General features: G+C 51.4%; 45 protein-coding genes (1 of these 45 only partly in view). 21 read left to right on the plus strand and 24 right to left on the minus strand.

The features are described 5' to 3' along the window. The 4 genes from EHSB41UT_RS11875 to gdhA all read left to right on the plus strand — a co-directional run. Positions 1 to 498, plus strand: the 3' portion of a protein-coding gene (locus tag EHSB41UT_RS11875) for a DUF4139 domain-containing protein (RefSeq protein WP_087110068.1). Its footprint begins 903 nt before the window's first position; only the last 498 of its 1401 coding nucleotides appear in the window; its start codon lies beyond the left edge, outside the window; it ends in the stop codon at positions 496 to 498. Positions 499 to 593: 95 nt separating this feature from the next. Beyond that, entirely contained in the window at positions 594 to 5114 is a 4521-nt protein-coding gene (locus EHSB41UT_RS11880; RefSeq protein ID WP_087110070.1) for a hypothetical protein, read from the plus strand. A gap of 221 nt (positions 5115 to 5335) precedes the next feature. Then, the gene (locus EHSB41UT_RS11885) at positions 5336 to 5971 is read left to right on the plus strand and encodes a hypothetical protein (protein WP_087110072.1); all 636 of its coding nucleotides are present in this window, start codon (positions 5336 to 5338) and stop codon (positions 5969 to 5971) included. Between the two features lie 70 nt (positions 5972 to 6041). Continuing rightward, entirely contained in the window at positions 6042 to 7403 is a 1362-nt protein-coding gene (gdhA, locus tag EHSB41UT_RS11890; protein ID WP_341350351.1) for an NADP-specific glutamate dehydrogenase, read from the plus strand. A gap of 16 nt (positions 7404 to 7419) precedes the next feature. Here gdhA and EHSB41UT_RS11895 read toward each other — a convergent pair whose 3' ends face one another. From EHSB41UT_RS11895 to EHSB41UT_RS11910, 4 genes are all read right to left on the minus strand, one after another. Further along, a complete protein-coding gene (locus EHSB41UT_RS11895; RefSeq protein WP_087110074.1) occupies positions 7420 to 8598 on the minus strand; it encodes a vWA domain-containing protein in 1179 nt (392 codons plus the stop codon). Between the two features lie 117 nt (positions 8599 to 8715). Then, a complete protein-coding gene (locus EHSB41UT_RS11900; RefSeq protein WP_087110076.1) occupies positions 8716 to 9468 on the minus strand; it encodes a hypothetical protein in 753 nt (250 codons plus the stop codon). Between the two features lie 176 nt (positions 9469 to 9644). After that, positions 9645 to 10439, minus strand: a complete 795-nt coding sequence (locus tag EHSB41UT_RS11905; RefSeq protein ID WP_087110078.1) for a helix-turn-helix transcriptional regulator — start codon at positions 10437 to 10439, stop codon at positions 9645 to 9647. Between the two features lie 172 nt (positions 10440 to 10611). Next, positions 10612 to 11454 (minus strand): AAA family ATPase, encoded by an 843-nt coding sequence (locus EHSB41UT_RS11910; RefSeq protein ID WP_087110596.1) that lies wholly within the window; start codon positions 11452 to 11454, stop codon positions 10612 to 10614. A 268-nt stretch (positions 11455 to 11722) separates the two neighbouring features. Between EHSB41UT_RS11910 and cysK the strand changes: the two genes are divergently transcribed. After that, positions 11723 to 12694, plus strand: a complete 972-nt coding sequence (gene cysK, locus EHSB41UT_RS11915) for a cysteine synthase A (protein ID WP_087110080.1) — start codon at positions 11723 to 11725, stop codon at positions 12692 to 12694. A gap of 77 nt (positions 12695 to 12771) precedes the next feature. Here the strand turns inward: cysK and EHSB41UT_RS11920 are convergent, their stop codons facing one another. After that, positions 12772 to 13848 carry a lectin-like domain-containing protein gene (locus EHSB41UT_RS11920; protein WP_087110082.1) on the minus strand — a complete coding sequence of 359 codons (1077 nt, stop codon included), beginning with the start codon at positions 13846 to 13848 and terminating at the stop codon, positions 12772 to 12774. 91 nt (positions 13849 to 13939) lie between these two features. Beyond that, positions 13940 to 14665: a pseudouridine synthase gene (locus EHSB41UT_RS11925; protein ID WP_087110085.1), complete on the minus strand. Its 726-nt coding sequence runs from the start codon at positions 14663 to 14665 to the stop codon at positions 13940 to 13942. A 236-nt stretch (positions 14666 to 14901) separates the two neighbouring features. On the opposite strand from EHSB41UT_RS11925, the gene EHSB41UT_RS11930 reads away from it, so the two are divergent. The 3 genes from EHSB41UT_RS11930 (at position 14902) to EHSB41UT_RS11940 (ending at position 18742) form a co-directional block, all read left to right on the plus strand. Beyond that, positions 14902 to 16143, plus strand: a complete 1242-nt coding sequence (locus EHSB41UT_RS11930) for an OmpP1/FadL family transporter (RefSeq protein WP_165767241.1) — start codon at positions 14902 to 14904, stop codon at positions 16141 to 16143. A gap of 220 nt (positions 16144 to 16363) precedes the next feature. After that, entirely contained in the window at positions 16364 to 17638 is a 1275-nt protein-coding gene (locus EHSB41UT_RS11935) for an OmpP1/FadL family transporter (RefSeq protein ID WP_087110089.1), read from the plus strand. Positions 17639 to 17794: 156 nt separating this feature from the next. Beyond that, positions 17795 to 18742: a LysR family transcriptional regulator gene (locus tag EHSB41UT_RS11940; RefSeq protein ID WP_087110091.1), complete on the plus strand. Its 948-nt coding sequence runs from the start codon at positions 17795 to 17797 to the stop codon at positions 18740 to 18742. Between the two features lie 88 nt (positions 18743 to 18830). On the opposite strand, the gene EHSB41UT_RS11945 is transcribed toward EHSB41UT_RS11940, so the two are convergent. Together EHSB41UT_RS11945 and EHSB41UT_RS11950 are read right to left on the minus strand one after the other, a co-directional pair. Further along, positions 18831 to 19601 (minus strand): class II glutamine amidotransferase, encoded by a 771-nt coding sequence (locus EHSB41UT_RS11945; RefSeq protein WP_087110093.1) that lies wholly within the window; start codon positions 19599 to 19601, stop codon positions 18831 to 18833. 19 nt (positions 19602 to 19620) lie between these two features. Next, positions 19621 to 20046, minus strand: a complete 426-nt coding sequence (locus EHSB41UT_RS11950; protein WP_087110095.1) for a hypothetical protein — start codon at positions 20044 to 20046, stop codon at positions 19621 to 19623. Positions 20047 to 20188: 142 nt separating this feature from the next. Here EHSB41UT_RS11950 and EHSB41UT_RS11955 point away from each other — a divergent pair, with 142 nt between their 5' ends. The 10 genes from EHSB41UT_RS11955 (at position 20189) to EHSB41UT_RS12000 (ending at position 38790) form a co-directional block, all read left to right on the plus strand. Beyond that, a complete protein-coding gene (locus EHSB41UT_RS11955; protein ID WP_165767242.1) occupies positions 20189 to 22252 on the plus strand; it encodes a S9 family peptidase in 2064 nt (687 codons plus the stop codon). A gap of 93 nt (positions 22253 to 22345) precedes the next feature. After that, complete coding sequence (locus EHSB41UT_RS11960; RefSeq protein ID WP_087110099.1) at positions 22346 to 22843, plus strand: hypothetical protein; 498 nt, start codon at positions 22346 to 22348, stop codon at positions 22841 to 22843. A 102-nt stretch (positions 22844 to 22945) separates the two neighbouring features. Next, positions 22946 to 23641, plus strand: coding sequence for a DUF599 domain-containing protein (locus tag EHSB41UT_RS11965; RefSeq protein WP_087110101.1), 696 nt, complete (start codon positions 22946 to 22948; stop codon positions 23639 to 23641). A gap of 60 nt (positions 23642 to 23701) precedes the next feature. Then, entirely contained in the window at positions 23702 to 24208 is a 507-nt protein-coding gene (locus EHSB41UT_RS11970) for a PaaI family thioesterase (RefSeq protein ID WP_087110103.1), read from the plus strand. Then, positions 24205 to 24633, plus strand: coding sequence for a PaaI family thioesterase (locus EHSB41UT_RS11975; RefSeq protein WP_087110105.1), 429 nt, complete (start codon positions 24205 to 24207; stop codon positions 24631 to 24633). The genes EHSB41UT_RS11970 and EHSB41UT_RS11975 overlap by 4 nt, the downstream gene beginning before the upstream one ends. Positions 24634 to 24686: 53 nt before the next feature. Continuing rightward, positions 24687 to 25646, plus strand: coding sequence for an AEC family transporter (locus EHSB41UT_RS11980; RefSeq protein WP_165767243.1), 960 nt, complete (start codon positions 24687 to 24689; stop codon positions 25644 to 25646). Between the two features lie 136 nt (positions 25647 to 25782). Next, entirely contained in the window at positions 25783 to 27696 is a 1914-nt protein-coding gene (gene htpG / locus EHSB41UT_RS11985; RefSeq protein WP_087110109.1) for a molecular chaperone HtpG, read from the plus strand. A gap of 236 nt (positions 27697 to 27932) precedes the next feature. Beyond that, on the plus strand, positions 27933 to 29612 hold the full coding sequence (locus EHSB41UT_RS11990) for a M4 family metallopeptidase (protein ID WP_087110111.1): 1680 nt from the start codon (positions 27933 to 27935) through the stop codon (positions 29610 to 29612). Positions 29613 to 29631: 19 nt separating this feature from the next. Further along, a complete protein-coding gene (locus EHSB41UT_RS11995) occupies positions 29632 to 34911 on the plus strand; it encodes a hypothetical protein (RefSeq protein WP_087110113.1) in 5280 nt (1759 codons plus the stop codon). 33 nt (positions 34912 to 34944) lie between these two features. Beyond that, positions 34945 to 38790 carry a ubiquitin carboxyl-terminal hydrolase gene (locus tag EHSB41UT_RS12000; protein WP_087110115.1) on the plus strand — a complete coding sequence of 1282 codons (3846 nt, stop codon included), beginning with the start codon at positions 34945 to 34947 and terminating at the stop codon, positions 38788 to 38790. An 8-nt stretch (positions 38791 to 38798) separates the two neighbouring features. Here the strand turns inward: EHSB41UT_RS12000 and EHSB41UT_RS12005 are convergent, their stop codons facing one another. Genes EHSB41UT_RS12005 through EHSB41UT_RS12015 form a run of 3 tightly spaced genes read right to left on the minus strand, consistent with a single transcriptional unit; the run spans position 38799 to position 43873 of the window. Beyond that, complete coding sequence (locus tag EHSB41UT_RS12005; RefSeq protein WP_087110117.1) at positions 38799 to 40241, minus strand: MFS transporter; 1443 nt, start codon at positions 40239 to 40241, stop codon at positions 38799 to 38801. Positions 40242 to 40273: 32 nt separating this feature from the next. Then, a complete protein-coding gene (locus EHSB41UT_RS12010) occupies positions 40274 to 42508 on the minus strand; it encodes a beta-N-acetylhexosaminidase (protein WP_087110119.1) in 2235 nt (744 codons plus the stop codon). Between the two features lie 3 nt (positions 42509 to 42511). Then, positions 42512 to 43873, minus strand: coding sequence for a GH1 family beta-glucosidase (locus tag EHSB41UT_RS12015; protein ID WP_087110121.1), 1362 nt, complete (start codon positions 43871 to 43873; stop codon positions 42512 to 42514). 332 nt (positions 43874 to 44205) lie between these two features. Here EHSB41UT_RS12015 and EHSB41UT_RS12020 point away from each other — a divergent pair, with 332 nt between their 5' ends. Beyond that, positions 44206 to 46572, plus strand: coding sequence for an alpha-galactosidase (locus EHSB41UT_RS12020; RefSeq protein ID WP_087110122.1), 2367 nt, complete (start codon positions 44206 to 44208; stop codon positions 46570 to 46572). 48 nt (positions 46573 to 46620) lie between these two features. Here the strand turns inward: EHSB41UT_RS12020 and EHSB41UT_RS12025 are convergent, their stop codons facing one another. Next, entirely contained in the window at positions 46621 to 47277 is a 657-nt protein-coding gene (locus EHSB41UT_RS12025) for a TetR/AcrR family transcriptional regulator (RefSeq protein WP_087110124.1), read from the minus strand. 103 nt (positions 47278 to 47380) lie between these two features. Here EHSB41UT_RS12025 and EHSB41UT_RS12030 point away from each other — a divergent pair, with 103 nt between their 5' ends. Continuing rightward, positions 47381 to 48523: a glycoside hydrolase 5 family protein gene (locus EHSB41UT_RS12030; RefSeq protein ID WP_087110126.1), complete on the plus strand. Its 1143-nt coding sequence runs from the start codon at positions 47381 to 47383 to the stop codon at positions 48521 to 48523. Between the two features lie 45 nt (positions 48524 to 48568). On the opposite strand, the gene fabB is transcribed toward EHSB41UT_RS12030, so the two are convergent. Both fabB and fabA read right to left on the minus strand, forming a co-directional pair. Then, positions 48569 to 49783: a beta-ketoacyl-ACP synthase I gene (gene fabB / locus EHSB41UT_RS12035; protein ID WP_087110128.1), complete on the minus strand. Its 1215-nt coding sequence runs from the start codon at positions 49781 to 49783 to the stop codon at positions 48569 to 48571. Between the two features lie 14 nt (positions 49784 to 49797). After that, the gene (gene fabA / locus EHSB41UT_RS12040; protein WP_087110129.1) at positions 49798 to 50310 is read right to left on the minus strand and encodes a 3-hydroxyacyl-[acyl-carrier-protein] dehydratase FabA; all 513 of its coding nucleotides are present in this window, start codon (positions 50308 to 50310) and stop codon (positions 49798 to 49800) included. A 380-nt stretch (positions 50311 to 50690) separates the two neighbouring features. Between fabA and EHSB41UT_RS12045 the strand changes: the two genes are divergently transcribed. Continuing rightward, positions 50691 to 51719, plus strand: coding sequence for a site-specific integrase (locus EHSB41UT_RS12045; protein WP_133060488.1), 1029 nt, complete (start codon positions 50691 to 50693; stop codon positions 51717 to 51719). A gap of 96 nt (positions 51720 to 51815) precedes the next feature. Here EHSB41UT_RS12045 and EHSB41UT_RS24720 read toward each other — a convergent pair whose 3' ends face one another. From EHSB41UT_RS24720 to EHSB41UT_RS12090, 10 genes are all read right to left on the minus strand, one after another. Next, positions 51816 to 52331, minus strand: a complete 516-nt coding sequence (locus tag EHSB41UT_RS24720) for a GIY-YIG nuclease family protein (RefSeq protein ID WP_087110133.1) — start codon at positions 52329 to 52331, stop codon at positions 51816 to 51818. Between the two features lie 98 nt (positions 52332 to 52429). Continuing rightward, the gene (locus EHSB41UT_RS12055) at positions 52430 to 53113 is read right to left on the minus strand and encodes a hypothetical protein (protein WP_133060489.1); all 684 of its coding nucleotides are present in this window, start codon (positions 53111 to 53113) and stop codon (positions 52430 to 52432) included. 244 nt (positions 53114 to 53357) lie between these two features. Beyond that, the gene (locus EHSB41UT_RS12060; protein ID WP_087110136.1) at positions 53358 to 53726 is read right to left on the minus strand and encodes a hypothetical protein; all 369 of its coding nucleotides are present in this window, start codon (positions 53724 to 53726) and stop codon (positions 53358 to 53360) included. Positions 53727 to 53752: 26 nt separating this feature from the next. Continuing rightward, positions 53753 to 53992, minus strand: coding sequence for a hypothetical protein (locus EHSB41UT_RS12065; protein WP_087110138.1), 240 nt, complete (start codon positions 53990 to 53992; stop codon positions 53753 to 53755). An 83-nt stretch (positions 53993 to 54075) separates the two neighbouring features. Then, the gene (locus EHSB41UT_RS24625; protein WP_165767245.1) at positions 54076 to 54246 is read right to left on the minus strand and encodes a hypothetical protein; all 171 of its coding nucleotides are present in this window, start codon (positions 54244 to 54246) and stop codon (positions 54076 to 54078) included. A 1-nt stretch (position 54247) separates the two neighbouring features. Further along, positions 54248 to 54898 (minus strand): hypothetical protein, encoded by a 651-nt coding sequence (locus EHSB41UT_RS12070; RefSeq protein ID WP_087110140.1) that lies wholly within the window; start codon positions 54896 to 54898, stop codon positions 54248 to 54250. 41 nt (positions 54899 to 54939) lie between these two features. Continuing rightward, on the minus strand, positions 54940 to 55248 hold the full coding sequence (locus EHSB41UT_RS12075) for a hypothetical protein (protein ID WP_087110142.1): 309 nt from the start codon (positions 55246 to 55248) through the stop codon (positions 54940 to 54942). Between the two features lie 12 nt (positions 55249 to 55260). Then, positions 55261 to 55440, minus strand: a complete 180-nt coding sequence (locus EHSB41UT_RS12080; RefSeq protein ID WP_087110144.1) for a hypothetical protein — start codon at positions 55438 to 55440, stop codon at positions 55261 to 55263. An 827-nt stretch (positions 55441 to 56267) separates the two neighbouring features. Continuing rightward, positions 56268 to 56504 carry a hypothetical protein gene (locus EHSB41UT_RS12085; protein WP_087110146.1) on the minus strand — a complete coding sequence of 79 codons (237 nt, stop codon included), beginning with the start codon at positions 56502 to 56504 and terminating at the stop codon, positions 56268 to 56270. Positions 56505 to 56572: 68 nt separating this feature from the next. Then, positions 56573 to 57367, minus strand: coding sequence for a hypothetical protein (locus EHSB41UT_RS12090; RefSeq protein ID WP_242667299.1), 795 nt, complete (start codon positions 57365 to 57367; stop codon positions 56573 to 56575). Between the last annotated feature and the right edge of the window lie 304 nt (positions 57368 to 57671).

Consider the following 57671-nt stretch of genomic DNA (forward strand, 5'->3'; position numbering starts at 1 on the left):
GTGGGCAGTGAGAACCAGATTCCATTCAGCAGCCATTACAGTTATGACTTTTATGGCGCTGCACATTCCTCCGGCGTTCACAAGGCTAATCCGGTTGGCCAGATCCGCTTCACTCCCGATAAGGACCTTCCTGCCGGGCCTGTGCAGCTTTATGCAGTCAGTGAGCAGGGAGCACAGATGGTCCACAAAGGCCTGCTGCCACAGACGGCAGGTGGTAATCCGGTGGAGTTGATCCTGGGGCAGGCCTATGCCGTGAGCATTGAGCGAAGCCAGATGAGCGTGCGCCATGATCGTGATAGTTGGGAAGTGGACTGGAAACTGAAGGTCAGCAATCAGTTCAACAAGGCTGTGGCTCTGGATATTCAGGATTCATCGTCCCAGCTGATCAGTGTCGGAAAGCTGTCAGGTGGTGCCAAAGATGGGTTGAAGCTTTCTGCCGAGATTCCGGCAGCCACTACCCGCATCATCAGCTTTACCAGCGTATACCGTAAAAACTGACAGCCCCGAGGGACTGCTGTCCCCGCCTATCTAGACTAAAGCATGAGCCCACAGAGCTGGGCTCTTTTTTTGGTCAGCCGGCAGGGATTGCAGTTATGAACCGTTTGAGCGGGAACTTCCGAAAGCAGAAACATACCCCTATTCCTCCTCAGCAAGGTAAGCCGCCCAAGTCCTCCGGCCAGAAAACCAAAAAAGGCCGGATGCAGCAGCTTCGTGATCTGGCCAAAAAGCTTCCCGGACGAAAGAATAAAGACGAAAAATTTGTTGATCCGGATAAAAGCCAGACCAGTGGTGTCCATGAAGAATCCCGGCCACTGGTGGATCGTGAGACCAGAGAACATGGCCCGGTACAGCCTGAAGTCCGACAGTCTGAGAGCAGCCCAAACGAAACGCCCACGCAACAACTGGTCACCCCTGACCATGACCCGCTACTCAACCCACAGCCGTCACCGAAATACAAAGTTGATGAACAAGCTCTGAAGACCGTCATGGAAGAGACTGCTCTTCAGAAGCAGCTCTCAGAAACCGAAAGCGATGCCGGTTCGGTCAGCTCCGATACGCCCTCTGTATTATCGGAACTAAATGTTCCCGAGCTTGAGGAAATTGAGGATCTGGACAAGTTTCTGGAAGAGCGGGTGGCCCCGAATGCCAAAAAATCCAAGCGTAATGCGCTGGAGAAAATGGTGGGCTTTCTGGCAGAAAAGATCGTTAAAAAATACCTGCCGGTTGATAACGAAGACAGCCGTAAGCACCAGGACAATATCAATACGCTTACAGAACAGTTGAAGCAGATTACCGGCCGTCGGCGCAGATTGTTAAAGGAGCGTGGGGAGCTGACGGATGCCCATGCTCACATCAGTGGCAAAGTGGGGAAAAGTCGCACCAAGGTTGAGAAAAAGCTGCTGGAAATTGCCGATAAGCAAAAGGCTTCTGACAAGCTTGAAACGAAAGTGGAAGAGGAAACCGCTCAAGCTCCAAAGCGCAGAAACGTTTTGGCCCGGATCGCTCATCACTCCGACCCGGTTAAGAAGCAGACCAAGCTTAAGGGAGCCATCAAAGAGCTGGAAAGTGAGCTGGCCAACCTGCATACCAAACTTGATGGTCGTATAAAAGAACGTGAGCGACTTGAAGCCCTGATGAAAGCGGCTGTCAGCGAGGAAGAGCAGCTGAACAGTACCAGTAACTCGCTGATGGATCAGATTCAGGTCGAAAAGGGGGCCGTGCTGGCGACACAGAAACAGCGAAAAGAGTTTAATAAGCAGGTGGTGTCGCTGGCATTAAACCTGCGTCGTATACATCAAAACAAAGCGGCACTGGGCAGTATTCGTGTTCCCCATCTGAAAATCCCAATGGGAGACGATGCTCTGGATTTAAAGGAAGTCAGCTTCCGGCCAGCAGCGATCAAGACCCGTATCGATGCAGATGGTCAGCCGCTGGTGGATGTCACCCTGAAAGATATCAAAGCCGTTCTGGATGCCCCGATTGATAATGGTGTAATGACGGATTTAGATGTGGGTATTGATGGCCTGACTGTGACTTTGGGTGGGCCGGTGGCCAAATCCATGAAAGCCTATCTGGATGGCAAGAGTGCGGCTATAGGCATCAATATGGGTAAGATGATGTCCACTGTCGTCAAGTCGATTCAGGCCGGTAATGCCAATACCGATGCCCCGGTTTATGTGGGGGCGAATATTGGCAAGGTTACAGTTAATACCAAACAGACCAATGCGGAAGTCATTGTGCGGGCCGTTGCCAAGGCACGCAGTACGCCGGGTTCAGCCCTGCATAAAGCGATAGCCAATCTCAGGCTGCCGGTGTCGGTGAATGTAGAGGAAGTGAATGTTCATACCGCGCCTCAGGTGCAGCCGGGTGACAAGCAGCTAAGCACCGGCGAAGCGGTCAAAATTGATGCCCGGGTTAATGGCATTACCATTGATCTGATTCCTGATACCTCTGAGGCGCATAGCGAAAAACAGCGGAATGCTCAGCTCGGAATCAGTGCAAAAAGTGCCAGCGTGACCGTGAATAGTCCGGTCGGCCTGGCAGCGAGCACGGTGCGTAAGTTATTGCCCAAAGATCCCATGCAGGCCTTACCGGAACCTCTGCGAGTATTGACCGACGAGGGGGCGCTCGACAAGGTGCCGGAATCCCTGTGTGAGGAAGTCAATCTGGATATGAGTGATCTGAATGTCCGGCTGGGGCGCAATGTTAACCTGCGTACCACCGAGGCCAGCCCTGACAAGCCTGTGTGGTTTGTGGAAGGGGATTCAGAGAACAGTGTCACGGCTGGTCGTGTTCATGTTCAAACCTGGGGCAATCTCAATGCCTCTGCCGGACTCTCCAATTTACATCTGAAAGCCAGCCAACAGGGTGAAAATGATACGCTGAGATTCTCAGTCGCTCCTAATGAGAATAGTGATGAACCCTCTGCCGTGGTTGATTTTCACTGTGAACCGGGGTTGGTGAAGTCACTGGCGAAACTCACCGGTCAGCAGGCCATGAATAAGATGCTGGTGGAAGGTGGAGGCCGGATCGCTATTGATGGCAAGGTAGCAGTGACGGTTGATAACGGCAGGAATACTGTCACTGCAGATCTTGAAAAGGGGCGGGTTGGCGTTAACAAGGCCTTTGCTCTACGTACTGATGATCTGCATGTCCAGCTTCCGGAAAGCATTGATGCACAAGTGCGTGATGTAAATGTCACTGTTTCCCCGGTCCGTGAGTACCGAGGCAGTAAGATCAAGCATACTGAAATGCGTGTTGGTCAGATTGCCCTTGAAGGCGATGGAGAGATCCGCATTGATACCTTCTTTCCGGCTACTCCTCCTGAGGGAGAACAAGACTCTGAGTCGTTGGTCCGCAATCACTTTACGATACCCTTGCACGGCTATGGTGAGCTGAACAATACCCGGGTCGAAAATATTCAGTCCATGTCCGATGAAAATAAAGTTATGCGCAGTCGTGTTGTTTTGCACCCGGGCCGTGTACTGCTGAAGAATGTAGATGCAAAGTCTCTGAGAGTTGGGGAAGTAAATCTGAATCTGGATGCGGAATTGAATGGTGAGTTGAATGTGAAGGGCGCTCAGCTGCGTTTTAATGATTTACTGTTCCCCCAGGTGCGTTATGAGACGGGTCAGGAACAGGTTGATATTCAACAGCCGCCGCCTCTGCCACGACCATTACGCTGGATGTTGAAAAATAAGGTATTGAAGTTCGAGGGAAATCTTCCCGTTAGTCAGGGGCGGATTGATATGCGCAAGGCTGCGGCGACCAGACTGGTTGTCAAAACCGATAAGCTTAAGCCGAGTCTGGGAGACCGTATTACCAGCGGTTTGATCAATATAGGTTTGCGCGCCGGCTTGACTCTGATGGGTGGCAAGATTCTGCATCTGGATCAGCAGCGCAATCATCCGGTTATCCGGTCCCCTTTGTTGCGAGACCTGACGGTTCCGTTGCCAGACAAGGCTGCTGAGTATCTTGCAGTCACCGATAAGGGCACGGTTGATCTGGCTTCCACCCAGTATCTGGCCTCTGGTTTGTACTGTCTGCCCGAGAGCCGGCAAAAAGAGCTGGATCGGATGCTGGAACGGGTTCTGGCCAGCGAACAGTCTGTCCCCTTACTGGATGAGTTGGTGACCCGCTGCGAAGAGAATATTCATAAAGCTGCAACTATGCAGGAAGCCTTCTATCTGATGAATGGTCTGCCGATTGAAGTTTTGGTCAAGAAGGCGGCCGGCAATCGCGGAATCCAGTCAGCGCTTGAACGTATTGTGGCTCTGGCTATCCAACACCCGCGCAGCCATGCCGTGGCGCTGGATATTTTCAACCAGGGGATTCAGCCAACCAATGAGCAGCTTGCTCATCTGCAGGCGCAGATCAAGGCTGATAATCCGCTGTCTACCCGTCTGGCGCAGTTACTGTTTGATCTGAGTTATGTCAGTCAGGCGGAGCCTTTGCTGGTGGATATTGTTAAGAAGGACCCACGTAATCAGCAAGCCATGGCACTGCTGGCACAGATTGACTGGGCCAGAGGTCGGCGTGAAGATGCGCTGTTGCTGGTGCGTGATGCCGCTCAAACAGCGTCCTCGGCAGAAGAGTATCAACAGTTGATCAGTTTGCTGGGTGCCTGGGTAGAGACGGATGGGCATGAGCAGAGTACGGCTATTATGCAGGCACGGCTGCTGGCGGCCTCTCTGTCGATGCGTCAGGAAGTGAAATCCGGAAACGCTGACGCCTTCCTGAAAGCTGTGAAGGAACTGGAAAAGCTGGCTCAGACTCAGGACAAGCTGGGTACGGCCCAGTCAGCCCGTGAGCAGCTGGCCAGTCGCTTTGAACAGGCCTGGCAGATCAGTGAGAAGCTGGATCTTGAGCCCTGGGAAGTCTGGAGCAGCAAGGTCTCCGATGCCGGAGCCACATTGAAGAAAGGCAAGAGTATCGATCTCTCCGAAGACGATAAGTATCTGGCTGCTCTGGGCCTGATGTATGGCTATCGTGGTATTGCTATTGATCAGACTGCGGCGCAACTGATGTGGCTGGCGATGGATCCGTTGCCAGACAGCGCGAAAGTGCATCTGGATATCCTGAATGAGCGCCTGGCGCAGAAGAAAGCCGCTTAATCCCTTTATCCCCGCCTGATAATGGTCAGAATCACTAACCGGGATTGTTAGTGATTCTGACCGAATCCTGTTGGTATCGCTGAACCTCCGGTTAGTCCCTCTGTCTGAACAGGGGCAAGGAATGCTCGTCCGGGGGAGGGAGGCCCGCAAATTCAAGCGGAGCATACGCGATGAGTTATCCTGCTGCGGGTCCTGGTTACAGGCCTGGTTACTGTCTTCTAATGTTAGGCTTGGCACTGGCTGTTCTGTTCGGTGCTTCCGGGATATCCCAGGCCCGGGATACCGATCGGGAAACCCTTGTTTATAAAGAGAGTGAAACGTCCACCCTTGGCTTTCGTGCCGACCTTGAGGTCGCGGGTGAACAGTTCACCGGGCAACTGGTGATGGTGAAAGAAAGTTACCTGAACGGGCGAACCCTGACCTATTCCAGCCATTTTGAATCCAGCCTGCCGGATGGCATTGTTATTCCTGAGCAGGAGCGTGTCACCCACTCCAATGATTATGTGATGAGCCAGGTCAGTGGTGGCAGTGAAAGAGATAGTGAAAGTGTCAGAATTCATGAGTACGGCACTTTTGAAACTCTGGCCAGCCTTGCGGGCATGCTAGCGGAAGGTAATGACATGCCGTCGTCTGCTGAAGGTAAGGCCTTTTTAAGTCATGCGCTTTTAATGCCGGAACCGGCAGCTATCAGCCAATACGAAGTTTCGGCTTTCGAGAATAACAAGCAAGTCCAGTTTCTGATGAGTAATGGGCTGTCTATTCAATATGTCCTGGATGAACGACATAATCTGAATACTCTGGCGGTCAGGAATGAAGAACTGAACCTGCTCTATACCGTCACCTCATCAGAAGGGTAACTCCGGCAGGTTATGATTCAGCTGCTAGGCTTTCTGGCTGATCCCGTCCGGAAGTGAGTGAAGGTGCAGTATGAATATCCGGGGCATGAGCAGTGATGACGTCCTTGATAATTTTATGGTCGGCTTTGAACGACGGAATCCCGGAGAAGACGACTTCCGTCAGGCAGTCCGGGAGCTGGCCACTGATATTATTCCGTTTATGGTCAACAGTGATCGCTATGCCCGGATGAATATTCTTGAACGGCTGACTGAGCCGGATCGGATTATCACCTTTCGGGTCAACTGGCTCGATGATGAGAGTAATGTCCGCACCAACCGCGGTTATCGGATCCAGCATAATAATTCGATCGGTCCCTACAAGGGCGGGCTGCGTTTCCACAAGGATGTTACCCTCGATACCCTCAAATTTCTGGCCTTTGAGCAAACCTTTAAAAACAGTCTCACTGGCCTGCCTATGGGGGGAGCTAAAGGCGGTTCCGACTTTAACCCCAAGGGTAAAAGCGAACGGGAAATTATGGTGTTCTGCCAGGCCTTTATGTCCCATCTCTATCGTTATATCGGCCCTAATACCGATGTGCCGGCCGGTGATATTGGTGTGAGCCATAAAGAGGTCAGTTATATGTATGGTCAGTACAAACGGCTGACCAATGAACTGACGCCGGTAATGACCGGCAAAGATCTGGCTGTCGGTGGTTCGTTGATCCGTCCGGAAGCGACCGGTTATGGCGCGGTTTATATGGCCGAGAATATGCTCGCCACCCGAGGTGACCATCTGGAAGGCAAGACGGCACTGGTCTCCGGTTCCGGGAATGTGGCGCTGTATGCGGTCGAGAAGCTGATCCAGAAAGGAGTAAAGGTACTGACGGTATCAGATTCCAGTGGTACCGCATTCGACAGCCAGGGAATTGATGTTGAGAAGCTGCAGTGGTTGATGTTTCTGAAATTTGAACGCAAAGGTCGGATCGAAGAGTATGCCCAAGCCTTTAAAGGGGTTGAATTTCTTCCTGATAAACGGCCATGGGATATCAGTGCGGATATGGCCTTTCCCTGTGCCACCCAGAATGAGGTTGATGAGGCCGATGCCCAAACACTGGTGGCCAATAGTTGTCAGCTGGTTTCCGAAGGCGCCAATATGCCCACCCGGGAAGAGGGGATTCGCGTCTTCCAGAAAAATAATTTGTTGTTTGCTCCGGCGAAAGCCGCTAATGCTGGTGGGGTCGCGGTCTCCGGTCTGGAAATGTCCCAGAACAGTATGCGCATGAGCTGGAGCCGTGAAGAGGTTGATACCCGGTTGCAGGGTATTATGCGCACCATCCATGAGCAGATGCTGGAGCATGGCAAAGATGGGAAAACGGTGAACTATCTGCGAGGGGCCAACATAGCAGGCTTTATCAAGGTAGCCGATGCTATGCTGGCGCTTGGGGTGATCTAATTCTGTGAAAATGAGGTTACCGGCTTAGGTAACGCATCCCATCTTCCAGACCCTTAACGGTGAGCGGGTACATCCGGTTTTCAATCAGATTGAGAATCTGGTTGGTGGATGTCGTGTACTCCCAGTGAGTTTCCGGATAAGGGTTCAGCCAGATCAGTTTACGGAACTTGTCCATAAAGCGAATCATCCAGGCTGAGCCTGGTTCCTCGTTCCAATGCTCAACGCTGCCGCCAATCTCGGTGACTTCATAGGGAGCCATGGTCGCATCCCCAACGAAGATGACTTTATAGTCTTCTCCATACTTATGCAGGATGTCGTGGGTCAGAATACGTTGACTGTGGCGACGGAGGTTGTCTTTCCACACGGACTCATAAATAAAATTATGGAAGTAGAAGAACTCCAGATGCTTGAACTCAGTCTTTATGGCTGAGAACAGTTCTTCACAGACTTTTACGTGGGCATCCATGGTGCCGCCGATATCCATCAGCACCAAAACCTTTACGGTATTGTGGCGCTCAGGCACCATTTTGATATCGAGCATACCGCCAGCGCGGGCCGTTGAGCTGATGGTGTCGTCCATATCCAGCTCTTCCTGGGCGCCTTCCCGGGCAAACTTGCGCAGGCGGCGCAGGGCCACCTTGATATTACGGGTGCCCAGTTCGACCGAGTCATCCAGGTTGCGGAACTCCCGTTTGTCCCACACTTTTACAGCACTGCGATTACGTCCGCTTTCCTGGCCCATGCGAATGCCTTCCGGATTAAAGCCATTGGCCCCAAAGGGAGACGTGCCGCCCGTGCCAATCCACTTGTTGCCACCCTGATGCCGTTTCTGCTGTTCTTCAAGGCGTTCCTTGAACTGTTTGATCAGTTCCTGAAAATCGCCCAGTCCCATAATTTTGGCTTTCTCTTCCTCTGACAGAAAACGTTCAAACTCCTTGCGCAGCCACTCTTCAGGGATCATCGCATCCGGCAACATATCCAGGCTGTCAACGCCCTCAAAGAAGGCGGAGAAGGCACGGTCATAACGGTCAAAGTGACGTTCATCCTTGATCAGTACCGCTTTTGCCAGATGGTAAAAGGCGTCGCGATCGGCAAAGACCAGATGTTTTTGCAGGGCTTCAAGAAGGTCAAGGTATTCGCGGATGCTGACCGGGACTTTGTACTGGCGCAGAGTATCGAAGAAGTTTAACAGCATGTTTTTGTCGTTTTGTTGCTCAGGAGTACCGCTCCTGAACGGACGATAAAAGCCTGTTCAGGGAGACAAGGTCTCCCAGAATAGGTAAGTTGCCTGCGAGGTGCAATAGACGGCGGTTTATTGTGTCTGCGCGGAAGCGTCCAGCAGGTTGGCAACAATCCGGTCGTTGAAGCGGGTCACAATATGCGGGGCACTGCGCTCGTTGTACTTATGCAGGGTCTTTTCAATAAACAGCCAGCTTTTATAAGCGGTCATCAGCGGGTCATCTTTGTTCTTATCGGTCAGATTGACTTCGGCCTCAAAGTCCGCCCGCACCTGATTCACCAGCTCACCGACATCGATATGTTCTGTGCCCCGGTAGAACGCATCACCCAGAGATGAGGCCATCACCATATAAAAGGTGGTGAGGGCTTCCATATCCCGGGCCAGTCGGCTTAGTCGTTCCTTTTTGCTCTCACTATTGCCGGTCAGCAGCTGCTCTCGGGCGATATTGATCTGTTCTGCCATTTTCAGCAGCGCGGTGTTCAGATCAACAATCACGTAGTCATTGGTAAACCCTTCGGTGGCAATGTCGTTCTGTCGAGCCAGTGTTTGAAAGGTCTGGTGGGTATTATTGAGCTCAGCGATAACACCGGTCAGCGCCTCAGGGATATCCTGATTGGTGGCGGTCACCTGTTGTTCAAGTTGCAGTAACCTTTCTTCAAGAGCGCCCTGGGACTCAGGAGTGCCATGTTTCAGGGTGACATTATAAAAGGCAGTGGCTGATTTATATGAGTGCAGGGCGAGCAGGTCCAGCTGGTGGATATCAAGAGCAGAGACGGCGCTGGAGAGGCACAGCAACCCTGCCGCTGCCAGAGAGGACAATTTCATAATGCATCCTTTCAAACTGTTTTTTTGATTATTTTGGGCGACGGCTTCCTGCCACGGGCTCTATTCTGCCACAGTCGTGCAAAAATGAAATGTTTCTGGGTAAGGGAATTGTAACGGATGCATATCACTGAAAACCCCTGTGATTTCAGAGGATTTCAGTGATATTAAAGGTAGGCTTAGATCAGTTTCTGGTCTTTCGCTAACGCGACCAGATGGGCGCGGTTTCTGGCGCCAAGAATGCGCTTGGCTTCACGGTAGTGGTAGTTAACGCCGTTATCGCTGATGCCGGTCATATCGGCAATATGGCGGGATGAGAAACCATCGGCAGCCAGCTTGAGAATATGGCGGGTTCGTGGCGTGAGAATCTTGCGAACAATATAAGGATTGAACTTGTGCTGGCGGAAGGCCATCAGTTCAAGGTGCCAGCCCAGGGCGCGTGAGTTGAGCGAATCCTGAATGGTTTGATAATGACTTCTCAGCTCTTCCGTGGAGAGCGGGCTCTGGAAAGTAAACAGGCAGAACCAGTCATGACCGGTTTGCCAGCGCATGGGCAGGCAAAGATGGCTGTTGATATTGTTGTCCCGATAGAAGGTGCGGGCAATATCGGAGGCTGGCTCGTGAAATACAGGACCATTGGAAGCAATCACGCTTTGCAGCAGATTGTCATGGCGGGCAATGTTCTTGTAATAGATGTTGTAGAGCTTGTCGGGCAGGGAGCCAAACCCCTCCCGGCCATCGGCCCGGTGATCCAGTTCAAAGCTTGAGGTTTTGGTGTCGGCAAGGCTGGTAGGCACCGAGCTGTAACGGAAGCTGGTAAAACCCAGAGTGCTGATAAAGTTCTGGATTTCCTGTTGAATAACATCGAGAGGCCGGGCTGTTTGTGTATAGATATCGGTCTGGGTCTGGCCCAGATTCTCTTTAGCCAACTGGCTGCTGAGTACGACGCGGCCGTTAACCTGAGATGGCTGCATGATTCCCCCTGACTACAACATGCGTAATTCTAGTTTTTTGTCACATACGACAGGTGTCTTAGCAGGCTTAAATCCTACCAGAAAACAAAGGGTTATAGGAATAAATATCGCGCAAATAGATGCATATACTTATTAAAAATGGCAGACAGATATGCCTGTCTGCCGGAAGGGTTTAGCTGCTGCGGCGGGCCATAAATGCGAGTTTTTCGAGAAGATGGACGTCCTGCTCGTTCTTGACCAGGGCTCCGGCCAACGGCGGGATAGCCTTGGTAGGGTCGCGCTCACGCAGGGTTTCTTCGGAGATATCATCCGCCATCAACAGCTTGATCCAGTCGACCAGCTCTGAGGTGGAAGGCTTCTTCTTCAGTCCCGGCACCTTACGGACATCAAAGAACACTTCCAGCGCTTCTTTAACCAGCTGCTCCTGCACATCCGGATAGTGCACCCTGACGATCTCTTTCATGGTCTCTTTGTCCGGGAAAGAGATGTAGTGGAAAAAGCAGCGGCGCAGGAAGGCATCCGGCAGATCTTTTTCATTGTTACTGGTGATAATCACGATCGGGCGCTTTTTCGCCTTGATCTGCTCCTGGGTTTCATAAACATGAAACTCCATCTTATCCAGCTCGAGCAGCAGGTCGTTAGGAAACTCGATGTCGGCTTTATCGATTTCATCGATCAGCAGCACGACCTGCTCCTCGGACTCAAACGCTTCCCAAAGCTTGCCTTTGACGATGTAGTTGCTGATATCGTGGACACCTTCAACACCCAGCTGGGAATCCCGCAGACGGGACACCGCATCATACTCATACAGTCCCTGGTGGGCACGGGTGGTGGATTTGATATGCCACTGGATCAGGCGCAGGCCCAAAGACTCGGCCAGCTGTTCGGCCAGCATGGTTTTGCCGGTGCCGGGTTCGCCCTTGACGAGCAGTGGGCGTTCGAGAGTGATAGCCGCGTTAACGGCAAGACGGAGGTCGTCTGTGGCGATGTATTCTTCTGTGGAGTTGAACTTCATGGCGATACCTTGTTTGTCCTGCAACAGCTTTGCGCGGGTGTTCAGGTCGGGTTCTGCTTCTTTCTGTTGTTGCCGTACTCTATCGGTGCCGTTGATGTATATCAATGTTTGAAGGATGAAACGATCAGGTCATATAAGTAAAAAGCACGATGAATATAACTAATTCGTCTAGAAAGAAGACCGCTCTGCTATTTACAGAGATATGGATGTTAGGGAATAGTCTGTGGCAAATGTGTAAGGAACGTCACAGAACAGAAGGTACAGCATCATGAGTGCTATTTTCTCCGATAATGCCAGCACCATTGGCAACACGCCGTTGGTTCGTATTCAGCGTCTCGCTCCTGGTAAAAATGTTTTCGCCAAGTTGGAATCCCGAAACCCGGCGGGCAGCGTGAAATGCCGTATCGGTGCCAGCATGATCTGGGATGCCGAGCAGAATGGCACTCTGAAGCCGGGTATGGAACTGGTTGAACCAACCAGTGGTAACACCGGTATTGCTCTGGCCTTTGTGGCTGCCGCCAAAGGTATTCCGCTGACGCTGACCATGCCGGCTTCCATGAGCCTTGAGCGTCGGAAGCTGCTGAAAACTCTGGGTGCCAAACTGGTGCTGACCGAGCCGGCCAAGGGTATGAATGGTGCGATTGCCAAAGCCAAAGAGATTGTTGAAGGCAACCCGGACCAGTTCCTGATGCTGCAGCAGTTTGAAAATCCGGCCAACCCGGCCATTCACGAAAAGACCACCGGTCCGGAAATCTGGAAAGATACTGACGGTGAGATTGATGTGCTGGTAGCGGGTGTGGGTACTGGCGGCACTATCTCCGGTGTGTCCCGCTACATCAAGCAGGAGCAGGGCAAAGATATCATCAGTGTCGCGGTTGAGCCGGAAGCCTCTCCGGTTATTACCCAGACTCTGGCGGGTGACGAGGTAAAACCGTCTCCGCATAAGATTCAGGGTATCGGTGCCGGCTTTGTGCCCAAGAACCTGGATCTCTCCGTAGTTGACCGCGTTGAGCAGGTTTCCAACGAAGACGCGATTGAGATGGCTCGCAAGATGGCCCGTGAGGAAGGTATTCTGTGCGGTATCTCCTGCGGTGCTGCCATGGTCGCTGCGGTACGGCTGGCCAATCTGCCAGAGTTTGAAGGCAAGAACATCGTAGTGATTCTGCCGGACTCCGGCGAACGTTATCTGTCCAGCCCGTTGTTTGAAGGCCTGTTCAGTGAGCAGGAACTGGTGCAGTAATCCGCACACGCTGATTGTGAAAGAAAAGAGCCCCTGAAATCTGTGACTTCAGGGGCTCTTTACTGTCTGCGATTCCGTTAGCTGTTTAACGGTTCATCATTGCTGAGATCATCGACTTCAATATCGCCCTCATCATCTTCCGGTACAGGGCTGTCTTCGGGCTCGCCAGTCTCTTCATCGTCAAGTGTGGAAGGTTCAATACTGGCCGGCTGTTCCGATTCTTCTGTAGTAACCGAAGTTTCAGGCGTGCTGACCGGTTCCTGAGTCTCAACCTGTTCAACAACGTCCGGAGTTATTGGCTGCTGCTCAACCGAAGGCTCTGGCAGCTTTAACTCTTCAGGCTTAACTTCAGGTGCGACGGCTGGTGCAACAGGCGGTTCAGGCTGAGGTGCTGGCTTTGGTTCTGGTTTGGCTTCCTGCTCAGGTTTGCTCTCCGTGGCTTTCTGTCTGATTGGGGTGACGCAGAATGCCCGAACCTGATGCTCACTGTCGGCTGCGCCGGTAGCGGCACTGAAACCCAGTGAGGTGAACTGGGTATCAAAGTTCAGTGCGACATCCAGAAGCTTTCTATTGCCGCTCCAGGTTTGTACCCGGTTGGCCTGTACCAGAACTCTTAGTGGCACCCACTGACCATGGGTGTAAGCCTGACGAAACGGAGTGGCCTGGAAGGTGGAACCGGAGGCGGCACGGAATCGGGCCTGACGTTGTCCATAGGTCGGCAGCTGGACGGCATAACCACCACCGCTGCGGGAAAAACCAAGAAAACCACCGGTAGGGGGCGTGCCGTAGCTGGCGCCATCTTTATAAAAGAAGAATGAGATGCCGTCGGCGGAGTTCCAGATCAGATGCGAGCCGCCATCATCATCATACGTGCGATATTCAAAGGTCACTTCAAAGGGCGGCTGCAGGTTGCTTCTCAAAATGGCTGCGGCTGAGGCGCTGTACAGATTGTCGGGCAGCAGGGTCAGTGTGCCTTTATTGACTTTGGGCCAGGCTTTGGCCTTGGTGTTACTTGTGAAAGCCCAGGCCTTCTCGGAAAAATCCAGGCACTGCGTTACTTTTGCCGGTGCTTGCTCGACTGACAAAGGGGCAGCCATGGCCGTGCCTGCGGTTAACCCAAAAGCCAGAATCCCCGGATAGATAAACCCTTTCATTATGTTCCCCTGATGAATGGTGAAGAGCTCTCTATCCATGTCGGCCATCAGGGGTGTTTATCAATACTCTTTATAAGGTTGAGAATGGCATTCAGGTAAACTCTGGCGGACAGTGCATTTCCAGCCGCTCTGGGTAAACAGGGTGGGCAATGCTGAGAAAGCTGGCATGCAGTTGCAGACGTTCAGCCGCTGCAATAGAACGTTCGGTTCCATAAAAGCGGCAGCCCAGAATAGGGTGCCCCATAGCCGCTGTATGAACCCGCAGCTGATGTGAGCGGCCGGTGACCGGTTTCAATTCCAGCAAGGTGCGGTGATTGGCAGGATCTCGTTCGATAACCTTGTAAAGAGTCAGGGCTGATTTCCCCAGCTCATAGTCCACCATCTGCTTGGGTCGGTTGGGCCAGTCGCAACGCATCGGTTGGGCCATCGAACCTTCATCATCCTGAACGATGCCATCGACCCAGGCCACATATGCCTTGTCTGCATGTCGATCCTGAAACTGGATACTGAAATGACGATGGCTCTCTTTACCGCGCGCGATCACCATAATGCCGGAAGTGTCCATATCCAGCCGGTGTACGATCAACGCATCCGGGTAGGTTTCCTGAACACGAGTAATGGCACAGTCACGATTCTCTTCCAGCCGGCCCGGTACGGAAAGTAATCCGGAAGGTTTATTAATCAGCAGGCAGTATTCATCGGCATAGAGAATCTCTACCGGATCATGGCAAGGAGGTGCAATAAACGAGGCAGGGCCATCAATGGTCAGGGTCACAACAAGCTCGAACGGGCATGAATATTGAGATGTAAGCACCATACCGGAAAGTGCGTCTGGATGCTGTACGTGCAGTTTACGAATAAGGCCGCAGTTACGTTATGTGTGAGTTGCATATCTGATTGAAGGAAAAGTCATTGGCATGACTTTGTAACTCTTTGTTACTTTTCGGCGCCGTAATAAGGCGTAAAAAATCCCGGATGGTTACAGAAGAAACCCTCCGCCAGGGACACCGCCACACACTTTCACTTCGCCAGAATTCAGAACAAGGATCATTCATGAGCCGTAACGGGACGATTAAGCTTTTCTCCCTCACAGCCCTTTGTGCTGCCATGCTGCCTACTATGCAGGCCAGCGCTGCCGGTTTCCAGGTTAACGAGCACAGTGCCGCAGGTTTGGGCCGTGCTTTTGCCGGTGAAGCAGCGATTGCTGAAGACGCTTCCGTATTGGCTCGTAACGTTGCTGCAATGTCGTTTGTTAAAGGTCCGATGTTTACTGGTGCGGTTAGCTATGTGAAGCCGGAAGTTGAGATTGAGGCTAAGAATGCCTTGGGTCAAACCTCTACTGATAAGGCTGTTGCTAACGAAGCTATGGTGCCGGTCTTTTATTATGTTCGTCCGGTTGATGACAAGCTGAGCTTTGGTGTAGGTGGTTTTACCAACTATGGTTTTACTACTAATTACAAAGATAACTCTGTCGTAACTATGTCAGGCAACTACTCCGAGGTTATCTCCTATAACTTTAATGCTAGTGTCGCCTACAAGTTGCAGGAAAACCTGAGTGTTGGCTTTGGCGCGAATGCCGTCCGTGCGGAAGGTCGTCTGCAAAGCTCCATGGGCAGCAATGATGCTCTGGATGTGGAAGGCGATGATTGGGGTTATGGCTGGAATGCCGGTATTTTCTGGGAGCCAGTATCCGGTACTCGTGTTGGTGCAAGTTATCGCTCTGAAGTAGAAATTGTGCTGGATGGTAAGGCCCATACTGATCTCGCCGGTTTAGGTGCACCATTCTCCTACTGGAACAGCACCGGTTCTGTCGACCTGACTCTTCCTGCCATTACTGAGATTTCTGTCTGGCAGCAAGTGAACGAGCGTCTGGCTGTACATGCCAGTTATATGAAAACACATTGGTCTTCTTTTGAAGAGATTCAGATCGATGTCGACAAAGCTCCGGCTGCTGCTCAGCCACCTGCACATGTTCAGGATTACAATGATGCATCCCGTTGGTCTGTAGGTGCGACTTATCTGTATAACGCTGATCTGTCTCTGCGTGCCGGCTATGCCTACGATAACAGTCCGGCAGGCAATGATCGTCGCAGCTTCCGTATTCCGGATACTGACCGTCAGTGGTTTACTCTGGGTGCAGGCTACAAACTGGATAACCAGCAGAGCATTGATTTTGGTTATGCCTTTATCAAAGCCAAGAAGGCCGAGATCCATGACGCGAAATATGGATTGAGCGGTGAAATCAAAAAAGGCGACGCTCATATTCTGAGTGTGCAGTACAACTACAGCTTCTGATAGTCGTTCATTTTCCAAGAAGGCCCGCGCAATGCGGGCCTTCTTATTTGTGCTGTGTTACTTGAATCTTTACAAAATCTTTAGATATGCGTTTTGTGTAAATTCACACCTCAAAGAAATCACTGGCCTGCATATCCGTGGCTTCATTAAAGTGCGTTCCAACAATCGGGCCCATAAATTGGCCTGTCATGATTTGTAAGCCAAACGGAACGAGTCGTACATGACAACACGCACATCACGGATTTTTACCCTTTCAGCACTTTTTGCAGCCATGATTCCTGCTATGCAGGCCAGCGCTGCCGGTTTCCAGGTGGCTGAACACAGTGCTGCCGGCCTGGGGCGTGCCTTTGCCGGTGAAGCCGCAGTGGCTAATGATGCTTCCGTGGTGGCTCGTAACCCGGCGGGTATGACACGTCTTGATTCCACCACCGTTACAGTGGTTGGTTCTTACATTGCACCAGAAGTAAAGCTTGAAAATAGTCAGGGATCTTCTGAAGGTTCCAAGAGTGTTGCGAATGAAGCTTTTGTCCCTGCAGCCTATGTAGTAATGCCTGTTGACGAAAAGCTTGCGGTAGGTTTCGGGGCTAATACTAACTTTGGTTTCACCACTAATGTAGGCAGTAACTCAACTCTGACGACAATGGCAGAGAAGAGTGAAATTATCTCTATGAACTTGAACGCCAGCATTGCCTATGAGTTCAATGATCGTTTGAGTGCAGGTTTTGGTTTGAATGCGGTTCACACCGAGGCAGCTTTGATTCGTGGCTTTGGCAGTGAGCCTGGCATGGGCCCTCTGGATCCTGTGCTTGCCAATCAGAGTGTTCTTGATATCGAAGGTGATGACTGGGGCTTTGGCTGGAATGCCGGTGTGCTGTTCAAGATGACACCATCGACTGATATTGGTTTCAGCTACCGTTCAGAAGTGAAACAGAAGCTGGAAGGGAAGTCTGAACCGACACTGGCGGCTATGAACCCTATGCCAGGTTTGGGCGATAAAATTCTTGTCGGCCCTGGCCATGTTGATCTGAATCTTCCTGCGATTGCAGAGTTGTCCGTTAATCATCAACTGACTGATAGCGTTTCTATTCAGGCAAGCTGGATGCGTACCTACTGGTCTAGTTTTGAAGAGATCAATATTGATCTTGACCACGATAAAGGCATTGTTGAACCTCAAAATTGGGAAGATGTTGATCGTATCTCTCTGGGGGCAACCTGGCAGTACAGCGACAAGCTGGCTCTGCGTACCGGTATTGCAAAAGATGAAAGCCCGGTACCAAATGCTGAGCATCGTTACTTCAGTATCCCGGATGGCGATCGTATGTGGTACACCGTTGGTGCAAGCTACATTATGGATGAGCACCACAGCGTAGACTTTGGTTACGCTTATCTGCAGGGTAATAGCGAAGATGTAACTCACTATACTGGTCAAGTGATTGGTGAAGTCGCTGAGTCTTCAGCTCATATCTTCTCTGCTCAGTACAACTACCGCTTCTAATTTAAGCGATCAGTTGATCTGATAGAAAGTCTATAGGGGTAATTCCCTACGGTTCAAAGCCCATCTCTCCGGTTAGGATAGATGGGCTTTGCCGTATGAAAATTTTGCAACTCTGACACGGCCAGGCAGGCTTAATACAAGTCCATGGAGCCGTGAATGAAACCCGATAGTCTTCGCCGTTATGATCTGAATCTGCTGGTGACCCTGCATGTCCTGCTGGATGAATGCAGTGTCAGCCGGGCGGCTGAACGCCTTTGCTTAAGCCAATCGGCCATCAGTCGTTCACTGGGGCGGTTGCGAGATATCTTTGATGACGAGCTGTTTGTCCGTCGTCCCCATGGCCTGCAGCCAACTTCTCGTGCTTTGGAGCTTCAGGCGGAACTGTCTGATGCTCTGGGTATGGTATCCCGGGTTGTAGCGACGCCGGATTTCGATCCGCAAACCTGTACCAAGGAATTTACCATCAGTGTGATGGAACATCTGGCCATGCAGATTATGCCGGGTCTGCTTGATCGGCTATGCCGGGAAGCTCCCCATGTGCGGATTCGTGTGCATCCCTGGTCGGAAACCAGTCTGAACGATATGGCTACCGGTAAGCTGGATCTCAGTATTAATATTATTCCCCTGAGCCGTTCAGATCTGCATAAACAGATTATTGCGCCGGTTGAGGGGGTGGTGCTGATGTCCCGTAATCATCCCTATGCCAGCCTGGATCAGCTGACCCGCTCCCAGTTTCTGTCCTATCCCCATGTCGGGCTGACTATTGCTGAATACGCGGAAAAACCGTTTGCAAGCCATGTGGCTATGCTGCTGGCAAATAGGGAAGTGATGCTTTCAACCTCTGATCCGCATCTGGCGTTTGAGATTGTCAGTCGTACCGATGCCATGATGGTGGGAACCATGTCCTTCGCTTCCAGCCTGATGGCTCGTTATAAGTTAACGGCTGTGGCTTTGCCGGAAGAGATGCGACAGCTTCGTTCCAATTATCAGATGACCTGGCATCGGTTAATGCACCGGGATTCAGCCCATATGTGGTTTAGAAACTTACTGTTGGATGAGTGCCATATGTTGCTGGAGCAGGAAGTTAAGCAGCAGGTCGCGTAAAGCGTTCAAGATACCCTGGTTACTACGCTCTGCGTGGTAACCGATTCAGCTCCCACGCAGAGCGCGGGAGCCAGCTTGCTAGTAAGATTTAAAGCTTTGCAGGTAAGCCTTTCTTAAACACCTGCATCTCCCCCGGCACCATAAACAACCACTCTTCGTTATCCGTCAGTGGCGCGGTGGCAATCACTGTCACTACATCATCCGGTGTCGTTTCCTGATGGAAGTCGATGGATACATCCGTGTCTTTTAATGAGGCAGTGGTAAACGGCGCTTTGCGGGTAATCCAGCACAGCTTGGTGGAGCAGTAGCAGACCAGCTCAAGCCCGTCGGTCAGCAGCATATTGAAGACGCCCATCTCTTTCAGCTCATCACAGAGGCTGCGAACAAAACGCCAGAGGGTTTCGCTGCGTTTGGGAGGCTTGGGATAGCGCTCCCGGATTTGATCCAGCAACCAGCAGAAAGCGTATTCGCTGTCGGTACTGCCGACGGGACGATAGAAGTTCAAAGGCTTCTTTTTAATACCTTTTAGCTGGCCATTATGGGCAAAGGTCCAGTAGCGTCCCCAGAGTTCTCTGGTAAACGGGTGGGTGTTTTCCAGACATACCCGGCCGGCATTGGCCTGGCGGATATGGCAGATGACCGTTTCGCTTTTAATCGGGTATTGCTGCACCAGTTCGGCAATCTGGGATTGATAGCCGGGAGCAGGGTCACGCAGATCCCGGATCCCTTTGCCTTCATAAAAGGTAATCCCCCAGCCATCACGGTGCGGGCCGGTAACGCCGCTGCGCTGGATCAGGCCGGTAAAACTGAACACGATATCGGTTGGGGTGTTGGCACTCATGCCTAGCAATTCACACATCAGCGGCTATTCCCACTACTTAGGATTCGAGACGTGGCTCGCGGCGTTCCGCCTGGCTGGCAGAGGCTTTGCTGGCACGGTCTGACTTGTTGTGTTCCTGGGCTTCGTCAGCCTGTTTGGCAGGACGTCGGAAAGAGCGACGGAAGAACAGCAGTTTAATGAGCAGGGCACCCGCCAGGGTTCCACCCAGAATCGTACCGTTCATTGCCAGACCTTCCGGCCCAGTGCTCAAAAATTCATAGGCAATGGCCAGCAGGCCCGGGCTCAGCCAGGTCATCTCCTGACTGGTAAAACCGGGTGTCAGTACCAGAACCGTGGCAATCAGCCGCAGCCAGCTGGCAAATGTAGGGTTCAGAGGACGGGTCATCCGCCACCAGACAAACAGGCAGCCGATTGCGGCAAGGATGTAAACAGACCAGGCGATCAGGTACTGGGTAAAAGTCATGTAACGGTTCTGCAGCCAAACGAAACAATATAGCGGATAAGTTTACTGTTTTTATCGCTGGGATGACATGCCACGATGTCGGTCGGCGTTCACCCTCTATATAATCGCTGCTTTCTTAACCGTATCCGGATTCTGCGCCTCTATGACTGTACCTGTTGTCCCGCTCTCTCCCCGTCCTCCCTTTGCCCCCAAAGAGCCCGTTGTTCGGGTGGATGAGCAGGGCCGGAGCCGCACTGATGATTATTTCTGGCTGGAAGACCGTGGCTCACAACAGGTGCAGGATTGGCTCGAGGCTGAGAATCGTTACACTGCGGAAGGGATGGCGGAGACCGAAGCACTGCAGAAAACCCTGTACCAGGAAATGAAAGCGCGGATGAAGGAGGATGATGAGTCTCTTCCTTATCAGTGGCGCGGTTATGAGTATTTCAGTCGTACCATCAAGGGCGAGGATTATGCCGTTCACTACCGACGTAAACTCAGTTCCGAGAACGTAGAGGTTCTTTTTGATGGCAACTTGCAGGCGGACGGACAGGATTATTTTGATCTGGGTGTACTGTCGGTCAGCCCTGACAATAATCTGCTGGGCTGGGCGGAAGACTTTGCCGGCGATGAAAGCTGGACGCTGTGCTTTCGTGATATTGAAACCAATAGGTTGCTGCCCGATACGCTGAAGGGCTGCTCGGCCAATATCGTCTGGGCCAGTGACAGCCGCTCTTTCTGGTATATCCGTCTGGATAAGAATTTCCGCCCGTGGCAGCTGTGTCACCATATGTTGGGGCAGGATGTCTCAACCGATCAGATATTGTTTGAAGAGCCGGATGAGCGCTTCTTCCTCTCTGTGTATCCGGATCGTACCGAGAGTTTTCTGCTGGTGGAGTCCGCCAGTACCGATACCACCGAATGTTATATCGGTTCGCTGGATAGTGCCGATGTTCCGCTGCAACTGATTCGTCCACGTCAGACCGGCCTGGAATACTACCCGGACTCCGATGGTCAGACTCTGTTTATCCGCACCAATGATACCGGCATTAATTACCGGCTGGTGACGGCGGACCCTCAGTCTCCTGCTGAATGGCACGAGCTTCTGGCACACCGCGAGCAAACCACACTTGGAGACTTTGAAATCTTCCCGGGCAAGCTGGTTTTGTTTGAACGGGAAACCGGTCTGGTGCAGGTGCGGCTGTTTGATCTGGCATCCCGCACAACCATCACCCTGGATTTTCCGGATGAAGCCTGGTCGGTGGGCGGCTGTGACAATGCCGAGTTTGAAGCCGGCTTCCTGCGTCTGGAATACGAATCCCTCAATCGTCCACCTTCAGTCTATGATGTATCGCTGGTAACCGGTGAACTGACTTTACGCCGACAGCAGGAGGTCTTGGGGGGCTTTGATCCTGAACGTTACCAGACTCGGCGATTAATGATTCCCAGCCATGATGGTATTGAGGTGCCGGTCAGTCTGGTCGGCCTGAAAGAAAGCTTTGATCAGCCTGCCGCCATGCTGCTCTATGGTTATGGCGCTTATGGTGCGAGTGAAGATCCTTACTTTGCCAAAGCCCGTTTGAATCTGCTGGATCGTGGCATGATTTTTGGTATTGCCCATGTGCGCGGTGGTGCTGATCTTGGGGAGGCCTGGTATCGGGATGGCCGCCGGTTAAGCAAAAAGAACAGCTTTGAAGATTTTGTTGCATGTTCCCGTTACTTGATTGAACAGGGTTATACCTCCTCTGATCGGCTGGTCATCTCTGGCGGCAGTGCCGGTGGTCTACTGATGGGAGCAGTGTTGAATCAGGCGCCTGAACTGTTTGCCGGTGCGGTGCTGGATGTCCCGTTTGTTGATGTGCTCAACAGTATGCTGAACCCCGATCTTCCGCTTACTGTCACCGAGTATGATGAGTGGGGCGATCCGGCCGAGGACGAGGTGTACAACTATATTGCCAGCTATTCGCCGATTGATAATATCCGCTCGGTCGATTATCCGCCTCAACTGGTGCTGGGCGGTTTTGAAGATCGCCGGGTGCAGTACTGGGAACCGGCCAAGTGGGTGGCAACCATGCGGGATCGTAAAACCGACAGCAGCCCGATCTACCTCAAGACCCATATGGGAGCAGGGCACTTTGGTGCCTCCGGCCGTTATGAGGCTATGAAAGAGGCTGCCTTTGAACAGGCCTTTATCCTGACTGTGGCCGGTCTTGGCCATTCTGGTTAGGGATTCTAACTATCCGGTTAGCTCCTGACACACTTGTCAGTGGTTTCCTGTCTAAACAGGCATCAAGGAAATTCACTGACAGGAGTTCAGATCATGGAAGCTATGCCAAGTATTATCCAGTTCAATGCAATTGCCGGTCCAGGCATCACTTCAGGGGCAACAAGGTATCAAGAGCTGCATGATGAAGTATATGGCTATATTGGCCGTTTTTATCATGACGAAGGGGCCTCGGAAGAAAACCGGGTTCGTTTCTGCGAGCGAAGTGTCAAGGTGATTGCTGACACGACTGGAGCCGGTCTTTTTGATAGCAAGAAAGTGGATTTTAAGGTTGTCAATAATGAAGGTGATGATCTTGATCTGTCCAGAAATATCAGCTACCGGCTTGCAGAGAATCAAACCGGCGAATATCGACTGACTGTTGCCGGGCAGTATATTGGCTCACTGAATCTGTGCACGACCTCAGTTAACGCGACCGGAATTGAGCCATTTCTGCTCAAGTCCGTGATTGTACATCTGCCATCCGCTGAAGCCGTGATGGAGCTTGATAAGGAGCCCCCATTGATCAGGGCGCGGACTAAGCGCGATAACTGATTGTGATGTTCTCAGCCTGATCACCAAATCACGATAGACTCTGGAAAAGAGGGCGCGGGTCCAGGGTTATGCTGATGCAGAGGATTTAAGGAGACACAGACCATGCACGGACTTGATGCCCTCGCGTTGGGCTGGATGTTGCTGATCTGGGTGGGTTATACCCTGATAGCAAATTATCTTGCCCGTTCCCATACCTGTCTGGCTTCGGTGTTGTTTCTCTACCGCAAACAATGGATGCTGAGCATGTTGCGCCGGGATAACCGGATTGCCGATGCCAGCTGTCTGGATCAGCTGCGCAGCAGTGTCAGTTTCTTTGCTTCCACCACCATTCTGATTATTGCCGGTCTGGCTACCGGCATGGCAGCATCGGAGCAGGGACTGGTGGTGCTCTCTTATTTGCCTCTGGCTGATACCAATACCCACGAAGTGTGGGAATATAAAATTCTCGCGATGACCGCCATTTTTATTTATGGATTTTTTGAATTCAGCTGGTCTCTCAGACTGTATAACTATTGTGCCGTTCTGATTGGCAGTGCGCCGCTGATTCGTCAGGCCCATGAGAATAAAGCCAGTGCCAATGCCTTCTCTGAAACCGCCGCAAGAAGTCTCTCCACCGCCGCCAAACATTTTAACTATGGTCTGCGCGCCTACTATTTTGGGCTGGCGACACTGGCCTGGTTTGTTTCGGTCTGGTGGTTCCTGTTGATGGCGACAGGTGTCGTTCTTTTGCTCTACCTACGCGAGTTTCATTCCCGGGTGTTAAAGACATTGGCTTATAGTTCCATGGAGGAAAGCTGAAGCGCCGGTAGCGGATGTGGTATAACGGAACACAGATTCAAAATAAATAATAAGGGTGTTATGGCAAATTCATCCCCTGATGATCAGAAAATTCTGATTATGGCTCAGCAATTCCTGAAGGCGATTCCCCATTGCCACAAGCTGGGTATGACTATTGTTTCCGCTGACAGCACCGGTGTGGTGGTTGAACTGCCCTGGAGCGAAGACATTGTCGGTAATCCGGAAACCGGTGTGATTCATTCCGGTGTGGTCACCACGCTGATGGATTCTGCCTGTGGCATTTCGACGGTCACAGCGTTACCGGAACCGGAGATGTGTCCGACCCTTGATCTGCGTATTGACCATATGGGCAAGCCGGAACCCGGACGTCCTCTTTATGCGTCCGTGGCTCCCTATCGTGTCACCAGTAATATTATTTTTACCCGTGGCACCGCCTGGCAAAACAGTCCTGATGAACCGATTGCTCACTGCGTGGGTACCTTTATGCGGCTGGGGAAAATGTTTGGTCCCAAGGGGAAGGTCAGTCAGCCAAAGTCGAAGTCAGAGCCGGGAGACAGCGCATCATGAGTCTGGAACAGGAATTGAAATTGGCCCGGGAAAGTGGGCAACTGGATGCGCTGATTAATACCATTCCCTATGCTCGAATGATCGGAGTCAAAGGTCAGCTGGTTGGTGATGAAGCGTTATTCCTGTTGCCAGCCAATAAAGATAATATTGGCAACCCCATTCTGCCGGCCATTCATGGCGGGGTGATTGGCGGGTTTATGGAAACGGCCGCTGCCATTCATCTGATGCTGTTTATGGATCAGCCGAAAGTGCCTGCTATCATTGATTTTTCACTGGATTATCTGCGCAGCGCCCAGCTGAAGGATACCTTTGCCGAGTGTCGCCTGCATCGACAGGGGCGCAGAGTGGCGAATGTTTCCATTACCGCCTGGCAGTCCCATCGGGATGTGCCGGTTGCCACGGGCCGGGTGCATTTTCGTATTTAATTTAACGGAGCCCGGCTCTTCCTCTGAGTCGGGTAATGACTGGAGCGTCATACGTGTCTGCGGGTATTGAAGCTGTTGCCATCCTGTTCTTTTATATCGCTTTGGGCTGGATCGGCAGCCGGACCCTGATCAATCAGGAGCTGATGCCGGGACTGAACCGGTTTGTCTATTACTTTGCTGTCCCGGCCCTATTGTTCCAGTCAGCACGACAGATCTCTCCGGAAGAACTTTGGAAGCCTCTGCCCATTGGTGCCTTGATGGTCGGTATTGTGCTGACTGCCATGGTGACTGTGGTGACCAGTTGGAGTGTGTTTAAAACTCGTCAGGGTGATCAACTGGTTATCCGGCAGCTGCTGACGACTTTCTCCAACTATGCCTATATGGGCATTCCGGTGGTTACTGCGTTCGTCGGTGATGCAGGCTTTCTGGCCATGATCACTATTATCCTGATCACCAATCTGGTGTTGATCGGTTCTGCGCAGATTCTGCTGCAGACCTTTCAGCGGGATCGCAGCCAGAGTCTTTCTGTCGGGCGACAGATCGCCGGTGTTGTTCAGCAATCCTTGCTGAAAAGTCCGGTGTTCCTGTCATCCGTTATCGGTTTGTTGTTCTCTGCCGGTGATCTGGCTTTGCCGGGTGTGCTTGAGAAAGGCCTGAATGCAATTGGCAGCACCACGGTTCCTCTGGCTCTGTTTTGTCTGGGTGCGGCACTGCAGTTTCGTCAGTCCGGCAGTTCCGTGCTGGAGTTGATTACGCTGATTGCCTTCAAGCTATTCCTTCATCCTTCGCTGACGGTGCTGGCGATTGTTCTTTTAGGCGTCAGTGATCCGATCTGGATAACGGTTCTGATTCTGATGTCGGCCTTGCCAACCGGTGCACTTGCCCATGTGGTAGCCCAGCACCATAAGGTTTATGCCAATGAGACCTCTTTGGTGATTACGGTGACAACGCTGTTATCACTGCTGACCCTGCCGGTCTGGGTACAGATTGCACAGGCTTTTGTCGCGCCTTGAGTCAGGAAAATGATTTCAGCCCTTGAAATCATTTTGCCCCGTCCCCATCTTCTGAATACAACATTTCTGGTGCCCGAAGCCGAAAGGTTTCGGGCCGTTAATTTCAGCCAGGTTTTCCTAGAGGATTGGTAGACGTATGACGACTGAGATCACCAAAGAAACAATGGGTTTCCAGACCGAAGTGAAGCAGCTGCTGCACCTGATGATTCACTCGCTCTATTCCCATCCTGAAATCTTCCTGCGTGAGCTGATCTCTAACGCCAGCGACGCCGCTGACAAGCTGCGCTATGCCGCGCTGAGCGATTCCACCCTGCTGGGCAGTGACCCGAATCTTGAAATCCGCGTGGGTTTCGATGAAGACAACCGTACCGTGACCATTACCGATAACGGTATCGGTATGGATCGTGACGATATGATTGCCAACCTGGGCACTATCGCCAAATCCGGCACCTCCGAGTTCCTGAAGAACATGACCGGTGACCAGCAGAAGGATTCCCAGCTGATCGGTAAGTTCGGTGTGGGCTTTTACTCCGCCTTTATCGTTGCCGACAAGGTCCGGGTTGAATCCCTGAAGGCTGGTGAAACGCAGGCTGTGTCCTGGGAATCTGATGGTTCCGGTGAATTCACCATTGAACCTGCCGAGAAAAGCACCCGTGGTACCCGTATCACTCTGTTCCTTAAGGATGATCAGAAGAAGTTCGCTAACGGTTGGGAACTGCGTTCCATTATCCGCAAGTACTCTGACCATATCTCTATTCCGATCCTGATGGAAAAGAATGAGATGCCGTCCGAAGACGAAGAGAACAAGGATGAGAAGAAAGCGCCAGAGTGGGAAACGGTTAATACCGCCAAGGCTCTGTGGACCCGCAGCCGTAGCGACATCTCCGACGACGAATACAAAGAGTTCTACCACCATATCAGCCACGATTACTCTGATCCGCTGAAGTGGAGTCACAATGCCGTGGAAGGCAAGCTGGAATACACCAGTCTGCTGTATATCCCGTCCAAGGCGCCAATGGACCTGTACAACCGTGAGATGGACCGTGGTCTGAAGCTGTTTGTTCAGCGCGTATTTATCATGGATAAGGCCGAAGAGTTCCTGCCGCTCTACCTGCGCTTTATCAAGGGTGTGCTGGATACCAACGATCTGTCTCTGAACGTTTCCCGTGAAATCTTGCAGAAAGACCCGCAGGTCGACAGCATGCGTACTGCGCTGACCAAGCGTGTACTGGATATGCTGTCCAAGATGGCCAAGAACGATCCTGAACAGTATCAGTCCTTCTGGAAAGAGTTCGGTCAGGTTCTGAAGGAAGGTCCGGGTGAAGACTTCGCCAACCGCGAGAAAATCGCCAAGCTGCTGCGCTTCTCCAGCACTGAAGACGCCAAGTCTGAGCAGACCGTTTCCTTGGAAGACTATGTCTCCCGTATGCAGGAAGGTCAGGACAAAATCTACTACGTGGCCGCCGAAAGCTTCAATGCCGCCAAGAGCTCTCCGCACCTGGAAGTGTTCCGCAAGAAGGGCATTGAAGTGTTGCTGATGTGCGACCGTATCGATGAGTGGCTGATGGCTCACCTCAACGAGTTCGACGGCAAGCAGTTTGAAGATGTGGCTCGCGGTGACCTTGATCTGGGCAAGATGGACTCTGAAGAGGACAAGAAAGCCCACGAGGAAGTTGAGAAGAAGAGCGAAGATCTGGTTAAACGTGTTCAGGACGTGCTGTCCGAGCAGGTGGAATCTGTACGTGTCACCCATCGTCTGACCGAATCTCCAGCCTGTCTGGTGGTTGGCGCCAACGATATGGGTGCCCAGATGCGTCGGATTATGGAAGCCGCTGGTCAGGCCGTGCCGGATTCCAAGCCGATCTTCGAGATCAACCCTGAGCATCCGCTGATCACCCGTCTGGATCAGGAGCAGGACGAAGACCGTTTTGCTGAACTGACCAAGGTGCTTCTGGATCAGGCTCGTCTGGCTGAAGGCGGCCAGCTGGATGATCCGGGTGCCTACGTTCAGCGCCTGAACAAGCTGCTGATGGAGCTGTCCGGCAACTGAATCTCGCAAATGAGATTGTCAGAGCATTGACCCTCTGATCACAAGCGCCGCCTCGGGATGAATCCTGCAGGCGGCGTTTTTCTATACGGGTTTTGTCTTCAAGCCGTCGTCTATGAGGCGGTTGTTACCCGATCGGCGGTTTTCTGCCACATCCTCTCCCCATACCCTCCCGAAACCCGACCTGCTGCCTATAACTAATCAAAGGTATGCCTTAAAAACAGGGATGGTTTCTGGTTATGTCTGCGCGCGCACGTCTCCGCTCTCTCTTCTCGAATCTCGGCTCATGGTTGTTTCTAGTTCCTTTTCTTGCTGCCGGTCCGGCCTCGGCACTGGACGACGGCATGCTCACCGATGTGAAAGTTGATGAGCTGAAGCAGTTTGTGCTGGTGGATGACACCACTGAAGATCTGGACAGTGATGATTTTGATCACAGTCTGGTGCAGAGCCGGACGTTTATGCTCGATAACCGACGTTATGTTCGTTATCAGCAGTTCTATCAGGGACTGGAAGTGGTTGGTCGTAGTGTGGTCGGTCAGTACGGCAAGGATGCCGGCCGCTGGCAGCATGCCATGGGGCGCTTTCACGGCAAGCTGGCCCAGGATCTGGATGTGCCGGTCTACAGCCAGTATCTGACCGATGAGTTTCGGGCCAATATCAGTGACTATGCCCAGCAGGATTTTGATACCCGCATGGGTATTACCGGCCAGGTGTCCAAAGTTGATAGCCAGCCGGTGATCTGGATCAAGCTGGATAAGGAGCCGGTGGTGGCTTACAAGGTCAGTTTTCGGGTGCAGCCGGAAGGCGGACGGGTCAGCTGGCCCCATTATCTGATTGCTGCTGAAGACAACAGCATTATCGATTTCTGGGACAACGTGCAGGCGTTGTATACCGATCAGGCGCCCGGTGGTAACGGCAAAACCGGTCAATACTCCTTTGGAGCTGCCAATATGCCCAGCTTCTCGGTATCCCAGCAGGGTAATACCTGCCTGCTTGGAAATACGCTGGTGAAGGTCGTCTCCCTGAACAATGGCTGGTGGGTCGATAATAACCCCGCTCCGTACAGTTATGACTGTGATGCCAATTCCGGGGATCCGGCTAATGGTGCCTGGTCACCGGAGAATGATGCCTATGTATTCTCCAATCTGGTCGTGTCCATGTTCCAGAACTGGTACAACACGCCTGTGCTGGCTCAATCCAACGGTACAGCCAAACAATTACTGGTTCTGGTGAATGTTGGCCAGAACTATGAGAACGCCTTCTGGGATGGGACCTATCTGGCTTTTGGTGATGGGGCCAACAGTTACTATCCGCTGGTCTCGGTTTCGCTGGTCGGCCATGAACTAAGCCATGCCTTTACCGACAGTCATTCCGATCTGCTCTACGCCAATCAATCTGGTGCTATCAATGAAGCCTTCTCGGATATGGCGGCCATAGCCGCCGAGTACTACCTGAAGGCATTTAATGCCGAATCCTATGAAACCATTATTGGTACCAGTGGTATTGACTGGAATTTTGGTGACCGCATTGCCAAAGGCAATTTTGCCATGCGCTCTTTGATAAACCCGTCTGCCTACAGTTCAGCTGAATGCGAAAGTCAGGTGTCCGGCTGTGAATGGACCTGGCAGCAGATGCTGAAAGCCGCCGATCAGATTCCGCTGGCCAGCCGTCAGAGCTATATCGTGCATAAGGGCAGCGGCGTGATGAACCGGGCCTTTGTGAAAATTGTGCAGGCCTTGAATGGTGATGTTCGTCGCGCTTTCGCTCTAATGGTACGGGCCAATATGTTGTATTGGACGTCCACCGCTACCTTTGCCGAGGCCGCTTGTGGCGTGAAGCAGGCCGCACAGGTTGATGGTGTGAATACCAGTATTGTTCAAACCGCATTCCAGCAGGTCGGAGTGACTCCGGGCTGCTGATCAGGGAAGGAGAGCCACCATGGATGGATTAAACCCACGGGTTTTGGAGAGTATCCAGCAGCTTAAGCCATCAGGCAGTCCTTCTCAGGAGAGGGATGGACAAGGGCAGGGACGTCGTATCTCCCGCGTCAGCCCGAATGCCCGTTTGAGTCTGCAGCGTATGAGTGAGCTGGTGGCAGCCGGTAATCGTGAGCTGAAAATCCAGGATATGGATGTTCAGGGGCTGAACAGTGTTGATCCGATCCTTCTAAAACAGAATTTAAAAACCTCTCCGGCTGTGGTTGCACAGGAGCTGCGGGAAGAAGCCAAGGGTGTCGTCAGGGCTCTGGAAAAGGATAGACAGATTGCCTTTGATGAAATCCGGCAGACGCTAAGTGAATTTGTATCGGGTATGAACCGCAAAGTTGTTTTTGGGGATTATAGCCATGATACCAAGCGTAAAATCATCGATTATGTTGAAGGGCAGCTAAAGGAAACGCCGGTTGATGAGCATGAAGTTGGGGGCACCAAATGGTTGAATGCGTTTAACTTCCAAAACAGTTTTGATGGCTTTCGCGACCAGGTTCGTGGAACTGCGGATAAAACTCCTCCCCGTGCTCAGACTCCCCCCAAAGCCGTGCAGACCGCCCCGCAACCCGCCGTTAGAAAAGCGCCCCATTTACGTCTGCGTCTTGAGACGTCTTACGACAGTGTGACCAAAGATTTCAAAGCGGCACTGGAAGCTGAGCTGCAACGACCGGACTCCCCTGTCGTTGCAGCTGCCGATCAGGCGCAAGTTGCGGCCTGTACCAAGGTTCGTGAGTACCTTGAGAGTGATAAATATTCCGATGCGGATAAGAACAAACTGTTCAAAAAGATTCAGGCTGACTTCCTCGGCAAGCTTGGGCATTTGGATTACAACCGCCAGCTCAAGCTCCTGCCCATGGGAGAATTGATTCAGCAAGCGATCGACCAGACAGTGGTGATTGAGTCCGTTGTTAAAGACACAGGGCGCAAAGATCCGACGACTCAGGAACTACCACCGCCACCGGTTCCGAAAAAACGTCGTCCTCGTAGTGATGCTATTCAACTGGATGGTGGTCGCCCCAAACCGTCGCAGCCAGCTGATCCTCTGGAAAGACAGTGGCAGGGAATTGCTGATGGGTTGGTCAGTGGTAAGTACGATGAAGCGGAGATCTGGAACTGGTGCACCCAGCTGCGAGAGAGACTGATTGATGCCTCGGTCGACATGAATCAAAGAAAGGCCATGATCGATCGCTATGAGCAGAAAGTGGTTACGGTTCTCGGCAGCTACCATGCTGCCCATGATGACATTATCTATGGGGTTATGGATAACCTGAACAATTATCGCCGGGTTATGGAAGCGCAGTCCCAGGTTCCTGTGCGGAATGTGCAGGAGCGTCAGGAGGCTGATGCCGCTCAAACCTTGGCCACGGCTCTGGTCAAAGATCTGCAAATGCACAGGCCTCTGGATCAGGTTGAACAGAATTTCTTCCGGAGAATGCAGGGCACGCTGGGACGCCTGGATAAACAGGAGCAATCAGCCTTTCTGCTCAATCTTAGGGGAAAAGTCGGGGAAGAGGTTCAGCAGTATAACAGCCGCTCACGAGAAGCCGGACTGCTGATGAAACTGCGCTTTAAAGTCGAAGCAGAACTTCAGATACTGGGTTCTGAAAACAGGGCATTACAAAATCCTTCAACACAGGTCATGGATTCCCTGCGTTCTCAGAGGCCGGTTTCGCCTCCCCCTCTGGTGCGGGGCGGAATGGTTGTTGCTCCTACAGAGCAATTACATGATGCCAGCCAGGTCGGGATGTCATTACGACAGACCCGCCCTGCAACAGGGATGACTTCCGACCCAGAAGCGTCACTTCTACAGATGGCACGATCCACCAAAACCAGCCCCACAGAAAGCGTAGCCAGTCAGGTGCGGGTTGAAGTGCAGGTGCAGAGTCACTACCGGGAAATGATGGCGCTGGTTTCAGTTTTGAAGCCGATTGTGAATCCACAGTTTGATCTGACGGATACAGACTGGGCTGCGTTGATCAATGAAGGCGTTATCTACAAGGAGAATCTACACACCTTCAAAAACGCGCTGCGTAATCGCGATCATCAGGGTATCCTGAATTATATCCAGCAGAACCTGCCACGCTGCCGTGGTGCGGCTGTTAACCGGAATCGTGATGAGCTGCAGACATTATTATCTGCAACGACAAACGCATCCAATCTCCGCATTCAACGGGTGCCGGAAGATGGTAATGCCTTCTATACGGTGGCCGCTTCCCACTTTGGAACCAAAAGTTCTGAAGATGTTCGTCTGGATTTGGAGCGATATATCCAGACGCGGCTGGACAACCCGGGCTATGACCCGGAATTTAATGCGCTGTTGGATAGTGACCCGCAAAAATATCCTTCAAGAAGAGAGCTGAGAGAGGCCTGCGCGAGCCATAGGATTTCGACACCGGTCAAGGCCGGCCGCAGAGAAACCAAAGATCAGGCAAACCCGACCTATCTCTCTGCACTGGCAAGGATGACCAATTGCCCGGTGACCTGTATCTATTGCGATCACGGGGAGCTGTTTGTTTATGCCTATGATCAGAACGGGCGTGCCTGCAGTTATCAGGAAGCGGCAGACAATAAGCCGCTGGAATTTCTTTACGATCCCAATACTGGCCATTTTGATAGTGTAACCCGGGCCCAGCCACAGCCGGATCCTGTTGCATCTCCGCAGTCTCTGCCCCATGAAACAGGCGCATCGCTGTCTTATCGGCCCGAACAGCAGGATGACAGTCTGGGCAGTAATCCGTACTCGTCTTTGAAAATCAAATCCCGACCGCTGGAAGAAAGGGAGTTGTCGTCTTTGGAGCGCGGGATCGAAATCGATCAGGGTGTAGACGACGATATGATGATGTCGTTGAGCCCGGCCATGTTGAGTCAGGCTCTCAAGAGTGGTCGCACCCTGGATGATGTTTGGGGGGAACTACAGGCAAACGGGCTGGCGACACATGAGAATATGAAATGGCTGCGGGAAACCTTCGGTGATGCTGTCGTCTGCAAAAAGGATTTTATGCCGGCACTGCTGGCGTTTACCCAGCTGACCAAGTGGTCGCAAAAGCTGTATGAAATTAATGCTCTGGGTAAGGTGCAGCCGTTTGCCTATGGCGAGTTCAAGGCCTTCTATAACGCAGGTTTAATGACCCCGCAATGGATCCAGAAGATCAACGGCATGGGGCAGGATGCCGATCGCGATACCAGACTGGTGTTGGATCTCGATCGCGAACTTTTGGAAGTGCAGATGCAAAAGGATAAACGCCTGCAGGAGGCTGGTCTAAGCAATCAGGGTGTCTGGATGGCACAGCTGGGCAATACCTGCTGGATTAACTCCTCTCTGCAGATGATGCTGACCATGCTTGGGCCAGATGATATCGCCTTCCTCAAACAGAAAATGGATGAATATCCTCACGATTCGATCAAAGAACTGGCGAAGTCTGTGATTGGTTTATGTGAGGCCGGCCATATGGTGAAGGCCGGTAAGGCAGAGCCATCCTGCATGGTGGGGCATCAGAAGCGCTTTATGGATGCCTGCCATGGTGTTGCCAAAAGCTTTGATTATCACTTTACCGGCATGGAGCTGCTGGATCTGTTTGCCCAGGGCCCTCACAGCGGTCGGGAAGATGACCCGGCGGCGTTAATGGGTGGGGTGATGGAAGCCCTTCAGCTAAGCAGTCATCCGCGGATGGGGCTGAGTCAGAGCCGTATGAAGACCACTGTGTGTGGCAACAATAAGGCTGCCACGGTGATTACCGGCACCCCGGATCCCCAGAATATGATCCAGGTGCCGGTTCCGGCCAAAGCGCATGGCTTAAGCATGCTGGCAGATGCGATTGATGATCAGGCGATTCAGCGCCTGAAAGCCATGCGTTATGCTACGCACGAACAGGCGAAGTTGCGGGATGACTTCCTGAAATTTATTAAAGTCCACCGTGCCCAGAAAACCGATAACGTCGATGATGCTGAAGGTGAGACCCGTGCCGCTGCGGGAGAACTATGGCGTGATATCCGCCAGCTCTACAACGGCGTAAGCCGGATGGATGCCTTGATTGTCGGGGCGCAGGGGCAACTGGTGACCGACTGCATTCAGTATGAAAACAAGGGCACCATTCCGGCAGGTAGTCGAATTCCTGATATAGGTTCTGCCGCAACCGGGTTTGATTATCAGCCTCCCAATAATGGCCGTGGTCGCTACGATGGTGTGGTGAGTCAGGATCCATCAGATGGCAGTGTTTATATCGCTTATAAAGAACTGCACACACTGAGTGAAGAACAGGCCAAAGTCCTGGGCACCAAACAGGTGCTGGACCTGACCTGTCGTGGTGTTGCCATCGTCGATGAGCAGGGGCGTTTAACCCGGCCCTGCTTGGATCGGATTATGGAACTCGACAGTACCTACAAACCCAATCCCGATGTCAAACTGCCAACCGGCCAATTGATGCTCGATACCATGGGCCGGACGGTCGGTGAGCTACCTGGCTTACCGGCCGGTACCAAGATACTGGATCCGGATCTTAAGAATGCTATCCGCTATCGTGGGCTGGAAGGACTGGATGAAGGTGAACAGGTTGCGCTGGCCAACAGTGTCGCCATCATGCTCGGGATCAATGTTCCCCGTGAGCAGCTGCAGCAACAACAGATAACCATGAGGCAGTGCCTGAATGGTTTGAATAAAGTTGAACATGGTGAATTGGACTGGAACCGGGATGAATTGGAGTCGGCGGAGGTTGATTTTCAGGATATGCCGGTGGAGCTCGCAAGGGATAAGCCCGCCAAAGAACGTGGACCGGGTGAAAAAGCGATTGAAGTGCGCCGTCCAACCCGCACCCAGCAGGTGTTCCGCGCCGACAAGGATCAGTTCAAGAAATTTACCCTGCAGTTTGCCTTGTTTGATTCCCGGAATGGGCAGGCGGTCAAGCGGGGAAGTGATGCATTGGATGCTTTCCGCAACGGCGGTAATAAGATCACCTTGCCTATGTACGATACCAAAACCGGTGAGCGATTTGAGATGCAGGCCCGGCTGAGTTCTGTGATCTGCCACCATGGGAATACAGCAAATTCCGGACACTATATCAATTTAACTATTGATGAGAAGGGGCAGGTGACCGTGCAGGATGACACCCTCAATCTTCCCCTTAATGAGTATGCGAAACTGCGTGGCTACCGAAAACCGGTGCGGAATGTGGATGAGTTCCTGAATATCAGTGGCTTTACCCCTTATATGGGTTACTACCACAAGGTGTCTTAAACGGAGAGGCTTCGGCCATAAAGGGATGTTGTTATGTTGATTGAACGTCAGTCGGTCATCAAGTTAATGGGGCCACAGGATCCTTACCATAATCCCGTACAGGCACGGTTTGGCAAGAAAAGAGCGACTCCTGTTCATCCAGAAGATGTGCAGGGGCTGCGACAACAGGTGAAAAACAGCGCACAGCAATCGGGTCTGAAACTCAAAAATATGCAGATAGAGGTTGTCCCCAATAGGCTGGAGACTCTGAGAGAGCATCCCATCGTCAAGATCGCTTATCTGGAAACCTTGATGCATGATCTGGCCCAGAATCAATATCTGGAGCCCAAACAGTTCCAGCAGGAACTGAAAAAGGCTGGACTGGGGGATGTGAGCCGTGGCGGGTTCAGTCCCCAGGATCAAAAAACAGTTTTACAGTATTTGCAGGATCAGGTCTTGCTGACCTGTTACGGAATTCTGGAAAACAGGTTGCAGGGGTATAGTAAGGAACTCGGTGCGAAAAATCTGACTGCGGTCGGTGAAATGCTGGCTGAGGCCATAACGCGGGCTAATGATGGGATCGACCAGCAGGGCAGTGATAGCGACAGTGACTCCGGCTTTAAAACCGCGGATGAAGATGTTCCGGTGCTTCCTCTGCATCCGGATCATAAGAAGCCATTGTCGTTTGCTGATAAAGATCTCATCGGTTTACTTGCACAATTGGCGAAGAACAACCCCGGCGCCCCAGAGATTGAAAGTGAAGGTTGTCACTACCTTGTCCGCTCCGGCATGGTGATCAAGGAGGATCTACTTCGGGCTCCTGTTGAGATTATGGGGCAGCTAAAGGATATCTGGGATCAGACGGTCAGCGAACACCAAAAAACTGTGAAGATACCCAAGGCCTTTGATCAACCCAAGCCAAAGCCGGTACCAGTCGTACAAACCGATGGTGTTGTTTCTGAGCCACAACCGCAGGCTGTCAATCACTCACTGAAGAAAGTCAAAGTACCTGCTGCAACCGGAGTTCAGAATATCCTGCAGCAACAATATGGGCAGTTTCTGTCTGATGGTGAGTTTGAGCAAATTCGCAAAGGCTTTGATGATCAGCAGTGGGGGGACAGTCGGCTGATCAAAGAGCTGGCCTGGTTTGTAGCCTGTAACCGTTATGGCGCCGGTCTGGATGCCAAACATTTTGCCACCCTGCATAAAAAACAGGCTATCTCTGATGCTGATCTTGCCCTGCTGGATGATCGAAGCAAGCGCACTGACAGTAATATAATGAAGGAAAAGGCGATCAAGCTGCGCCGCGAGGCCAATCCACCGCCGCAAAGTAGAAAGCGAGCAACCAGTGGTACATCGGCATCAAAGACGGCGCAGCCATCAGCAAAAGAACAGGCTATCGCCGAATTTTCTTCTGCGCCCGAAGCCAGCGTCTTGGTAAAGAAATTAAAAGCGCTGACTGAACCGGTGATAAAGAAGTTACGTGCGCTTTATAAGGCGATGAATAACACCCGAATCAATATTCCCGCAGATGATGTGGTCCGATTGGTGAATGGGCGCTTTGTTGATGAGGACTACCTGGAACTTGATCCCCGTAACGCCTTGCGTGAACTGCAAGCCATTATCCCGACTATTAAAGTCAGTGAGCATGAAGATTCTGGCAGTTCAACGCCAACGGAAGATAGTATTAGTCCGCTTAAAGTAGAGTCTGAGCCGCCGAAGCCCAAGCCGCGCAGCACTTCGCCCACTTCAGAGGTTAAGCGTTCAACGCCATCTCCATCACCAACCAAACCGGTGGTAGAGTCTACGGTTGTCCCTTCCGTTCCGCCGCCCAGTACGCTACCCACTCAACCGCCAAAACCGGTACCAAGACAGAATCCCTTTAAAACAGATTTGGAAGAGTTTATTCCCAAGGCAGAAGTTGATCTGTTTGTGCAGGGTCTGATTAATAAGGACAGTGGCACCAAGGATAATCTGAAAGCGCTCTATCAGGCAGTTAAGGCTCATCCGGGCATAATAACCATTCCCCAGTGTCTGGTTTTGTTGAATGCCGGTGTTGTCGATGCAGCCCGCCTGAAAGCAGTGCCGGAAACAACGTTGAAAGAGATGAAGGCGCTCTTGCCTGTCTTACAGGAGAGCGTCCAGACGGCCGTTAAGTTACCTTCGTCGCCTTCACCGAGAACGGAAACCTCTCCATCAAAGCTGAAAGCAGGCAAAGCTTCTGTCAGTGACAAGCCGTTGAATTCTCCCGTCAATACCGAGCAGGCCCGCCCGGTGATGACAACCAAGGTACCACTCTGGGTTAATCGTTATTACCAAGTGTTATCACAGCATCAGGATGAAACGGGGCAGCCTCTTGTGGGCTCACTGAGTGAGTGCCATGTACTGCTGCAAAGTCTGAAGCTTGATGGTGTAGAGCCTGAGCAGTTGGTTGCTCCGCTCAAGCAGTTTCGCAGGGTGCAGGCTCATCAGGCGTTGGGGGAAGTGGTTTTTCAAACCACAATGTTTGCCGCGCTTTTTGAGACTGGCAAGCTCGTGGAAGACCCTATTCATATAGACATACCCTTGAGTGGTTATGAGCTTGGTCAGATGGGGTACTCAGTTGAAGGTTATGTAAAAGAAAGTCGTAAAGAGCGAATCCGCAACCTTTTTACGGGCCTAACCCAACTGAGCAACTACCGGCCAGATATTACCGGTGATATGCGGGTCCGCAGTCATGGCCTGGAGCCGGTCAGGGCGGGTTTGTATAACTACACCAACACCTGTTTTATGAATAGTACGCTGCAGGTGCTTGCCGATGGTTGGCAGGCGAGTGGTGTACTGGACGAGCTGAGAGGCGGGATCCCTGCTGCTGTGCGTAATAGTCTTCCTCGGGAGGCGATTCCGGCTTATGAACAGTTTGCCCAGTCGTTTATTGCCTTGTGTGATGCTTTGAATGCACCACCGGGTACCAAAAGCACACTGATTGACGCCCAGGCTAATTTTTTCAAGGCCTACAAGCATTATGGTGATGTCACCGGTGACTACCGGATTATGAATATTCTGAATGCAGAGATTGGTGATGAGGTTGTCTATGGACGTATTGCCCAACAGGACCCTGAAGAGTTCTATACAACTCTGACCATGGCTCTTGGAGTCTATGAAAATCCGCGTGTCTCGGTAAGAACCCATGACCGTTTCAAGCTCTATCGCCAAAGTCCACAGCCGGAAGGACGTCCGCAATTGCTGGATGCGGTGAATCGACCTGATGAATACTTCAGCTCCCGTATTTCATTGCCATTGCAGGGGCGTACTCTACAGGAATGTATTGACGGCCTGAGTGCAGAAGAAGTGATGGATGATGATAATACCGTGGCCTGGGACGAGGGGCGTCTCCAGTATATCGGAGTAAAACAGGATGCCGGTACCTATACCAGTAAATCCCTGTCACTGTCAGCTGCTAATCCGCCAAAGCAGTTAACCCTTGGGTTAAAGCTGTACAGTAACCGGGATGTGGAAGGTCGTAAGATGGTGGTGGGTAAGACAAATGCCGGCAAGGATATTGTTCAATCCCGCTACCTGCGGGAAGAGGGTGTGGAGTTACTGAAAACCATGCCTCTGGGGAAACCCGTCTATCTCCCAATCCAGCCGCCCACCGATGGCACGGAATCTCTGGCACATCGCCAGATTCCTTATAAGGTACGTTCTGTCGTTTGTCACCGGGGCGCAGCCCTCACATCGGGACACTATATGTCTCTGATGTTTAAGGGCAATGACGTCTATGTCTGCGATGATGATGTGGTATTGAAGTGGCAGGATTATGCTACTCACCTTGGCCAGCCTGCCTATAAGTCCTGGGAGGATTTCTGTTCCCGGGAACGGCTGGCGGCCTATATGGTGACAGTTGACCGGCTGGATTGATTATTCCGTTAACTCACTTCCGGCTCCGAAGCCTGACTCGCTGGATAGAGGACGGCTTTAGTCTTTATATTTTGTGGCTGGGTGTAGGTTAAAACCTCTTTCTCGTTATAGGTACGGGACAGGAGGTAAGCGATAAAGCAGATCACCATGGCCACTACCGCCGTCAGTCGTATTCCCAGATCATTACCAACATCTTTCCCCAGTAACAGCAGGGACGTGAATATCAGCATTGAGAAGGTGCCGGCCAGCTTGGCTACAAACATATTGCCAGCGATATAAAAGCTGCTGTTGTCCTGTCCAGTGTGCGCTTTGGCATAGGCGGCAATATCCGCAGTAATGGCGCCTGGCAGAATGCCCATAATGGCTTGGGGCATAGGCGATACCAGAACAAGAATCACCACCAGCACAATACTGGGGATATTGAACAGTCCCATAATCGAGACAATAAACAGGCTTAAACCAAACATTAAAAAGCCCATACCTATCAGTGGTTTCTTCCCTTTCTTTTTGCCAAGTTTATTAACGATGGGATAGCAGGCTATGCTCAGCACTCCGGTAATGCTGGTGATCAGACCAATACTGGTTTCCGGCATTTGGGCAAGTACGGTCAGGAAATAGGTCATTCCGCTTTCAAACATAAATGTGGCCAGATAATAGAGCGCAATGATCTGCAGGAAGCGCATATATATCTGGTCATTGAGGATGATGCGTGCCGTTTCCATAAATTTTGGTTGTACGGTAGCCTCAGGTTCCACATCTTCATATTCTGATTCTTTCAACAAGAAGGTTGGAATCCATAGTGCCAGCACTCCAAGCAGTACTAACCCGGCAAAGACCAGCTGCATGGCCGTGACCTTATCCAGGTTAAAGGCTGGAATAAGCAGATCCCAGAACACACTGGAGAACGAGCCCAATACCAATCCGGCAAACCAGAAGGCGCCCATAATGGTATTCAGATCGAGCTTGTCATCAACATCCGGTGCAATTTTAATTTGCAGCGCATAGTAGGGCACCATGTACATGGTCAGACACAGTGCCTGCAGGCCTATGGCGCAGGTGATCCAGATAATATTCAGGGTGGAGATCTGTCCGGGGTTCGGAAGAAAGAATATGGCACAGGTGAATAGCATATTGCCCGGCGCCGCCAGACGCATCATCGGCAGATACTTGCCCTTGGGATTTCGACTGCGGTTGCAGACATTGGCAATCCAGCTGTCGGTCATGGCATCCACCAGACGATTGGCCGCCAGGATTGCGCCGATAACAGTGAGTCCCAGCCATAAAGAACCCTGGGGGATATGGTAAGGAATACCCATATCGGCAGGTGGAAAGAAGAAGTAGACCAGCCAGAACATCAGGATGCCGGAGCTAATACCATTGCCGAAGTTGCCGGCACTGTAATAAATCTTTTCTCGCAGGCTCAGTCTGCGATCACTATGGGGTGTTGTCATTGTAAAGTCCGGTTTTTGTTATAGTAATAATTTCAGGGACTCAATGTCATATCAGAATCATGTCGTCTTTTGTGTCTACTGAAAACTTGGCGTTTATTCATCACCGATATCTGTTGTTTACAGGCATTGAATAACTGGCGAATACCTGGCTGAATCGCGATGTTATGGCGATTCAGGGTGTCTGGTTTGAGAAAACCCAGGAGCAGGGAATACACCTCCTGATGCTGACCCAGCTCGAAGGTATCGTATTCACATTGATCAAGAAGGCGTTTAAATGGCTTAAGCACTGTTTCAGGCAGACATTCCTGCTGGTGACAGGCTAACAGCAATTGCAGTCCAGCCTCAGCAAGTTGTGACAGCTTCGCGGATAGCTGCACAATGTCATCACTTTGCCCGGTTAGTGTATTGGGTAAGGTGTCTGACAGAAGGTTATGGTTATCCCTCCATTGCTGTAGATCCTGCTGCAAAGATATAAAGAGTTCCTTCTCACCATTGAGGTAGCGTTCAATATTCCGCTTGAATAGATATCCAGTCCGACTCTCTGGAGGAAGCTGCTCCAGGAACAACCTGCCATCACTTTCATGAAAACTACGTGGAAATAGTCTGGGTAGAAGCAGAGAGGGAATTTTGTAACGCTGTCGGAGAAAGTGATAGCCCGCCGGCTCGATCACATCGGCCAATTTTTCCAATGGTGCGGAATTATTACCAGCCAGTTTGGATAAATCTTTATGCAGAGCCTGTCGGGAAAGCAGACCGCAGTTTTCCATCAGGTGATGGTTATGATCCATGCGTCGGTAAAGGTCGGCTATGGCCGTTCTCGATGTCAGGCTCGGGCCACTCCAGAACAGCTCAGCAATGGCCATGCCTTGAGGCCAGACCGTGCGCATTAGGGTTTCGGGTAGGGTGGATTCTGTCCAGACAGAGAGTTCGGCCCCCAGCAGATCTTTTGGTGAGACCTGCCGCTTATTTACTTCAAGTGCAAACGGACTTTGCCGGTAGTAACTCCAGGCCGGGCGCTTGAAATCAAGATAATAACGCCAGTTATTAATAATTGGATGTTTGGTCGTATCAACACGATAATGACCTTTCTCCCAGGGCTGAATGATGACCCCTTCGGGAAGACGGTCATTAATGGCTTCTTCCCACACGATGGGTGTTTTGCCATAACTCTGAACAATCTCGGCATACTGCCTGGTGAATTCAGCCTGCAGGTCACAGCCGGTTTTGAATCCCAACTCTTTCATATAGATGCGCGTTGAGGGATCTGTCAGCCAAGGCTGTTCAGGAACTTCATCCCCGCCAAGATGGTAATAACGGTCAGGGAACAGTGCGGTGATCTCTGCGGTCAGGTTTTCAATAAAGGTGTAGGTGTCCGCTTTGGTGATATCCAGTGGTGGGGAGAAGTCACCAAGAAAGTCATTCGGTGTTTTAGGCTGGAAATTTTTGAGGGAGAGTTCCGGGTAAGCCAGCTGGATAATGGCGCAATGTCCAGGAAGGTTAACCTCGGGCACTACCCGAATACCCCGATCAGCCGCGTAATCGACCAGGGTTCTGACCTGTTGCTGAGTATAATATTCCTGCCGTGTATCAACAGATTGCAGACGTGGATAGCGTTTGCTTTCTACCCGAAAACCCTGATCGTCTGTCAGGTGGAGATGCAGCACGTTCAGCTTTACCATCGCCATGGTATCCAGTAGCTGAAGTACCAGTTTATGGGGCATAAAGTGCCGACTGATATCGAGCAGCAGGCCACGCCATTTCAGCACTGGTTGGTCTTTTATGGTCACACAGGGTAAAACACAGTGATCGCCTTTCTGGACGATAAGTTGATTCAGTGATGTCAGCGCCCGGAGTGCGCCCCAGTCGGTTGTGGCCGTGATTTGGATACCTTGCTCATCAATGATCAGGTTGTAGCTTTCATCATCGTCCACTGATGGATAGAAGTCGGTATACTGCTCTACCTGTATGGAAAGATTGGAAGACTGTGAAGCATTCGTCTGTTGAAAATCATAAGCAGATTCAGTTCGAGAGCTTTTATCGAGAACGTCAGTAAATCGCTGAACCGCCTGCTCAAGGCGCTCTCGTCTATACGGACCATGGATGGTGTAGTGAGAGTTATATGGAAGGATAAACTCGCCTTCACTCTGTTCCATTGAGTTGGGCACAGGCAAGAGATTATGGTTGTGAGTTTCTCCCTTAATAAAACTTGCCGGGCTGCTGTGCCGGTCTTTGATAAGGAAATTATTAATCCGAGCGCGTAGTGACATAGGCTAAATCCGCAGCGGGCCTCGCTGACGAATCTGCTGGCCCAGCCAGTGTCCTGAATTCTTGATGGTGCGTTGTTGTGTCTGGTAGTCCACATGAACCAGGCCAAATCGGGTGCTGTAGCCCTTGGCCCACTCAAAATTATCAAGTAGTGACCAGGCAAAATAACCGCGCACATCCGATCCGTTATTCTTGTTTTTAATCACTTCGTTAATATGTTGCTGGAGATAGCTGATCCTGGGTTGATCGTTGACTACACCATCTTCTACGGTATCGAAATAAGCCGCACCGCTTTCGGTGATATAGACCGTTGGGTTGCCATACTCCTCACGCACCATAGTCAGCAGTTCATTCATGCCTTCCGGATAGATTTCCCAGTCCATGGCCGTATAACGGTACGGGTCTTTATCCGGTGTCCGGCTGACAAAGGTGCCATTCAGAAACGGCACCAGTCGGTTGCCTTTAACAAATTCCCGGCTGTAATAATTCAGGCCAACAAAGTCATTGGGGGTACTGATAACCTCAAGGTCGCCAGCTTGGATTGGCGGACTGCACCAGAAAAATTTCTCCATAAAAGACTGCGGATAGCTGCCCTTGAGAACCGGATCAAAAACAATGCGATTCATAAAATCATTGGCAGTGTCTTTGGCTTGAAGGTCGATAGCGCGGCTACCGTGGGTATGCATCGGGGTATAACTGAGGGTTGGCCCCACCCGTGCTGTAGAGTGCTCGGCTTTGATGGCACGGTTCGCCAGCCCATGACCGAGCAGAATATGGTGGAGTGCCTTAAAAAACGCCCAGGGACTTCTTTTGCCGGGAGCGTGATTGCCAAACAAATGTCCGAAGGTGGCATGCTCCCAGGGCTCGTTGACGGTAATCCAGTTGTTGACTCGATCGCCAAAGTGGCGAGCGGCCAGTGCCGCATAGTTGGCAAAGTGCTCGCAGGTCTCCCGGCCAATAAATCCTTTGTGTTTCTTATACAGAGCTTCTGGTGTGTCCCAATGAAACAGGGTAACGAATGGGGTAATACCCGCTTCAAGCAGGCTATCAATCAGCCGATCGTAAAAAGCCAGACCTTTCCTGTTCATGGTTCCATAGCCCTCAGGAAGGATACGTGACCAGGAGAGTGAGAAGCGATAGGCATCCAGATTCATCTGTTGCATTAAGGCAACATCTCCCTGGTAGCGGTGATAATGGTCACAGGCAATATTGGCCGTATCACCATGATCAATCTTTCCCGGCTTATGGCTAAAGGTATCCCAGATGCTCGCACCTCGACCGTCTAGATGTACGGCACCTTCAATCTGAAAGGCTGCGGTCGCAGCTCCCATCAGGAAGTCATCCGGTATTGTTATTGTTGTATCCATTTTGGAGGTGATGACTAAATGTGAATTTTATTCTGATAATAATCTGAATGTTATTCATAAAAGTCAATACAGGTTGTTGTGAATTGTGTTGTAGGTATATGAGGCCGAATTTGCGTAATTTATGGCGTTTTGTGCTCGTAATTAATTTCTTGGCTAATGATTCTGGTAGTGGTTTGGGCGGTAAAGTTGTCCGTCTGCGGTAAGGCGACAGTGTCACTATAAAAATACGATGTGAATAAAATTCATGTTTGATAGAATGCCCACAGAATAACAGAATGGGTAAAAGCTCTTACCCAATAAATAGCAGTCCCCGAGACTGGTGAGCGGCACCAATGATAATAGTGAATGAGCATGCCAGGGAGTTTCATCTGCAGACGCAGAACTCCAGTTACATCATGAAGGTCAGTCCCTCCGGGCATCTGCTGCAGGTGTACTATGGCCGACGTCTAAGGCACCAAAGCGATTTCTCGGCCCTTCATCAGCAATTTGTTTCACCTATCAGTGGTACACCCTGTTACAGCAAGGCACATCCCAACTTTGCTCTGGAGACAGCCTGCGTTGAACTTGGAACCAGTGGTAAAGGAGACTTTCGGGAACCGGCCCTGCACATCGAGCATGGGGATGGCAGTCGGGTGACCGATCTGGTTTATAAGGGTTATGAGCTGCATGATCATAAGGTTCCATTGCCTGATTTGCCTCATGCCATTGATCCGAATGGAGAAGCTCAGACTCTCGCCATAACACTGCACGACACAGTGAAGGCTGTGCAGGTGGTGCTCTATTACAGTGTCTTTCCTTACGTGGATGCCATTACCCGTAGTCAGGAGGTGACGAATCAAGGTGAGGAGAGCATCACCCTTGAGAGAGCTTTGAGTTTTACCCTGGACTTTACTCACCAAAACTTTGAGCTGTTAAGCCTGGAAGGAAAGTGGGCCAACGAAACCCAGCTAAATCGCCGATCGCTCAGTAAAGGCGTCACCAGCATAGACTCCAAGCGCGGGGTCAGCAGTTCCAACCACAATCCTTTCCTGACTCTGGTTGAGCCGAGTGCGAATGAAAATAATGGACGCTGTTATGGCTTTGCCCTGATCTACAGCGGAAATCATCAGGCTATGGCGGAAGTGTCACCTCACGGTTTGACCCGGGTGCAGTTAGGAATAAACAGTTTCGACTTTCGTTGGCCGCTGGCTCCCGGAGAAGGTTTTTCAACACCGGAAGCGGTGATGACTTTTAGTGATAAGGGTCTGAACCGGATGAGCCAGAATTTTCATGGCTTTATTAATCGCCATATTATCAGCCCCCGTTGGCAAAACCGGCTGAAACCGGTTCAGGTCAATAACTGGGAGGCGACCTATTTTGATTTCAATGAAAGCAAACTGTTAAGGCTGGCGAAAAAGGCCAAAAAGCTGGGTGTTGAATTGTTTGTGCTCGACGATGGCTGGTTTGGCAAGCGTGACTCAGACAGCTCCAGCCTGGGAGATTACTTCGACCATAAGACCAAGCTGCCCAATGGTGTTACCGGTATCGCTGAAAAGATCCGTGATCTGGGCCTGGAGTTCGGTATCTGGGTTGAGCCGGAAATGATCTCGGAAGACAGTGAGCTGTATCGCAAGCATCCCGAATGGGCGATGACCTGTCCGGATCGTGAGCCATCTTTGGGACGGAATCAGTTGGTTCTGGATATGGCCAATCCTGAAGTGGTCGGCTATCTGTTTGCCCAGTTATGTGATGTCTTCCGTCGTACGAAAACCTCGTTCGTAAAGTGGGATCATAACCGTAACTTCAGTGACGTATATTCCCGCCATCTTAGTAAAGACCAGCAACACGGCTACTACCATCGCTATATGCTGGGTACCTATGATCTGCTGTTCCGACTGCAGGCCGAGTTTCCGGATATTTTGTTTGAGTCCTGCTCCAGTGGTGGCAACCGCTTTGATATGGGCATGCTGTTTTTTATGCCCCAGACCTGGACCAGCGACAATACCGACGCCGTAGAACGTATGAGCATTCAGTACGGAACCTCTCTGGTCTTCCCGCTGAATACCATGGGGGCTCATGTCAGTGGTCGTCCTTCCCATCAGGTGTTACGTATCACGCCGATAGAAACCCGTTTTAATGTTGCTGCCTTTGGGGCGCTAGGCTATCAGCTTGATCTTACCAGGCTGACCCATTTTGAAGAGCGGGCTATTAAGGAACAGATTGCCTGGTATAAACAGCACCGTCAGTTATTACAGTATGGTCGTTTTTATCGGCTGGAATCCCCATTTGAATCGAATCATGCCCAGTGGATGGTGGTGAGCGAAACTGGTGAAGAAGCGCTGGTGGGCTATTACCAGAAGTTGCAGGAGAGCAACCGTGGATATGAGCGATTATATCCACAGGGGCTTAATGTCGAACAGGATTACACCATTGAAACGCGCAAGCAGTATATGAATATCCGCCAGTTCGGTGAGCTGGTGAATGGCGAGATACCAATGATCAATCTCAAGGATCGCGGTGTGTTTCACGGTATTGTCGCCAATCGTTATCTGCAGGAAGTGGATGCGGAAATTTACCAGCTCAATGGTGATGCGCTCTGTTATGGCGGGCTGCCGCTGAAGCCGCAGTTTAATGCCACAGAGTGGACGGAGCATTTTCGTTTTATCGGGGACTTTGGCTCACGGATCTACCATATCCGGGCCAAAGACAATGACGCTTAATACAGGTTCGAGGCGGAAGCGGACGGGCCGCTTCCGTGAATACAGGACTTAGCTGTTCCAGATATCTTTGTAGACCAGTGACAGGCGGAAACTGCGAATCAGCGTTTTAAAAGCGTTAATCAGTTTCATTGCTTCGTCTTCTTCGGACTGTGCGCAAAGGCGAATCGTGGAGCCAACAAGATGAGCCAGCAGCATGGCATAGCTTTTCAGGTCGTCGAGGTCTTCAGCATCCACGAAAGGCGACAGGGCCTCAACAATAATGGCTGCAGACTCTCGGCTACTTTGGACTTCCATATCGTTTTTGGTTTTATCCGTCGCCATGCTGTACCAGATATCGGTGATAACCGGTTCAGACTTGTACCACTCGTAGTAGTCGATCAGGAGATCTTCGAGTACCTGAAAACCCTGTTCGAGGCTGTTAATGCCTTCCAGGCGGCTGGAGAGCAGCTCATTGGTGGCATCAATGTAACTTTTGTCGAGCGCATGGATGATGGCGCGTTTGTTGGGGAAGTACTGATAAATAGAACTGGGAGTGACTCCGGCCCGTTCGGCCAGCTCGTGAATCTTCAGTCGGGCAGAGCCTTTTTCCAGTATCAGCTCCCGGGTGGAACTGAGAATGGCATCCACCCGTGACCGGCTGCGCTCCTGGGAGGGCGTGCGTCTGACCTGATTGGTTTTTTGGGGTGTAAGAGTGGTGTCGCTCATGGTCAGTCAGATCGGTATTGGAATTTAGCGTCAATGTAACACAAATTTTGATTAGGAATGTTGTAAAAGGAAGGGCAGGGTTGGCCCTGGGGAGAAGTATCCTATGTTAGAAAAGTGGTCAGCAGCCAAGGCTCATGTCTGGTATGAGCAATTGCCATGGTTGTGCGGCTATAACTATCTGCCAAGGACGGCCGTCAACTGGACCGAGATGTGGCAGGCTGACACCTTTGATCCGGTTGTTATCGATCAGGAGCTCAGTTGGGCTCGTCAATATGGCTATAACACGCTGCGCACCAATCTTCAGTATCTGGTCTGGAGGCACGACCGTGACGGTCTGTTTAACCGGTTGAACCAGTTTCTTGATCTGGCTCGCAAACACGGTCAGTACGTGATGCTGTGTCCTTTGGATGATTGTGCCTTTTCCGGGGATGAGCCTTATCTCGGGCCACAGAAACAACCAGTTCCAGGCATGCACAACAGCCAGGCGGCCGGGAGTCCGGGGCGTAAGCTTGTCCGTGATAAGGGGCAGTGGCCGTTTATTGAAGCCTATATTCGTGACTTGATGAAATCCTTCGGTCAGGATGATCGGATCCTGATCTGGGATCTATACAATGAGCCCGGCAATCCCACCGTTTTTAACAAGATCTATAGCCCATTGACGTCTTTTCATTGGGGGTTCTCCCGCAAAAGCTTTGAGTTGTTGCAGGCGGTATTTGGCTGGGCACGTTCCGAAAACCCCACCCAGCCATTAACGGCGGGAGCCTGGGGTGCCGGCACCACGGTAGAAGGTGGTGAGGGTTCTTTTTTATCCAGAGTCTTGGGGCATTTTAACAAAGGGGGCATGGAATACTTCGGTAATCGGTTTGACCGCTTTTGTCTGGAGCATTCCGACATTATCAGTTTCCATGGTTACGTGAATGCCTCAGCCATGGCTTCGATCATTGGTTATCTGCAGAAAACCTATCGACGACCTTTGCTGGTAACGGAGTGGCTGGCACGCCATCTTGACAGCACCTATGAACAACTGCCGTTGTTTAAAAGCAAAGGTGTAGGTTGTTATCAGTGGGGATTGGTTAATGGGCGCACCCAGACTCATCTGCCATGGATCGATCTGATGAAATTCAGTCGGGCGGATAAAAGTCTGTGGTTCCATGATGTGCTGAAAGCCGATGGAACTGCTTACGATCCTGAAGAGATGGCGTGTTTAAGAACGCTGGTTGATGAAGGTTTGGAGAGAGTCGGGTGAGGGGATACCACTGCCACTTAGGATAAGTGGCAGTGGTTAAGCGGCTTAACCGTTGTAACGATCAAATACCAGACAGGCGTTGGTTCCACCGAAGCCGAAGCTGTTGGACATAACCCGGTTCAGAGTCATTTCCTTCGCTTCGCCAACTACGATTGGCAGGCCTTCAGCTTTTTCATCCAGCTGATCAATGTTGGCGGAAGCCACAACAAAGTTGTTTTCCATCATCAGCAGACAGTAGATCGCTTCGTGAACACCCGCCGCACCCAGAGAGTGACCACTCAGGGATTTGGTGGAGCTGATCAGAGGGCAGTCACTGCCAAAGGTTTCACGGATCGCGCCCAGCTCGGCAACGTCACCCACCGGGGTGCTGGTGCCGTGGGTGTTGACGTAGTCAATCGGACCCAGGCCTTCCATCGCCTGCTGCATGCAGCGGATCGCACCTTCACCGGAAGGGGCAACCATATCGTAGCCATCGGAAGTGGCACCGTAACCGGTCACTTCGGCATAGATCTTGGCGCCACGGGCTTTGGCGTGTTCCAGTTCTTCCAGAACCAGCATGCCACCACCACCGGCGATCACGAAACCGTCACGGGCGGCGTCGTACGCACGGGAGGCTTTTTCCGGAGTTTCGTTGTACTTGCTGGACAGTGCGCCCATGGCATCGAACATGGCGGTCTGAGACCAATGCTCTTCTTCACCGCCACCGGCAAAGACGATGTCCTGCTTGCCCATCTGAATCTGCTCAACGGCGTTACCAATACAGTGAGCACTGGTGGCGCAGGCAGAGGTGATGGAGTAGTTCACGCCTTTGATCTTGAATGGCGTGGCCAGACAGGCGGATACGGTGTTACCCATGGTTCGGGTGACACGGTAAGGGCCAATACGCTTGACGCCTTTCTCCCGCAGGATGTCGGTGCTTTCTACAATGTTCCAGGTAGAAGCGCCGCCGGACGCTGCGATCAGACCGGTACGCGGGTTGGAAACCTGCTCTTCGGTCAGACCGGAATCAGCAATGGCCTGCTTCATGGCAATGAAGGCATAAGCCGCAGCATCGCCCATAAAGCGGATAACTTTACGATCGATGTGGTCTTCAAAGTTGATATCAACGGAGCCGGATACCTGGCTGCGGAAGCCCTGCTCCTTGTAGGATTCGTTGAAGCGGATACCGGAACGGCCTTCCCGCAGGGAAGCCAGTACCGACTCGGCATCGTTACCAAGGCAGGAAGTAATGCCCAGGCCGGTGACAACAACGCGTCTCATAGTATTAACCTGTCTTAAAAGTTGTCTGTGCGGGTGAACAGACCTACACGGAGGTCCTTCGCGGTGTAGATTTCACGTCCATCCACGGACACGGAACCATCGGCTATGCCCATCACCAGCTTGCGGGAGATAACCCGCTTCACATTCAGGTGGTAGGTAACCTTCTTGCTGGTCGGCAGAATCTGGCCGGTGAACTTTACTTCACCAGAGCCCAGTGCCCGGCCACGGCCAGGGTTGCCCAGCCAGCCCAGATGAAAGCCAACCAGCTGCCACATGGCATCCAGACCCAGACAGCCCGGCATCACCGGATCGCCCTGGAAGTGGCAGTCAAAGAACCAGAGGTCGGGAGTGATATCCAGCTCGGCGATAATTTCGCCTTTGCCGTATTCACCACCTTCGGCACTGATATGGGTGATACGATCCATCATCAGCATGTTGGGCAGGGGGAGCTGGGCATTGCCAGGTCCAAACATTTCGCCTCTGCCGCAAGCCAGCAGCTCATCGCGATCGTAGCTGTGTTTATTCATCTCTCTTTCCGGTCAGGCGGATAAAGTATCTGCAGTATCAAGACCAAAACGGTATCTGCAGACACCTGTGACATTCTCAGACGGCAGTGACTATATCACTGGAGGCCGGTGGGTTTAATGACAATCCGTTATTGTTAACAAAAAATTTCGGTATGTCATCAACTCGTTACAAGACAAGGGCTTCAGCCAGAAGAAGGCGAGCTGCTACCCGCAATGCTACAGGTTTTGCTACACACTGTGTTACCCGCAATGGTTTGTGGTATTGGCGCAGACGGCATAGTAATACCTCTATATGGCTGGCGTTACACACTGATTCTCACTGCCACGCACAGAGGATAGCCTTCCTGCTCGATTTGGCTTACGAGCGGGAGATAAGGCGATTGGCACTCTTTGATGAATTGCGGGAGAGGCTTGCAGCGATACGTGATGCGGCGGCAACAAATGCTGAGCTGACTCTAGCTGATCTGTTGATCAAGGAGAGCTACGAGGCTGAGGAGGCATTCGAGCCGATAGACAGCGTTGAATACGCCAAGATGGCTGTTGATTACGAAAGAAAGGCACTGTCACATTTTTCTGTCAGGGTTGAGCCTTCGCCCCAGCAGGTTGCTCTTGCACCTCTCGTAGAACAGTACATTGATGAAAAGAGCAAGGAGTGGAAACAAGCGACCACAGCTACGAGTCATTTCCGTCAGGTATGGAACATGACGGGGATGTTGTCTGTCAGTGACATCAATAAAGACAATGTACGAGCCTTTAAGAAGGTAATACGTGAGCGGTATAACGGGCAGACACCTCAGGGGCACTTCCTGAAGGCTCAGGGTTTCGTTTCATGGCTAATGTCTTCCACTGATGTCATCGCCACAAACCCGTTCAAAGAGGTGGGAGGATTCAAGAACCTGAAGCGGGTCAATGAAAAAGGTGTAGTCAACGCTGAGATTTACGCTGACATTCTCGCTAATGTTCGCCCTATGTTTGTTCCGATGGTTAGCTTCCTGTACTGGACTGGCTGCAACATCAAGGAAGCCATAGGTATTCAGCAAGAACACTGGTTTGAAGAGAAAGGCATCAAGGCGGTCGTCATTACCGATGTTAAGAATGAGTACCGGAAGAGGGCGGTGCCACTGCACAGAGAAGTACTGCACTTGTGGGGCACTAACCTGATGTGGCCTACCAAAAGCAACTCAGTGAACTCCTTAACAGTATCGCTCAACAGAGAGCTGGAGCCTTGGGGTGTTACCTCTCACTCTTTCAGACACTGTATGACTAACCGCTTACGAGCCTTGGAGATACCTGATGCCTTGCGTTATCACATTGTCGGTCACTCCCCCAAGGGGACTTCTGATCGTGTGTACGGCTCAGGGTGGCCTCTGAGTAAGGTGCATGAGGTTATTGAAAGGCTGGAGCCGTGAAGGTGTAGGTAAAAACAGGCAGCTCACCGCATCCCAAGAGGGTACGTTAAGCTGCCTGTTAATGTGTGGTTATTGATTGGTGTTTTTGAAAACGTCTCATCTCAGAGCGTGGTGGGTGTTCAGACACAGACCGCTTTTTGCCACCTTCTCGCAGCCTATGAGCAATGCCTCAATGCTGTCTGCTGCTGCCTTAGATGTACACCGACACAGTTCCTCAATCTTCCAGAGGCTGGCAGCTTCCTCTCTCGTAGTCTTCCTTAGTGCATTATGCAGGAGGCTCTCGTGGTCTCTGGTGAAAGCATCCTTCAAGTGTTCTGAACGTCTGACGCTTAGTCTGCGTATAGATTGCCCTATGTAGCTCTCCAAGGTGTCAGGGTTGTACATACGGTAGACACGGATATAACGAGGTTCATCGCTTGAGCATCCATATCTCTTGCGGTGGGCTGTCTCCTTGCCTTCAGCGGTCTTGGAGTATTGCTTGTTGGCTAGTTTGATGCAGGCCTTACAGTGCCACTGTAGGCCATCCTTAGCACTGCTGGACTTGTGGAAATCGGCAACGGGCTTCTCAGAGCCACATTTAGTGCAGGCCTTGGTTCTCTTGGTGGTATTCATTGATTTTCTTCTTCTGGATTTTTACGCAGTCTTCGCTTTTGTCTTTGGGCGAACGCTGATCTTTGTTGTTGGGTTCTTTGGTGGGCGGCGGTACTGGGTTATGTGACTTCCAGTTCCATGTATTTACGGTGGGCTTCCTCATTAAATGGCTCGATGTGGCCATCAGGGAAGACCATGATTGGTTTGTAAAAGGTATCTCGTGAGAGGTAGGGTTTAGCTTCCCTGAAGCGTTGGGTCTGCTTCGCCTTCCTATGGGTGTTCATCAGGGGGACACGCCAGAGCTGTTGTTCCTTGCTCCTTTCCAGTCTTTCCACTGCCTTCTGGGTCTCTTTATCTAGCTCATCCTGCAAGCGGTGAACAATGGGCTTGATCTGGTCAGAGAACCATTTGCCTACGGCCTGCATGCCTCGAGCAGAAACACAGCGTCTCTTCTGGTAGATAGAGCGACCTACGAAAGGGAAGGAGCGTTGCCAGTTAATCTCACTTGCAAGACAGCGGTCATAAACATCAGGCACTCGGTGGTTGTGATGGAGGATGCGAGGGTTCGCTTCCCAGACCGCACACGTAGCGAAGACGAAGCGTATGACCTCATGGCTGTCGAAGTTCTTTGCAAGGCAGTGGAGGAGGTAGTCACGCTTATGCTCAGGCTTCTTCAGCATGTCCTTGTTCACGTAGGAGTAATCCCTGAAGACCTGAGACTCCAGCTTCCTGATAACTGCAGCGAACATCTTGAAGGCTTTTAATGTGTGATGGGTCTCATCCAAATCCTGCCCAGTAGACATAATTCTGTCGAAGAGGTAGGTGGCAGCTCGATGTCTGCACTTCCATAGGCCATGCTGAGGGTGCTTGTTCTTGATAGTACTGTATGGTCTCCAGTGCAGAGGCCTTCGAGGCATACCCCAAGTCTGAACCTTATTGTCATGCTTGGCGCAGTAACGAGACTTCTCGTTCTTGGTGGGCACTCCTCGGTGACCTTCAGCCTCACACTGAGGGCAGGTTGAGGTGATGGGCGTAGGGTTGTGACTCTTAAGCCCCATCTTTCAGAGGCTCTAATGTCTTGGCTGTATCAATCCCATGGCAGTAGACATCCTTCAACTCTCGGCTACTCATGAAGCGAATGCAGGGAGAACCTTTCTGGTACTTATCTGCGACAGGTGTGCCGTGTCTGGCAGGTCTGGGTACGCTTGGAAGAGAAGTGATATTGACCACTGTGAAGAAGTCACATCCTTCAGGCAGCTTATAGATACCGTGCTTGGCATGATATATCCTGCCTTCTGTCTCAAGGGTAAACTGAGTACCTGTGGTATCGAAGAAGCATGAGCCAGCAGGGGCTTTGACGGTGCAGCCTGCGTAAATAGGGAGCGGTGGCTGCTGGAAGGTAGGTTGTGTGTTCATCGTATTTGGATTCCTGGTACTTGCTTTCAGAAGCCTGACTTGTTGATTGCGTAGCGTATGTGATGCTCACGTTGACGTGTGCCGTGATCAGCGTACATGCGAGACACATCGGTCTTGTCCAGCTTCATATGTGCCATCATTTTGATGGCCTCCTTGATGACCACATGTTCAGAGCGACCTGTGTGCTCAATCAGGGCTTGCAGCATCTCGGTCTCAAGCATGTTCAGCTTGGTTCGGGTCGTAATGGGCGGGATAAAGGTGTCCATAATCGTCTTGTTCTTATCTGTGATAGGTTTAAGACCCCAGAGTGTGGCTCTGAGGTCTGGATGGGATTAGGAAAGGGCGAGGGTTAGCGTCCGTTGGTGAGACCTGCAGCTTTTGCCTCTGCTGGACTCATGATTCCTCGACGCTTCTTTTGTTGTTCCTGCAGGAATTTGGTCAGCTCTTCTGATGCCTTATTCAGCTCATCAATTTCCTTCTGAGCTGCAGCCATACGTTCTGGTGAATAGATGTCAGCCATATCAGTAGACGCTCTGCAGGTTCTGGTTTTCCATGGCTGTCTTGATCTTGGCTTGTACTGTCTCAAGCTGAGCCTCAGCGATCTCTCGCTCTACGTCAGAGGTTGAGTTCTTCAGAAGAAGTTCATAGGCCTGCTCAGAGATATGCAGCGTTTGCAGCTCGTTAATCTTTTGGGAGACCAGTCGCTTAGCTGCATCAGCAGTACGCTTTGTCATCTCGGCCTTGGAGATGTTGATAGACAGGAAACCTTTCGCCTTCTTGTATTCTCGGATGGCCTCGAGCTGGGACTTGATGAAGCCAGACCATGCAGTCATCGCTTCAGCGAGAACCTCAAGCTCTTCGTCCTGTTCTGCTTCAAGCATCTGGGATACTTGGCTGCGAATGGGGTCAGATACGGTGATTGTCCTGAGGCCATGCAGCGTGTGTTGCTGATAGGTGAAATCCAAGTCTTTACGGTAGGCATCGCTGTTAATTACAGCGTCAGCTAGACCCATGGCCTTAGTCAGAAGGATGGGTTTCTTCGTTTCTTTGGGGAGCTTGGTGACACCTGAGTAGAGGTCGAGGATTGCTTCAGCTTGTTCGTTGGTCAGTTCGTCAAGGATACCTTTCTCAGCGTCGATTGCCTTGAAGGTGTTCTGTTTCTTGCTTGCCATTTGTGGTTCTTCTTATGGGATAGGTAAGTAGTGGTTGTTGTTTAAATCAGCTTCACACTGCCTGAGGCGATGTGCATCTCGAAGGCCTGCTTGGCTTGGTGAATCTCTTGGTTAGACATGCCGTAGTTGGAGAACTCGTAGTCCATTCCTCCAGCCATGATGGCGTTGGCCTGCTGTCGGGACATCATGCCCCCAGAACTGTACTGAGAGATAATAGGGTGTACCCCCATAGAAGGGGCGCTTCGCCATACAGTACTGCCAGCATCCACTTCTGATTCAATGTCATGGGCGATGTAATCTTCATATTCGGTTTGCTCACCATCAAAGGTGATAGAGCTGTAATCTGCCATTGTGTGTGGTCTTTACTCTTGGAGTTGTTCTTGGGTTGTCTTCAGGTTCAAGGCTTTCGCCTCTTTCAGGATTAACTCTGAGACCACTGCTCCCATTGAGAGACGGTGGCTGGTCATGAGCTTTTGAGCTTGGAGCTGGTTCAGCAAATGCCGTGCTTCGTTGGTCAGCTCCATGGTTGTGATGCAGGACATTGAAGGTTCCTGTTGGTGTTATGGGTTTTAATATCAAAAGAAATCGGCTGATGACGCTCAGCCAAGCGGTATGTGTAGGCCACATACAAGCCGCACAAAGAAAAGCGATAGGGTTTACCAAGTCCTATCTGTAGTTACCCTCAAACAGGCCAGAAGAAGAGGAGGGTGGGACAGCCTGAAGGTAACTACAGATAGAAATAGGGGAAGGGTGGAGGCCTCATCTGCAGATAAGACCTCCGTGTGCCACTGACACCCACATTTGGAAAATTTTTACAGGACAGCCTGAATGCCTTGAGCGGTCAGGGCTTCCATGAGGGAACGAGGGAGGTCGTACTTTCAATGATTACTGCTTTTTGAAAGACCACCACTGAAGTCCCATCACAGCCACACCCTAGCCATTACGTAATCAATGGCTGTGCGACACTGCTGGTCTTTCAGAAAGCGGTAGGGCTTGTATAAAGGCGTTGGGATCGCCTGTGTTGAATCTAAATAGGTACGCCAAAGGTAACCTTGACGTTTCCATAGAGGTTCGGTTTGCCAACGTGAACGATGGGGTTGCCGTAGCTCGTAAGGTTGTTGAGGAAGAGGCTGAGCTTGCTCGCCTTGACTATCTTCGATTGGGTCTTCATGTGTGCTGGTGCTTGCTTAATGTTGATTCAGGATAAGCCTTTTAGAGTCATGCTTAGGACGGGAATGACGAACCACACAATGGCGAGTGCAGCAACAAGAGAAGTCATGCCAGAAGAAGCCATCTTCACAGAGGGAGGCTATGTGTCTTCCTCTCTCTTTAACTCAGGAAAAAAGCTTTAGAAGCTGAAGACCTATTCTCAATCTCCCCAAGTGCCATGGCTTGGTCTGGCTCCTTCAGCATTACGCCACTTCTCGAATAACTCAGGGCGAGCCTTGAGGTACTCATCCAATGCAGCAGCCATTACATGAGAGCGGGAGATTTTCATCATGTCGCCCACACGCTGCTGCATGTCTTCCTGAATAACATTGAACTTCAGGACGTTCTTGGGGTTTACGAAGATGTTCTGTGAATTGCGGTATTTACGGGCGTGCATGTGAAGCCCTCCAGTGTGAAAGGTGATGAGGCTGAGACAGGAATCTGTCTTTGCTCGAGTCTGTATCTTTAAGGAAGGATAAATCGAGGCGTTGTATGTTTGACGAAAAAGAATGTGCGGGTGCCTTTGGTGAGCAGGAAGTCATCTTCGTCTTCTTGTTCTGTTTGTAACATTTGCGCAACTTGCGTGTTTGTTACAGCCTCCTCTTCTGTTTGGTAAATCTGCGCAACTTGCGTGTTTTTACCAGTCTCGTTAGTTTGAGGATTTTGCGCAACTTGCGTGTTTTCCTCAGCTTTCAGATGGGCATCCCAGAAGTTACAGGCGGTCTTCTGGTCGAGCTTCAAGAAATCCTTACAGACATCACGCTGAGACCTTCCACTCTCAATCTCTTTAATAATGTACTGCTTAGAGTCAGCCAGATGCTGGGCCATTCGTGGCTCTTTGCGAACGTCTTGAAGGCCGTAGGTGAAGGTACGCTGCGCACAGTAATCGTCGCCTAACAGCTTCTTCACGTCTTTAGGTGTTACGTCATAGACACGGAGTCCATCCCGTACAGCCTTATCAAGGATAATAAGGGCGGCACGTTTAACGGCGAGCTGCTTGTCTTCAGCCTTCAAGTTCAACGCCAGTGTATGCTCTGTGTTGACGGTGAGTGACATCTCTTGTGCGTCAAGTGCGTCACCTTCACCTACGACCTCAACCTCAATCTCGGTGTCGCCAATGGCACGGTAAGCACCTACACGGTGGAAGCCATCAATTAGGTAATAGAAGGCAGTAACGGAATGGGAAGCGTCAGTAGCCAGCATGACCTTAATGGGGTCAATTGTTTTACCTTCCTCACGCAGCTCTTGGATACGCTCCATGAGACGCTCCATGTGGGCACGTTCGGTACGTACGCGGTTCTGAGTGATGCCGGAATTGTCGATCTGGGAGAGGCGCGGCGGGTACCTTCGGTCTCAGGGGAGGAGGCGTCTTCCTCTTCTTGCCCCGTTTGTGCCTTCGGTACTTTTGGGGTGGCATCGCCTTCTTGCTCGGGGAAGAGGCAAACTTCAGGGTGTAACACTTGCACAGCGTGTGCATCTGTTACAGTTTTCTCTGGGAAGGACAGCCTCGACATCCGAAAATTGCGCCATTGGCGTGTTTTTCCCAGATGGACTGGGTGTGCAT

Origin of the sequence: Parendozoicomonas haliclonae, assembly GCF_900174585.1 — a bacterium.
Taxonomy (GTDB): Bacteria; Pseudomonadota; Gammaproteobacteria; order Pseudomonadales; family Endozoicomonadaceae; genus Sansalvadorimonas; species Sansalvadorimonas haliclonae.

Excerpts from the sequence above, each read along its gene's own strand:
- EHSB41UT_RS11880 (WP_087110070.1), top strand. The coding sequence starts at position 594 with ATGAACCGTTTGAGCGGGAACTTCCGAAAGCAGAAACATACCCCTATT.
- EHSB41UT_RS11885 (WP_087110072.1), top strand. The coding sequence starts at position 5,336 with ATGTTAGGCTTGGCACTGGCTGTTCTGTTCGGTGCTTCCGGGATATCC.
- gdhA (WP_341350351.1), top strand. The coding sequence starts at position 6,042 with ATGAATATCCGGGGCATGAGCAGTGATGACGTCCTTGATAATTTTATG.
- EHSB41UT_RS11895 (WP_087110074.1), bottom strand. The coding sequence starts at position 8,598 with ATGCTGTTAAACTTCTTCGATACTCTGCGCCAGTACAAAGTCCCGGTC.
- EHSB41UT_RS11900 (WP_087110076.1), bottom strand. The coding sequence starts at position 9,468 with ATGAAATTGTCCTCTCTGGCAGCGGCAGGGTTGCTGTGCCTCTCCAGC.
- EHSB41UT_RS11905 (WP_087110078.1), bottom strand. The coding sequence starts at position 10,439 with ATGCAGCCATCTCAGGTTAACGGCCGCGTCGTACTCAGCAGCCAGTTG.
- EHSB41UT_RS11910 (WP_087110596.1), bottom strand. The coding sequence starts at position 11,454 with ATGAAGTTCAACTCCACAGAAGAATACATCGCCACAGACGACCTCCGT.
- cysK (WP_087110080.1), top strand. The coding sequence starts at position 11,723 with ATGAGTGCTATTTTCTCCGATAATGCCAGCACCATTGGCAACACGCCG.
- EHSB41UT_RS11920 (WP_087110082.1), bottom strand. The coding sequence starts at position 13,848 with ATGAAAGGGTTTATCTATCCGGGGATTCTGGCTTTTGGGTTAACCGCA.
- EHSB41UT_RS11925 (WP_087110085.1), bottom strand. The coding sequence starts at position 14,665 with ATGGTGCTTACATCTCAATATTCATGCCCGTTCGAGCTTGTTGTGACC.
- EHSB41UT_RS11930 (WP_165767241.1), top strand. The coding sequence starts at position 14,902 with ATGAGCCGTAACGGGACGATTAAGCTTTTCTCCCTCACAGCCCTTTGT.
- EHSB41UT_RS11935 (WP_087110089.1), top strand. The coding sequence starts at position 16,364 with ATGACAACACGCACATCACGGATTTTTACCCTTTCAGCACTTTTTGCA.
- EHSB41UT_RS11940 (WP_087110091.1), top strand. The coding sequence starts at position 17,795 with ATGAAACCCGATAGTCTTCGCCGTTATGATCTGAATCTGCTGGTGACC.
- EHSB41UT_RS11945 (WP_087110093.1), bottom strand. The coding sequence starts at position 19,601 with ATGTGTGAATTGCTAGGCATGAGTGCCAACACCCCAACCGATATCGTG.
- EHSB41UT_RS11950 (WP_087110095.1), bottom strand. The coding sequence starts at position 20,046 with ATGACTTTTACCCAGTACCTGATCGCCTGGTCTGTTTACATCCTTGCC.
- EHSB41UT_RS11955 (WP_165767242.1), top strand. The coding sequence starts at position 20,189 with ATGACTGTACCTGTTGTCCCGCTCTCTCCCCGTCCTCCCTTTGCCCCC.
- EHSB41UT_RS11960 (WP_087110099.1), top strand. The coding sequence starts at position 22,346 with ATGGAAGCTATGCCAAGTATTATCCAGTTCAATGCAATTGCCGGTCCA.
- EHSB41UT_RS11965 (WP_087110101.1), top strand. The coding sequence starts at position 22,946 with ATGCACGGACTTGATGCCCTCGCGTTGGGCTGGATGTTGCTGATCTGG.
- EHSB41UT_RS11970 (WP_087110103.1), top strand. The coding sequence starts at position 23,702 with ATGGCAAATTCATCCCCTGATGATCAGAAAATTCTGATTATGGCTCAG.
- EHSB41UT_RS11975 (WP_087110105.1), top strand. The coding sequence starts at position 24,205 with ATGAGTCTGGAACAGGAATTGAAATTGGCCCGGGAAAGTGGGCAACTG.
- htpG (WP_087110109.1), top strand. The coding sequence starts at position 25,783 with ATGACGACTGAGATCACCAAAGAAACAATGGGTTTCCAGACCGAAGTG.
- EHSB41UT_RS11990 (WP_087110111.1), top strand. The coding sequence starts at position 27,933 with ATGTCTGCGCGCGCACGTCTCCGCTCTCTCTTCTCGAATCTCGGCTCA.
- EHSB41UT_RS11995 (WP_087110113.1), top strand. The coding sequence starts at position 29,632 with ATGGATGGATTAAACCCACGGGTTTTGGAGAGTATCCAGCAGCTTAAG.
- EHSB41UT_RS12000 (WP_087110115.1), top strand. The coding sequence starts at position 34,945 with ATGTTGATTGAACGTCAGTCGGTCATCAAGTTAATGGGGCCACAGGAT.
- EHSB41UT_RS12005 (WP_087110117.1), bottom strand. The coding sequence starts at position 40,241 with ATGACAACACCCCATAGTGATCGCAGACTGAGCCTGCGAGAAAAGATT.
- EHSB41UT_RS12010 (WP_087110119.1), bottom strand. The coding sequence starts at position 42,508 with ATGTCACTACGCGCTCGGATTAATAATTTCCTTATCAAAGACCGGCAC.
- EHSB41UT_RS12015 (WP_087110121.1), bottom strand. The coding sequence starts at position 43,873 with ATGGATACAACAATAACAATACCGGATGACTTCCTGATGGGAGCTGCG.
- EHSB41UT_RS12020 (WP_087110122.1), top strand. The coding sequence starts at position 44,206 with ATGATAATAGTGAATGAGCATGCCAGGGAGTTTCATCTGCAGACGCAG.
- EHSB41UT_RS12025 (WP_087110124.1), bottom strand. The coding sequence starts at position 47,277 with ATGAGCGACACCACTCTTACACCCCAAAAAACCAATCAGGTCAGACGC.
- EHSB41UT_RS12030 (WP_087110126.1), top strand. The coding sequence starts at position 47,381 with ATGTTAGAAAAGTGGTCAGCAGCCAAGGCTCATGTCTGGTATGAGCAA.
- fabB (WP_087110128.1), bottom strand. The coding sequence starts at position 49,783 with ATGAGACGCGTTGTTGTCACCGGCCTGGGCATTACTTCCTGCCTTGGT.
- fabA (WP_087110129.1), bottom strand. The coding sequence starts at position 50,310 with ATGAATAAACACAGCTACGATCGCGATGAGCTGCTGGCTTGCGGCAGA.
- EHSB41UT_RS24720 (WP_087110133.1), bottom strand. The coding sequence starts at position 52,331 with ATGAATACCACCAAGAGAACCAAGGCCTGCACTAAATGTGGCTCTGAG.
- EHSB41UT_RS12055 (WP_133060489.1), bottom strand. The coding sequence starts at position 53,113 with ATGTCTACTGGGCAGGATTTGGATGAGACCCATCACACATTAAAAGCC.
- EHSB41UT_RS12060 (WP_087110136.1), bottom strand. The coding sequence starts at position 53,726 with ATGAACACACAACCTACCTTCCAGCAGCCACCGCTCCCTATTTACGCA.
- EHSB41UT_RS12065 (WP_087110138.1), bottom strand. The coding sequence starts at position 53,992 with ATGGACACCTTTATCCCGCCCATTACGACCCGAACCAAGCTGAACATG.
- EHSB41UT_RS24625 (WP_165767245.1), bottom strand. The coding sequence starts at position 54,246 with ATGGCTGACATCTATTCACCAGAACGTATGGCTGCAGCTCAGAAGGAA.
- EHSB41UT_RS12070 (WP_087110140.1), bottom strand. The coding sequence starts at position 54,898 with ATGGCAAGCAAGAAACAGAACACCTTCAAGGCAATCGACGCTGAGAAA.
- EHSB41UT_RS12075 (WP_087110142.1), bottom strand. The coding sequence starts at position 55,248 with ATGGCAGATTACAGCTCTATCACCTTTGATGGTGAGCAAACCGAATAT.
- EHSB41UT_RS12080 (WP_087110144.1), bottom strand. The coding sequence starts at position 55,440 with ATGTCCTGCATCACAACCATGGAGCTGACCAACGAAGCACGGCATTTG.
- EHSB41UT_RS12085 (WP_087110146.1), bottom strand. The coding sequence starts at position 56,504 with ATGCACGCCCGTAAATACCGCAATTCACAGAACATCTTCGTAAACCCC.
- EHSB41UT_RS12090 (WP_242667299.1), bottom strand. The coding sequence starts at position 57,367 with ATGGAGCGTATCCAAGAGCTGCGTGAGGAAGGTAAAACAATTGACCCC.